This is a genomic window from Nocardia sp. NPDC056541 (assembly GCF_042794235.1).
GTDB lineage: Bacteria > Actinomycetota > Actinomycetes > Mycobacteriales > Mycobacteriaceae > Nocardia.
This window is the reverse complement of the sequence record NZ_JBHTUD010000026.1, coordinates 1-56,279: the sequence shown is the minus strand read 5'-3', so window position 1 is coordinate 56,279 and position 56,279 is coordinate 1. Positions and strand designations below refer to the sequence as shown.

Annotated in this window: 50 protein-coding genes (1 of these 50 running past the window's edge); 19 read left to right on the top strand and 31 right to left on the bottom strand. The window is 68.6% G+C overall.

Going from position 1 to position 56,279, the window contains the following annotated elements; translation table 11 throughout:
• Nucleotides 1–569 carry the 3' portion of a glycosyltransferase family 2 protein gene (locus ACFQ9R_RS31495; protein WP_378995893.1) on the top strand. Its footprint begins 286 nt before the window's first position, so only the last 569 of its 855 coding nucleotides appear in the window; its start codon lies beyond the left edge, outside the window; the stop codon is at nucleotides 567–569.
• Nucleotides 570–571: 2 nt separating this feature from the next.
• On the opposite strand, the gene ACFQ9R_RS31490 is transcribed toward ACFQ9R_RS31495, so the two are convergent.
• The 3 genes from ACFQ9R_RS31490 to ACFQ9R_RS31480 form a co-directional block, all read right to left on the bottom strand.
• Entirely contained in the window at nucleotides 572–1,738 is a 1,167-nt protein-coding gene (locus ACFQ9R_RS31490) for an aromatic acid exporter family protein (protein WP_378995891.1), read from the bottom strand.
• 25 nt (nucleotides 1,739–1,763) lie between these two features.
• On the bottom strand, nucleotides 1,764–2,198 hold the full coding sequence (locus ACFQ9R_RS31485) for a DUF3151 domain-containing protein (protein WP_378633595.1): 435 nt from the start codon (nucleotides 2,196–2,198) through the stop codon (nucleotides 1,764–1,766).
• A 1,816-nt stretch (nucleotides 2,199–4,014) separates the two neighbouring features.
• Nucleotides 4,015–4,512 (bottom strand): hypothetical protein, encoded by a 498-nt coding sequence (locus ACFQ9R_RS31480; RefSeq protein WP_378995889.1) that lies wholly within the window; start codon nucleotides 4,510–4,512, stop codon nucleotides 4,015–4,017.
• Between the two features lie 214 nt (nucleotides 4,513–4,726).
• On the opposite strand from ACFQ9R_RS31480, the gene ACFQ9R_RS31475 reads away from it, so the two are divergent.
• Both ACFQ9R_RS31475 and ACFQ9R_RS31470 read left to right on the top strand, forming a co-directional pair.
• Complete coding sequence (locus ACFQ9R_RS31475; RefSeq protein ID WP_378995887.1) at nucleotides 4,727–5,992, top strand: hypothetical protein; 1,266 nt, start codon at nucleotides 4,727–4,729, stop codon at nucleotides 5,990–5,992.
• Between the two features lie 98 nt (nucleotides 5,993–6,090).
• Complete coding sequence (locus ACFQ9R_RS31470) at nucleotides 6,091–7,149, top strand: fused (3R)-hydroxyacyl-ACP dehydratase subunits HadA/HadB (protein WP_378995884.1); 1,059 nt, start codon at nucleotides 6,091–6,093, stop codon at nucleotides 7,147–7,149.
• Between the two features lie 104 nt (nucleotides 7,150–7,253).
• Here ACFQ9R_RS31470 and ACFQ9R_RS31465 read toward each other — a convergent pair whose 3' ends face one another.
• The gene (locus ACFQ9R_RS31465; RefSeq protein ID WP_378995882.1) at nucleotides 7,254–7,931 is read right to left on the bottom strand and encodes an alpha/beta fold hydrolase; all 678 of its coding nucleotides are present in this window, start codon (nucleotides 7,929–7,931) and stop codon (nucleotides 7,254–7,256) included.
• Between the two features lie 89 nt (nucleotides 7,932–8,020).
• Between ACFQ9R_RS31465 and ACFQ9R_RS31460 the strand changes: the two genes are divergently transcribed.
• On the top strand, nucleotides 8,021–8,836 hold the full coding sequence (locus ACFQ9R_RS31460; protein ID WP_378995880.1) for an AraC family transcriptional regulator: 816 nt from the start codon (nucleotides 8,021–8,023) through the stop codon (nucleotides 8,834–8,836).
• Nucleotides 8,837–8,902: 66 nt separating this feature from the next.
• Here ACFQ9R_RS31460 and ACFQ9R_RS31455 read toward each other — a convergent pair whose 3' ends face one another.
• Both ACFQ9R_RS31455 and fbaA read right to left on the bottom strand, forming a co-directional pair.
• Complete coding sequence (locus tag ACFQ9R_RS31455) at nucleotides 8,903–10,021, bottom strand: BTAD domain-containing putative transcriptional regulator (protein ID WP_378995878.1); 1,119 nt, start codon at nucleotides 10,019–10,021, stop codon at nucleotides 8,903–8,905.
• Nucleotides 10,022–10,051: 30 nt separating this feature from the next.
• On the bottom strand, nucleotides 10,052–11,089 hold the full coding sequence (fbaA, locus tag ACFQ9R_RS31450; protein WP_378633585.1) for a class II fructose-bisphosphate aldolase: 1,038 nt from the start codon (nucleotides 11,087–11,089) through the stop codon (nucleotides 10,052–10,054).
• Nucleotides 11,090–11,301: 212 nt separating this feature from the next.
• On the opposite strand from fbaA, the gene ACFQ9R_RS31445 reads away from it, so the two are divergent.
• Together ACFQ9R_RS31445 and ACFQ9R_RS31440 are read left to right on the top strand one after the other, a co-directional pair.
• A complete protein-coding gene (locus tag ACFQ9R_RS31445) occupies nucleotides 11,302–11,958 on the top strand; it encodes a DedA family protein (RefSeq protein ID WP_378995918.1) in 657 nt (218 codons plus the stop codon).
• Between the two features lie 32 nt (nucleotides 11,959–11,990).
• Nucleotides 11,991–12,656, top strand: a complete 666-nt coding sequence (locus ACFQ9R_RS31440) for a DedA family protein (protein WP_378995916.1) — start codon at nucleotides 11,991–11,993, stop codon at nucleotides 12,654–12,656.
• Nucleotide 12,657: 1 nt separating this feature from the next.
• On the opposite strand, the gene ACFQ9R_RS31435 is transcribed toward ACFQ9R_RS31440, so the two are convergent.
• The 3 genes from ACFQ9R_RS31435 to ACFQ9R_RS31425 form a co-directional block, all read right to left on the bottom strand.
• Nucleotides 12,658–13,749 carry a glycoside hydrolase family 76 protein gene (locus tag ACFQ9R_RS31435; protein WP_378995914.1) on the bottom strand — a complete coding sequence of 364 codons (1,092 nt, stop codon included), beginning with the start codon at nucleotides 13,747–13,749 and terminating at the stop codon, nucleotides 12,658–12,660.
• 131 nt (nucleotides 13,750–13,880) lie between these two features.
• Complete coding sequence (locus ACFQ9R_RS31430) at nucleotides 13,881–14,546, bottom strand: TrmH family RNA methyltransferase (protein WP_378995876.1); 666 nt, start codon at nucleotides 14,544–14,546, stop codon at nucleotides 13,881–13,883.
• A gap of 24 nt (nucleotides 14,547–14,570) precedes the next feature.
• The gene (locus ACFQ9R_RS31425) at nucleotides 14,571–14,897 is read right to left on the bottom strand and encodes a DUF4190 domain-containing protein (RefSeq protein ID WP_378995874.1); all 327 of its coding nucleotides are present in this window, start codon (nucleotides 14,895–14,897) and stop codon (nucleotides 14,571–14,573) included.
• A 75-nt stretch (nucleotides 14,898–14,972) separates the two neighbouring features.
• On the opposite strand from ACFQ9R_RS31425, the gene ACFQ9R_RS31420 reads away from it, so the two are divergent.
• The gene (locus tag ACFQ9R_RS31420; RefSeq protein ID WP_378995872.1) at nucleotides 14,973–15,419 is read left to right on the top strand and encodes a hypothetical protein; all 447 of its coding nucleotides are present in this window, start codon (nucleotides 14,973–14,975) and stop codon (nucleotides 15,417–15,419) included.
• Here ACFQ9R_RS31420 and ACFQ9R_RS31415 read toward each other — a convergent pair.
• The 8 genes from ACFQ9R_RS31415 to clpB form a co-directional block, all read right to left on the bottom strand.
• Complete coding sequence (locus tag ACFQ9R_RS31415) at nucleotides 15,403–16,401, bottom strand: alpha/beta fold hydrolase (RefSeq protein WP_378995870.1); 999 nt, start codon at nucleotides 16,399–16,401, stop codon at nucleotides 15,403–15,405. The two genes, ACFQ9R_RS31420 and ACFQ9R_RS31415, sit on opposite strands and share 17 nt — an antisense overlap.
• Nucleotides 16,402–16,519: 118 nt before the next feature.
• Nucleotides 16,520–17,215 carry a lysoplasmalogenase gene (locus ACFQ9R_RS31410; protein WP_378995868.1) on the bottom strand — a complete coding sequence of 232 codons (696 nt, stop codon included), beginning with the start codon at nucleotides 17,213–17,215 and terminating at the stop codon, nucleotides 16,520–16,522.
• A 1-nt stretch (nucleotide 17,216) separates the two neighbouring features.
• A complete protein-coding gene (locus ACFQ9R_RS31405; protein ID WP_378633570.1) occupies nucleotides 17,217–18,275 on the bottom strand; it encodes a beta-ketoacyl-ACP synthase 3 in 1,059 nt (352 codons plus the stop codon).
• A gap of 69 nt (nucleotides 18,276–18,344) precedes the next feature.
• A complete protein-coding gene (gene pyrE, locus ACFQ9R_RS31400) occupies nucleotides 18,345–18,908 on the bottom strand; it encodes an orotate phosphoribosyltransferase (RefSeq protein WP_358061648.1) in 564 nt (187 codons plus the stop codon).
• Nucleotides 18,909–18,913: 5 nt separating this feature from the next.
• Complete coding sequence (locus ACFQ9R_RS31395; protein ID WP_378995866.1) at nucleotides 18,914–19,720, bottom strand: SDR family NAD(P)-dependent oxidoreductase; 807 nt, start codon at nucleotides 19,718–19,720, stop codon at nucleotides 18,914–18,916.
• 53 nt (nucleotides 19,721–19,773) lie between these two features.
• Nucleotides 19,774–20,940: a hypothetical protein gene (locus ACFQ9R_RS31390; RefSeq protein WP_378995864.1), complete on the bottom strand. Its 1,167-nt coding sequence runs from the start codon at nucleotides 20,938–20,940 to the stop codon at nucleotides 19,774–19,776.
• A 68-nt stretch (nucleotides 20,941–21,008) separates the two neighbouring features.
• Nucleotides 21,009–21,824 (bottom strand): DUF5666 domain-containing protein, encoded by an 816-nt coding sequence (locus ACFQ9R_RS31385; protein WP_378995862.1) that lies wholly within the window; start codon nucleotides 21,822–21,824, stop codon nucleotides 21,009–21,011.
• A 63-nt stretch (nucleotides 21,825–21,887) separates the two neighbouring features.
• On the bottom strand, nucleotides 21,888–24,464 hold the full coding sequence (clpB, locus tag ACFQ9R_RS31380; RefSeq protein WP_378995860.1) for an ATP-dependent chaperone ClpB: 2,577 nt from the start codon (nucleotides 24,462–24,464) through the stop codon (nucleotides 21,888–21,890).
• Nucleotides 24,465–24,675: 211 nt separating this feature from the next.
• Between clpB and ACFQ9R_RS31375 the strand changes: the two genes are divergently transcribed.
• A complete protein-coding gene (locus tag ACFQ9R_RS31375) occupies nucleotides 24,676–25,665 on the top strand; it encodes an NADP-dependent oxidoreductase (protein ID WP_378995858.1) in 990 nt (329 codons plus the stop codon).
• A 104-nt stretch (nucleotides 25,666–25,769) separates the two neighbouring features.
• Here ACFQ9R_RS31375 and ACFQ9R_RS31370 read toward each other — a convergent pair whose 3' ends face one another.
• Genes ACFQ9R_RS31370 through ACFQ9R_RS31355 form a run of 4 tightly spaced genes read right to left on the bottom strand, consistent with a single transcriptional unit; the run spans nucleotide 25,770 to nucleotide 28,778 of the window.
• Nucleotides 25,770–26,528 (bottom strand): ESX secretion-associated protein EspG, encoded by a 759-nt coding sequence (locus ACFQ9R_RS31370; protein WP_378995856.1) that lies wholly within the window; start codon nucleotides 26,526–26,528, stop codon nucleotides 25,770–25,772.
• Nucleotides 26,529–26,561: 33 nt separating this feature from the next.
• Nucleotides 26,562–27,863 (bottom strand): hypothetical protein, encoded by a 1,302-nt coding sequence (locus ACFQ9R_RS31365; RefSeq protein ID WP_378995854.1) that lies wholly within the window; start codon nucleotides 27,861–27,863, stop codon nucleotides 26,562–26,564.
• Nucleotides 27,864–28,241, bottom strand: coding sequence for a hypothetical protein (locus ACFQ9R_RS31360; protein WP_378995852.1), 378 nt, complete (start codon nucleotides 28,239–28,241; stop codon nucleotides 27,864–27,866).
• Between the two features lie 12 nt (nucleotides 28,242–28,253).
• Nucleotides 28,254–28,778 (bottom strand): DUF3558 domain-containing protein, encoded by a 525-nt coding sequence (locus tag ACFQ9R_RS31355; RefSeq protein ID WP_378995850.1) that lies wholly within the window; start codon nucleotides 28,776–28,778, stop codon nucleotides 28,254–28,256.
• Between the two features lie 88 nt (nucleotides 28,779–28,866).
• Between ACFQ9R_RS31355 and ACFQ9R_RS31350 the strand changes: the two genes are divergently transcribed.
• On the top strand, nucleotides 28,867–29,232 hold the full coding sequence (locus ACFQ9R_RS31350) for a hypothetical protein (protein ID WP_378995847.1): 366 nt from the start codon (nucleotides 28,867–28,869) through the stop codon (nucleotides 29,230–29,232).
• A gap of 44 nt (nucleotides 29,233–29,276) precedes the next feature.
• Here the strand turns inward: ACFQ9R_RS31350 and ACFQ9R_RS31345 are convergent, their stop codons facing one another.
• Nucleotides 29,277–29,855 carry a DapH/DapD/GlmU-related protein gene (locus ACFQ9R_RS31345; protein WP_378995845.1) on the bottom strand — a complete coding sequence of 193 codons (579 nt, stop codon included), beginning with the start codon at nucleotides 29,853–29,855 and terminating at the stop codon, nucleotides 29,277–29,279.
• Nucleotides 29,856–30,081: 226 nt separating this feature from the next.
• Between ACFQ9R_RS31345 and ACFQ9R_RS31340 the strand changes: the two genes are divergently transcribed.
• Both ACFQ9R_RS31340 and ACFQ9R_RS31335 read left to right on the top strand, forming a co-directional pair.
• Nucleotides 30,082–31,239 carry an FAD-binding oxidoreductase gene (locus ACFQ9R_RS31340; RefSeq protein WP_378995843.1) on the top strand — a complete coding sequence of 386 codons (1,158 nt, stop codon included), beginning with the start codon at nucleotides 30,082–30,084 and terminating at the stop codon, nucleotides 31,237–31,239.
• Between the two features lie 29 nt (nucleotides 31,240–31,268).
• The gene (locus ACFQ9R_RS31335) at nucleotides 31,269–32,027 is read left to right on the top strand and encodes an FAD-binding oxidoreductase (RefSeq protein WP_378995840.1); all 759 of its coding nucleotides are present in this window, start codon (nucleotides 31,269–31,271) and stop codon (nucleotides 32,025–32,027) included.
• 34 nt (nucleotides 32,028–32,061) lie between these two features.
• On the opposite strand, the gene ACFQ9R_RS31330 is transcribed toward ACFQ9R_RS31335, so the two are convergent.
• From ACFQ9R_RS31330 to ACFQ9R_RS31305, 6 genes are all read right to left on the bottom strand, one after another.
• The gene (locus ACFQ9R_RS31330; protein ID WP_378995838.1) at nucleotides 32,062–33,231 is read right to left on the bottom strand and encodes an FAD-binding oxidoreductase; all 1,170 of its coding nucleotides are present in this window, start codon (nucleotides 33,229–33,231) and stop codon (nucleotides 32,062–32,064) included.
• A gap of 616 nt (nucleotides 33,232–33,847) precedes the next feature.
• Nucleotides 33,848–34,249, bottom strand: a complete 402-nt coding sequence (locus ACFQ9R_RS31325) for a heat shock protein transcriptional repressor HspR (protein WP_378633530.1) — start codon at nucleotides 34,247–34,249, stop codon at nucleotides 33,848–33,850.
• Between the two features lie 2 nt (nucleotides 34,250–34,251).
• Entirely contained in the window at nucleotides 34,252–35,445 is a 1,194-nt protein-coding gene (gene dnaJ, locus ACFQ9R_RS31320; RefSeq protein WP_378995836.1) for a molecular chaperone DnaJ, read from the bottom strand.
• A gap of 24 nt (nucleotides 35,446–35,469) precedes the next feature.
• Entirely contained in the window at nucleotides 35,470–36,042 is a 573-nt protein-coding gene (gene grpE / locus ACFQ9R_RS31315) for a nucleotide exchange factor GrpE (protein WP_378995834.1), read from the bottom strand.
• Nucleotides 36,039–37,904, bottom strand: coding sequence for a molecular chaperone DnaK (dnaK, locus tag ACFQ9R_RS31310; RefSeq protein ID WP_378995832.1), 1,866 nt, complete (start codon nucleotides 37,902–37,904; stop codon nucleotides 36,039–36,041). The genes grpE and dnaK overlap by 4 nt, the downstream gene beginning before the upstream one ends.
• 257 nt (nucleotides 37,905–38,161) lie before the next feature.
• Nucleotides 38,162–38,626 (bottom strand): MarR family winged helix-turn-helix transcriptional regulator, encoded by a 465-nt coding sequence (locus tag ACFQ9R_RS31305; RefSeq protein WP_378995830.1) that lies wholly within the window; start codon nucleotides 38,624–38,626, stop codon nucleotides 38,162–38,164.
• 105 nt (nucleotides 38,627–38,731) lie between these two features.
• Here ACFQ9R_RS31305 and ACFQ9R_RS31300 point away from each other — a divergent pair, with 105 nt between their 5' ends.
• The 3 genes from ACFQ9R_RS31300 (at nucleotide 38,732) to ACFQ9R_RS31290 (ending at nucleotide 41,095) form a co-directional block, all read left to right on the top strand.
• Nucleotides 38,732–40,420 carry an MFS transporter gene (locus ACFQ9R_RS31300; protein ID WP_378995828.1) on the top strand — a complete coding sequence of 563 codons (1,689 nt, stop codon included), beginning with the start codon at nucleotides 38,732–38,734 and terminating at the stop codon, nucleotides 40,418–40,420.
• Nucleotides 40,421–40,440: 20 nt separating this feature from the next.
• Nucleotides 40,441–40,743 (top strand): hypothetical protein, encoded by a 303-nt coding sequence (locus ACFQ9R_RS31295; protein WP_378995826.1) that lies wholly within the window; start codon nucleotides 40,441–40,443, stop codon nucleotides 40,741–40,743.
• 76 nt (nucleotides 40,744–40,819) lie between these two features.
• Nucleotides 40,820–41,095 carry a hypothetical protein gene (locus ACFQ9R_RS31290; protein ID WP_378995824.1) on the top strand — a complete coding sequence of 92 codons (276 nt, stop codon included), beginning with the start codon at nucleotides 40,820–40,822 and terminating at the stop codon, nucleotides 41,093–41,095.
• Nucleotides 41,096–41,099: 4 nt separating this feature from the next.
• On the opposite strand, the gene ACFQ9R_RS31285 is transcribed toward ACFQ9R_RS31290, so the two are convergent.
• From ACFQ9R_RS31285 to ACFQ9R_RS31275, 3 genes are read right to left on the bottom strand one after another with little or no spacing between them, the layout of a single operon-like run.
• The gene (locus tag ACFQ9R_RS31285; RefSeq protein WP_378995822.1) at nucleotides 41,100–42,668 is read right to left on the bottom strand and encodes a dynamin family protein; all 1,569 of its coding nucleotides are present in this window, start codon (nucleotides 42,666–42,668) and stop codon (nucleotides 41,100–41,102) included.
• Nucleotides 42,665–44,503 carry a dynamin family protein gene (locus tag ACFQ9R_RS31280; protein ID WP_378995820.1) on the bottom strand — a complete coding sequence of 613 codons (1,839 nt, stop codon included), beginning with the start codon at nucleotides 44,501–44,503 and terminating at the stop codon, nucleotides 42,665–42,667. The genes ACFQ9R_RS31285 and ACFQ9R_RS31280 overlap by 4 nt, the downstream gene beginning before the upstream one ends.
• Before the next feature lie 17 nt (nucleotides 44,504–44,520).
• Nucleotides 44,521–47,061, bottom strand: a complete 2,541-nt coding sequence (locus ACFQ9R_RS31275) for an IniB N-terminal domain-containing protein (RefSeq protein WP_378995818.1) — start codon at nucleotides 47,059–47,061, stop codon at nucleotides 44,521–44,523.
• A gap of 292 nt (nucleotides 47,062–47,353) precedes the next feature.
• Here ACFQ9R_RS31275 and ACFQ9R_RS31270 point away from each other — a divergent pair, with 292 nt between their 5' ends.
• The 5 genes from ACFQ9R_RS31270 to ACFQ9R_RS31250 all read left to right on the top strand — a co-directional run bounded on the left by ACFQ9R_RS31270 (nucleotide 47,354) and on the right by ACFQ9R_RS31250 (nucleotide 55,692).
• A complete protein-coding gene (locus tag ACFQ9R_RS31270; protein WP_378995816.1) occupies nucleotides 47,354–49,156 on the top strand; it encodes an Hsp70 family protein in 1,803 nt (600 codons plus the stop codon).
• Nucleotides 49,149–51,659 carry a LuxR C-terminal-related transcriptional regulator gene (locus ACFQ9R_RS31265; protein ID WP_378995813.1) on the top strand — a complete coding sequence of 837 codons (2,511 nt, stop codon included), beginning with the start codon at nucleotides 49,149–49,151 and terminating at the stop codon, nucleotides 51,657–51,659. Before ACFQ9R_RS31270 ends, ACFQ9R_RS31265 begins: the two co-directional genes overlap by 8 nt.
• A gap of 44 nt (nucleotides 51,660–51,703) precedes the next feature.
• Complete coding sequence (locus tag ACFQ9R_RS31260; protein WP_378995811.1) at nucleotides 51,704–52,798, top strand: hypothetical protein; 1,095 nt, start codon at nucleotides 51,704–51,706, stop codon at nucleotides 52,796–52,798.
• A 118-nt stretch (nucleotides 52,799–52,916) separates the two neighbouring features.
• Nucleotides 52,917–54,278: a S1 family peptidase gene (locus ACFQ9R_RS31255; RefSeq protein WP_378995809.1), complete on the top strand. Its 1,362-nt coding sequence runs from the start codon at nucleotides 52,917–52,919 to the stop codon at nucleotides 54,276–54,278.
• A 91-nt stretch (nucleotides 54,279–54,369) separates the two neighbouring features.
• Complete coding sequence (locus ACFQ9R_RS31250) at nucleotides 54,370–55,692, top strand: S1 family peptidase (RefSeq protein ID WP_378995807.1); 1,323 nt, start codon at nucleotides 54,370–54,372, stop codon at nucleotides 55,690–55,692.
• Nucleotides 55,693–56,279: the final 587 nt, after the last annotated feature.

Genomic DNA, 56,279 nt, shown 5'->3' with positions numbered 1-56,279 from the left:
ACACCCTCGTCTCCCCCGAGTGGGGCGCCACCGTGCGCGCCCACCTCGACTCCTATTCGGACACCATGGCGGTGACCGGCATCAGCACCTATCACGACTCCCCGATCGGCATCTTCCTCGCGGCCGCGATCGGCGGCCAGGAACGGCTGGGGATGATCAAGACCCAGCCCGTCGGCAATGTGCACGGCGCCAATATGGCGATCCGGCGCTCGGCGTGGGACCAGGTGCGTGCCGCCACCACCACCCGTCGCGACCTGCACGAAGACCTCGACCTGGCGCTGTGCCTGTCGAAGGCGAAGCTGCGCATCGACCAGCTGCCGACGCTGCGGGCCGAGATCTCCGCGCGCCGTCGCAAGACCCCGCCGGACGTGTGGTGGCAGTACCAGTTGCGCGGCCTGCAGACCATCGCCAATCAGGGCTACGCCATCGTGCCGTTCCACCGCGCGGTGATCACCGGCGCCTGGATCATGCACACCTCGCAGTGGCCGATCTACCGGGCGTGGGATTTCGATCGCAAGCGTTTCTCGCTGCGATCGGGGCGCCCTCGCGTTTCCCCCGTCGGCAACTGAAGTCACTCCTCGGGCGTCACATACGGATTGGGCACAGTGGGCGGAAGCAGGGCGATCGCCGAGATGCGCTGCATTCCGCACACCACCATCAGATCCACCACGATCGAGCGCAGCTGCGCGAACACGACATGCGCCGACAATCCCGCCCCGACAACGAGTTCGGGGCGGGCAGCCTTGGCGACGCCGCGCAACGAGGTGAGAGCTTCGGCCTGATCGGGTTGCTCGCCCGGATCGGCCAGCATCATCTTGCGGACCACGTCGGTGGCGTGGCCCAGCTGGTCGACCAGGTCGATCAGGCGCGGATCGAGGACCTCGTCGTCACGGACCAGAGTGAGCGAACGGCGCAGCAGCACGCGGGTATTGCGAACGGCGTTGTCGAGCGGATCGGCCGCGTTGTGGATGCGTTCCAAACGCTTTCGGGAGTTCCAGTACAGCGGTGAGATGCGGCTGATCTCACGGCCGCCCGCGAGCGCGTCGCGCAGGGCGTCGATCTGGGGCTGGGTGTCGCGCACCGCCGACAGCGAGTCGGAGACCTTCGTCGAGTTCTGTTCGAGCAGGCCCTCGGCGCAGGTGATCATCGATTTGCTCATCACCGACAGCACGCCGGCAGCGTGTTCGCGGGCGCGGCGCACCGGGTGCAGGGGGATCAGCGCGACCATCACCACACCGACGAGTCCGCCGATCAAGGCGTCGATCATGCGGTTCGGACCCGCGCCGGGCGCCTGATTCAAGGTCGAGACCAGCACGGCCGAACCCGCCGCCTGCATGGTCATGAGCGCGCCGCTGCCGAGAAAGACCGACACCGACATGGCGCCGCCGACCACCAGGGCCACCTGCCAGACGCCGGTCCCGACCTGCGCGATGAACAGGTCGCCGATGCCGATGCCGACCGCGACACCCACCACCAGTTCCACCGACCGGCGCACTCGCGCACCGAACGAGATACCGATGGAGACCACCGCGGCGGTCGGGGCGAAGAACGGTTCGATGTGGCCGACGAGGTTGTGGGCGATGAACCACGCCAGCCCGGCGCCGAGCGCGCACTGGATGATCGGAATCGCCGAGAGCCGCAGGCGCTCGATCGACGCCCGATACCGGCCGACGGTGCTGACCTTGGCGGCCGCGACAACCGGAGTGGCGACGGCGACGAAAGGCTTGTGTTCGCTCACCTACGACTCGGACCCGGCCACTGGCTCAGTCCAGGCCGAGTTCGTTCGCCGCGCGCGGGTCGCAGTCTTCGAGCAGGTCGAGGCAGCGTGCGTACTCCTCGGTCTCGCCGATCGTCTTCGCGGCGCTCGCCAGCGCGCCGACGCTGCGCAGGAAGCCCTGGTTGGGTTCGTGACTCCACGGGACGGGGCCGAAACCCTTCCAGCCGTTGCGCCGCAGCAGGTCGAGGCCGCGGTGGTAGCCGGTGCGGGCGAAGGCGTATGCCGCGACGGTGTCGTGGTTCACCTCGCCGCCGGCGCGCTGCAGAGCGGCTTCCGCCAGCTGAGCCCACGCGATCGACGCGGCCGGGAACTGCGCGGCGACATCGACCGGGTCGGTGCCCGCGGCAATGGCGTCCTCGGCGTCGATCAGTTCGGGAAGGAGGACCGGCTGCGGTCCGAGCAGGTCACCGAAGGAGGTCATGGGTTCATTGTGCACCGAGGCTGTGGCAGTCGCCGACCGGCCCGCCGCTCAGCGACCGGCGGTCTCGCCCGCGCAGCGCCCGTCACGCATGCCTTCACCGTCGCTCGGGCTGTGCGCGGCACGCCCGGAACCCGGCCCTGCGACGTCGGCTGTCGCCCTTCGCTCCGATCGCGCGCGCAAGCTCGCGACCACTCGGCGGTCGCACCTCGGGAGCCTGCCTGTCTCTTCGCCGCCGCCGTGCGCACGAGACTTGGGACCGCTTCGCCGCTGTGCCTATTAGGCTGAGCGCAGAGTGCAACGTTCGAGCCTGAGCGAGGGGTACAGAGGTGTCCGACCCGACCGACGAGAACAACCCGGCAGCAGAGTCCGCCGGTCCCGGCGCGCCCGGCCAGCGTGACGATTCGTCCGCGTCCCCTCCCGGCGCACCGGAGTCGGTCACCGAGCCGGACCGGGCGACGAGACCGCCGGTGGGTCCCGATGAGACCGTGGTGATCCGGCGAGGAGATCTGCCGGGTCGACCCGATGACGGTGCGCGCGTGCAGGACGCACGTTCCGGTGGGACGCAGCCCGCCGCGGGGCAGGGCGATCAACCCGGAGGTGCTCAGCGCCCGGGTGGTCCCGATGCACCTGGTGGTGCTCAGCGCCCGAGTGGTCCCGATGCACCCGGTGCTCCTCAGCGCCCGGGTGGGCCCGTGGCTCCCGGTGGATCGCGGGCGCAGAGTGGATCTGTACAAGAAGGACCTCGCGCACCACAGGGTAACGCCGCTGGTGGGCGGCCGGACAGCACTGCGCCCGGCGCCGGACAGGGTTCCGCGCGTCAAGGCACTGTGCCCGGCGGGCAACAGTCTTCGGGACCGGGTGCACAGCAGTCGTGGGGCCGCCCGGGGTTCACGCCCGGTGGGGCGCGGCCGGGAACGGGACAGCCGGGCAATGTTGCTGGTACTCAACAACCTTCAGGCCGCCCGGGCAATACGCCCGGTGCACAACCGTATTCGGGCCAGAACGGGCCGCGTGCCGCGGGCCCGGCAGGCGGGCCCGGTTCGCCGCAGGGCGGCGGACCACACGTGGGACGCGGGCCGAGTGGACCCCAGGCGGGTTTCGGGCCGAGCGGTCGTCCCGGTTCGCAGCAGCCAGGTGGACAACCAGCGGGACGCGGGCCGAGCGGCCCGGGTTCGCCGCAAGCGGGTGGACCGCAGGCGGGACGCGGACCGAGCGGCGGGCCCAGTTCAGCGCAAGCGGGTGGACCGCCCGCGGGCCGTGGGCCGGGTGGCCCGGGATCGCCGCAAGCGGGGCGCGGGCCCAGCCCTCAAGGTGGTGGACCGAATCCGGGGTACGGACCGGGCGGTGGTCCAGATTCGCAGCGGGCCGGTGGACCTCGCGTCGAGGGTGGAAACGCCGGTGCGCCCGGCGCTCGGCAGGCGGGCGCACCGAGCAATGTGAGCGGTGGATCGCAGCCCGCCGGATCGGGTGGCGAGGCGCGAGTCGGCGGACCCGGTGGTGGCTCGCCTTCCGCCGGGCGGCAGGGGAACGCGCCCTCGGGATCGAATGGCCGATCAGCGGACCAAGGGGTGGAACAGGATTCAGCTGACGGCGGCTCGCCGTTGGCCGGATTGTCAAAGGGGCTGCCCGGCGGGAGCCGGGACGACCGAGCGAAGGTTTCGGGCCCAGCGGCTCGGGACGAGCAGGGTTCCGACATCGCCGGACCGGACGCGCCGACGACCGCGATGCCGATTCCCGGGCGGAACCCGTCGGTGGGGCGCGGGGGTTCGGCAGATGACCGCACGGTGAAAATGGGTGGCTCCCAGGCGAAATCGGCTCAGGCCGATGTGCCGACTGCCGCGATGAACAGGGCCGATCTCGCGGCGGCGTCGGATGCGGAGTACGGCGACGAACCCACACCGAATGACACCACCGCACGTGGCGCGGTGGTGGGAGCAGCAGCGGCAGGCGCCGTCGCCGCAGGTGCCGCGGCGGCGAGCGGCGGATCCGACGAGACGTCGGATGCGCGAGGCTCGACGTCGAACGCCGAGGACAGCTCCGACACACGGGCGCAGGACGGCGACAGCTCCGCGGAAGGGACCGCAGCCGAAGCTGATTCGAATGCGTCCGCCACCGCAGAGCAGAAGGACGACCCGACCGCCGCGGCGAAGACGAACACCGAAGCCGACTCGGTCACGACCATCGGGTCCACAGCTTCACGGCCCGCGAGCACCGCACCCTCACCTGCCGAGCAATCGGCGGCCGCCGAGGCAGCAGGCGCACGGTCCGCGGCGACAGGGTCCGCAGCCGCCGGGTCCACAACAGCAGGATCCACGGCCGCACAGTCCGCGGCGGCCGGGTCCGCAGCCGCCGGGTCCGCAGCCGCCGGGTCCGCAGCCGCCGGGTCCGCAGCCACAGGGTCCACGACAGCAGGATCCACGGCCGCAGGATCCACAGCCGCACAGTCCGCGGCGGCAGGGTCCGCAGCCGCCGGGTCCGTAGCCACAGGGTCCGCGGCCACAGGGTCCGGGGCAGCAAAGTCCGGGGCCGTGCAGTCCGGTGCTGTTGCGGGACAGGGTGACTCGCGGGGCGACAAGCCGGTTGATGTCGACTCGACCGAGAAGTTCCAGACCAGTGGGCCCGAGGACGCGGGCTCCGGGTCCGATGATCGGACCGTGGCGATGCGGACGGTGAGTGCGGCGGATGCGCCGACCACCGCGATGCCGGTGCAGCGGGCGAAGACCGCCGGGCCGGGTGGAACCGACCGGGTGGTGCCACCCGCCGGTGGGCGGCCCGCGATGACGCCGCCGCCGAATACTCCCCGCGGTCCCGCCGGTCCCCGACAGGCCGGACAGGCCGGGCTCGGCGGTCCTACCGGCCCCGGACAGCACCCCGCGGGTCCGGGACAGCAGGGACCGTCGGGTCCCGGCCAATACGGGCAGGGACCAGCACGCGGCCAGCAAGGGCCTGCCGGCTCGCGGCCCGGCGGACCCGGGCCTGTCGGTCCAGGACAACAGGGCCGAAGCCAGCACGGGCCCGCCGGTCAGCAAGGCCCGGCGGCTGCCGGCGAGCGAGGACCCGCCGGTCCCCAGCAGTTCGGACCCGCTGCGGCCGGTCTGTCAGGACTCGCGGCTGCGGGCAACCAGTCCCCCGGTGGCACCGCCCCGGCCGATTCCGACCAGCAGGGAGTCGAGGAGACTCAGCCGTCGCCGCCTCGCGGCCCGGGTGCGCCGCAGCGGACAGGTGGATCGGCACCTTCGCCCGCGGATATCCAGCCGACTCGACCCGCCCAGCAGTTGGCCGAGGGTCAGCGGCAGGTGGCGCCGCCGCAGCGGATCGGGGTCGCGCAGGGCGAGGAGGCCGGTGCGCCCGGCGCCGAGCGGTCCAAGAAGTGGCTGCTGGCTGCCGGTGGCGCCGCGGTGCTGGTCGTCGCCTTGATCGCGACGGTCGTGGCACTGATGGGCGGTGCGGACGATTCGCCCGAGGGACAGGTGAAAGCGGTGATCGGGGACTACACCGACGCGCTGCGCAGCGGTGACCTGGAGGACCTGCGGGCGAGCACGTGTGGCGAGCTGCACACGTTCTATCAGGGCATCAGTCCCGAGCAGTTCAAGGGCGTGCACGATGTCTCGACCGAGCGCGGTTCCATTCCGGTCGTCGACAGCGTGGACGCGGTCCGGATCACCGGTGACACCGCCCTGGCCCAGGCCACGGTGTACACCACGGCGGATCCGTCGAAACGGACCGCGCGGACGTTCGACCTGCAGCGCACCGACGGTAGCTGGAAGGTGTGTGATCCCGCGGGCACTCCCTGATCGTGCGTAGACCCGTCGTAGTGGGCAGTTCTGCCTGCTATGACGGGTCACACATAACTGGTGATCCAGATGGGTGAACAAGTAAAGTTTTCCGGATCATGAGCAGGGAACAGACAGTGGAGCAGCCGGACATCGATGCTGTGGTCCCGGATGCGACGCTGGTCGGTCAGCGCTTCGCGTTCCGCGATCACTACGAAGTCGGCCGCGAGAAGATCCGGGAATTCGCTCGCGCGGTGCAGAATCTGCACCCCGCCCATCAGCAGGAAGTCGACGCGCGCAAGCTCGGCTACGACGGGGTGATCGCCCCGCCGACCTTCGCGTCGGTGATCGGCATGACCGCCACCCGCGCCCTGCTCGACAGCGTGCTCACCGAGTACGACCTGTCGCAGGTGCTGCAGACCGACCAGGTCTTCGAGCTGTTCCACCCGATGCTGGCCGGCGACCGGATCCGCACCGAGATCGAGATCGAGTCGATCCGCCAGTTCGGCGACAACGACTTCATCAACGTCGGCTTCAAGCTGCGCAACCAGCACGACCAGGTCGCCGTGCAGGGCACCACCACGATCGTGGCCCGCCGCGGCATCGAGGTCGACCCCAATATCGTCGAGGCCGTCGAGAACATCAGCATGCACCCGCGCCCCGACACCATCGGCGGCGTCGGCGCGGGCGATCTCCTGATCCGCCACACCGGCCCTGCCCCCGCGCTCCCCGCGCGCGAAACCGTCGCGGTCAACACCACCCCCGAATTCGACTCTCTGACAAAGGGAACCGAACTTCCCCCCGCCACCGCCCGCCTGACTCGCGGCGACCTGGCCAATTACGCGGGCGTCTCCGGCGACCCCAACCCGATCCACTTCAGCGACCGCGCCGCCGAACTGGCCGGGCTCCCCACCGTGGTCGCGCACGGCCTGCTCACCATGGGCCTGGCCGCGCAGTACCTGACCGACTGGCTGGGCGACCCGACCGCCATCGAGAAACTGAGCGTCCGCTTCTCGGGATTCGTTCCGGTTCCCCCCGCCGAGGCAGGCGTCATCGAATTCTCCGGAAAGATCAAGTCGATCGACAGCGATCGCCGCGCGGCAACCGTCCTGCTGAGCGGAATCTCGGAGGGCCGCAAGCTCTTCGGCCGAGCGGCAGCCGAAATCCGCCTGACGTAACCCATCACCCGGCCCGCCCCCACGACTCCTGGGCGCACGCAGCCCCACCGGCCGCTCGGACCTTCTGCGGTCGGCGGGCTGTGGCGGTGCGGCACGCCCACTCTTCACCTCAGCAGTAGATCGGCGACGGCACCTGGGGCCTCGCGCATCGCGTTGTGGCCGGATGGGATGTCGTGGACGTGCCAGCCGGGCGCGGCTCGGAGCCGGGCGCGGAGTCCGGCGAAGGGAGTGTCGTCTTCCCACCCGGAGCAATAGATGAAGTCGCGCCGGGGGATGCGATCGACGGCGCCGGTGAGCCGGATGCTCTGGACAAGGGAGGCCAGTGGGTGGGGGCGGCGGCGAGGTTCGCCGCCGTGCGGGGCCCGAAACGGTGGGCGCACGGCGTAACCCGTGTCTGCCGCGCCTTCGACGAACGACTGCCGGTAGGCCTCGGTGGTCAAGGACCAACACGATTCGCCGTCGCGCGGAACGTAGGCGTCGAGATGAACCAGACGAGAGATGCGGCCCGCGGCGCGGTCGGCCGCGGCTGAGATCACCATCCCGCCATAGCTGTGTCCGACGAGCGTCGCATCGGTGATCTGCGCGGTCTCCAGCAGGCGCACGACGTCATCGGCGTGTGTGTCGAGGTTGGCGCGTGCCACAGTCACGTCATCCTCGTCGGGCCGCAGTCCCGTCAGGGTCAGGGCGTGGACGGTGTGCCCGGCGGCCTCCAGCAGCGGGGTCACCGCCTCGAATGTCCAGGAGCCGTGCCACGCGCCGGGGACGAGGATGAACGTTGCCATGGCAGATCTCCCTTTTTGGATCACTCACGGAGGACCAGACCAGATCACCACTTCCGCAGGCCGGCGCGCCACCGATAAACTGCCTCCTGATGCCCGTTCCTCGCCAACCGACCGATCCCACGGGCGTGACCTCGCTTGTGTGGCCGTCCGGTGGACGGCACCTGTGGCTGTCGGGCGGCTCCAGCTCTGCGCAGTCGCACGCACGCGGGCACCTGGTCTACGCTGCCACCGGCGTTTTGACCGTCCACACCGACCACGGCATCTCCATCGTTCCCGCCGACCGGATTGCGTGGACACCCGCTGGAATCACCCACCGGCACAGCGCCCACGGCAACACGGACATGCGGATCGTCTTCGTCTCGGCGTCCCTGGCCAGGCGCATACCGGACCGGCCTGCGGTGTTCTCGGCCACCGACCTCGCGCGTGAGCTCCTGCTCGCCCTGACCGGGCCGCACAACTACGGCGACGCCGCGCCGGGCTATAGCCCTTCGGCGCGCACCCGTCTCCTTCGGGTCCTCGTCGACGAACTCAGAGAGACGCAGGAGCAGCCCCTCTACCTGCCGGAACCACGGGACGACCGCCTGCGGGCCCTCGCGCGAAAACTGTCCGACAACCCGGCGGACAACAGCTCGATGGCCGAGCTCGGCAGGGCGATCGGTGCCAGCGCCCGCACGCTCAGCCGGCTGTTACGCAACGAGTTCGGCATGACCTTCTACGAGTGGCGCACCCAGCTACGCATCTACCGCGCCCTCGTGCTTCTCGCCGACGGATACGACATCACTCGAACCGCCTACGCCTGCGGATGGGCCAACCCCAGCGGCTTCATCACCGCCTTCACGAACATCATCGGCAGCACTCCTGGCCGCTACCGAGCCAACCGACAGAGCGCAGTGACCAGCCACTGATCCCGAGTGGCAATCAATCGAGCTGCGCCGCACCCGACCGTCGACCCCAGGCCGAGCGGACCACCCCTACTTCACCGCGATGAACACCAGAACCGTTCCGCCGATACGGATTACGTCACCGTCGGCCAGCAGTGCCCCGTTGTCGATCGGCACCTCGTTGACATAAACCCCGTTGGCCGAGTGCAGATCCTTGATCAGCAGCCCGGCACGGCTGGGCATGATGTGCGCGTGATACCGGCTCGCCTTCGGATCATCGAGAACGAGTTCGTTATCCGTCATCCGGCCGATCCTGATCCCCCCGTGGGGAATCGGCAGCGTCCGCCCATCGGCGAACCGCAGATTGCCGTTGCGAATCGACTGCGGCACCTCGGTGACGGTCTCGGTCATCGCCGCGGCCACCTGGTCAGATCGCCTGGACGCCAGCACATTCAACGGCTCCTGGCGCAGCACCTGCCGCTCCAGCTCGATCAGCGCGGCCCCCGGGTCGATTCCCAGCTCCTCGGCCAGCACGTTGCGCACCCGCCGGCACGCCTCCAGCGCGTCCGCCTGCCGCCCGGACAGATACAGCGCGGTGATCAACTGCCCCCACAGCGGCTCGCGCAGCGGATGCTCGTTGGTCATCGACACCAACTCGCCGATCACCGACGACGCCCGGCCACAGGCGATTTCCGCATCGACGCGCGCGGAGACGGCGAGTAGCCGCTCCTCGTTCATCGCGGTGGCGAACCCGTCGGCGAATTGCAATCCGGCCAGGTCGGCCAGCGCCCGCCCGGTCCATTCCCGCAGCGCCGCACCGAAAAGGTTGGCGGCACCTGGGTGGTCACCGACGTCCAAACACCGCGAGCCCGCTTCGCGCGCACTCTCGAAACGTCCGAGATCGCATGCGGTATCGGGGATTTCGAGCCGATAACCCGCACCCTCGGTCCGCAGCACCTGCGCGGAGTCGATCCCGGCGTTGCGCAGCGCTTTACGGATGTTCGACACGAACACCTGCAGGCTGGCCGCGTAGGAATCCGGCGGGTCCTCGTTCCAGACCATCTCGGCGAGCACAGCAGAAGACACCGCGCGCCGCCGATTGACGGTGAGCGCGGCAAGGAGGGCGCGCGGCTTGGGCCCGCCGACCGCTACCGGCTCGCCGCCGACGAGCAGTCGGACGGGCCCGAGCACACGGACATCAAGACTCATGAGCTCGGGCCCCGTTGGTTGGTACGAAAATCAGAAACTGCTCACGGAGCGTCCGGCCGACTTCAGGTCGTTGCAGGCCTCGGTCACGCGCGCGGCCATCGAGGTCTCAGCCTTCTTCAGGTAGCTGCGCGGATCGTAGACCTTCTTGTTGCCGACCTCGCCGTCGATCTTCAGCACACCGTCGTAGTTGGCGAGCATGTGACCGGCGACCGGGCGGGTGAAGGCGTACTGGGTGTCGGTGTCGACGTTCATCTTCACCACGCCGTAGCGCAGCGAGTCCTCGATCTCGGACTTCAGCGAGCCCGAACCACCGTGGAACACGAAGTCGAACGGCTGCGCACCGGACTCGAGGCCCAGCTTCTCGGCCGCGACGCGCTGCCCCTCGGCCAGGACCTCGGGCTTGAGCACCACGTTGCCCGGCTTGTACACACCGTGCACGTTGCCGAAAGTGGCGGCCAGCAGGTACTGCCCATTCTCGCCCGCGCCGAGCGCGGCGATGGTCTTCTCGAAGTCCTCGGGCGAGGTGTAGAGCTTGTCGTTGATCTCGGCCTCGACGCCGTCTTCCTCGCCGCCGACCACACCGATCTCGACCTCGAGGATGATGTTGGCCGACTTACAGGCCTTCAGCAGCTCCTGGGCGATCTCGAGGTTCTCGTCGATCGGGATGGCCGAGCCGTCCCACATGTGCGACTGGAACAGCGGGTTCAGACCGGCGTTCACGCGGTCCTGCGAGATCGCGATCAGCGGACGCACATAGGTGTCCAGCTTGTCCTTGGGGCAGTGGTCGGTGTGCAGCGCGATCGTCACGTCGTACTTCGCGGCGACGATGTGCGCGAACTCGGCCAGTGCCACCGCGCCGGTGACCATGTCCTTCACGCCCAGACCGGAGCCGAACTCGGCACCACCGGTGGAGAACTGGATGATGCCGTCACTGCCCGCGTCGGCGAAGCCCTTGATGGCGGCGTTGATCGTCTCCGACGACGTGCAGTTGATAGCCGGGAACGCGAACGAGTGCGCCTTGGCCCGGCCGAGCATCTCGGCGTAGACCTCCGGGGTCGCGATAGGCACAGCAGTGACCTCCGTCTTGTGGGGAGCAAAAACCAATTCTGTCAGGCCACACCCTAAATTAGGAAGGCGAACGCGAGATCACCCGGTGGGCTGAGGTTCACCCGCAGGGCACTCATGTCACAGATCGGACCGGTACTGTGGGGGCCGTGACTTTGCTGGCGGTATCCGATGCGGTGACGACCAACCTTGCGTTGACCCAGTTGCTGGACCCGATGTATCTACTCCAGGAGACCTGGCTCGCGAACGCGGTGCTGCCCGCCATCCTGGCGATTGTCTTCATCGAGACCGGTCTGCTGTTCCCGTTGCTGCCGGGTGACTCGCTGCTGTTCACCGGCGGCATGCTCGCCGCGCAACCGGGCTCGACCCTCTCGATCTGGGTCCTCGTGCCGTTGGTGATTCTCACAGCCTTCCTAGGCGACCAGTGTGCGTATTGGATCGGCCGAAAGATCGGTCCGGCCATCTTCAAGAAGGAAGACAGCCGCTTCTTCAAGAAGCACTACGTCACCGAGACGCACGAGTTCTTCGAGAAGCACGGCCCCAAGACCATCATCCTGGCCAGGTTCGTGCCGATCGTGCGTACGTTCATGCCGGTGCTGGCCGGTGTGTCGCAGATGAGCTACCGCAAGTACGTGGCGTTCGACATCGTCGGCGCGGTCCTGTGGGGTGGCGGCGTCACGATCCTCGGCTACTTCCTCGGCAATGTGCCGTTCATCCGCGACCACATCGAGGGAATCTTCCTGCTGATCGTGTTCGTCTCGATCCTGCCCGCGATCATCACGGTCGGTAAGAAGGTGCTCGAGCGCCGCAACGCACCGGGCGCGTCGGCGCAGAGCGGCGAGCTGGCTGCTTCGACGAACGAGACGCACTGATCCCTGTGACCGCAGTACCGTCGACCCTCGCTATGGGCAGCTTCGATCCGCTGATCTCAGCAGGCCCCGCTGTGGTCTGCACGGTGGTGCTAGTTTTCGTCTTTCTCGAATGCGCGTTCATCATCGGGCTGTTCCTGCCCGGTGATTCCATGCTGATCACCGCGGGCATCGTGCTCGCCTCGCACGCCAATGGCGAAGCGCAGGTCTGGGCGTTGTCGGTGGGCACCATGCTCGCCGCGATCGCGGGTAATCAGGTGGGTTATGTCGTCGGGGCGCGAACCGGGCACCGCCTGGTCGCGCGCAAGAACGGCCGATATATCAACACCAAGAATCTGGCCAAGGTCACCGATCTGCTCGAACGGCACGGGTTCCTCGCGGTACTGGTGGCCCGCTGGATTCCGTGGGTGCGCACGCTGTGCCCGATGGTGGCGGGTGCGGCCGGGATGGATCATCGGCGCTACACCGTCGCCAGCACGCTCGGCGCGGTTATCTGGGCGCCGGTGCTGTTGCTGATCGGGTACTACGCGGGCGAGTTCCTCGAACAGGTTCCGTGGCTGATGCCCGCGGTGATCGGCACGCTGGTCGTCGGTCTGATCGTCGGCACCGTCCTCGGTATCCGGCACTATCGCCAGGAGATGGCGCGGCCGGTCGAGGATTACGACCTCGAGCCGAGCGTCGCGGTCGAGTCCGAGCGCTGAGCTACAGCCCGGCCGCGGTGACCTGGTAGGCCGCTTCCATCAACATCCAGCCGGCCAGCTGCACGGACAGGTCGCGTTCGGGCACCGCCGAGGCCGTCACCGAACCGCCCGCAGTGAATTTGCCCGCGCCCGCGGTGCCGCCCGGCAGCCTGGCCGGCTTGCTCCAGTCGAATCCGAACAGCGGCTCGCCTTCGAACTCGAGCCGATTGGCCCAGGCGGCGGTGGCCGAGGCTTTGACGATGGCCGCGGCGGTGCGCCGATCGGTTTCGGCCTGCTTGCCCTCGCCGGGCAACATCAGGGCGACCACCGCGAGGTAGCGCGCCAATACGCCGTTGAACAGCCCACCGTCACCGCCACCGCCACCATTGATCACCAGGCGGGTGGTCATGTGTTCTTCCACCGCGGCCAGCAAGCCGCTGACTCGTTCGATGTGACGTTCGTCGTCGTCGGTGTGCACGGCCAGCTCGGTTTCCAGACCGAGCACGACTCCCTGGCAGTAGCTGAACACCGGGCGTTCGACCTCGCCCGAGGGTAGGTGGATCCCGTCGAGGATCAGGCCGGATTCGGGGTCGCGGAGGGTGGCGTCGAGCCAGTCGGCCACCTCTCGCGCGCGCTCCACCCGGCCGAGGCGTAAGAGCGCGATGCCCGCCGGGCCGTTGGCGGGGGCGTTGAAGAAGTCCGATTTGATCCGCCACGGAATACCGCCGCCGACCTCCGGTTCCCAGGCGCCATAGAGCTTCTGTTCGAGGGCGAGCAGGCCGCTGCGCGCCGAGGTGAGTTCCTGGGTGCGCTCGGCGCGTTCCAGGGCAATGGCCAGCCAGGCCATGTCGTCGTAGTAGCGATTGGTCCAGCCGGTGATGTTGCGTAGCCGGATGCCGCGGGCGATCGCGCCGATGCGCCTGCGGCGGGCGGGGGTGGGGACACGATTGGCGGCGTCGACCGCGACGTCGAGCAGGTGGGCCTGCCACCAGTAGTGCCAGCCCGCGAACGCTCGTTCGCGACGAGTCGCCGGCCAGCCGACAACACCCAATTCCGTTCCGGGACAACCCCACAGCGTCCGCAGATGCCGCGAGACGATCGCGGACTCGGCCATGTCGGCACGCTCGGACCACAGCGCCGGGGTGGGCACGGATCCGGCGCGATCAGAGGGCTGGGGGCGCCGGCCGCTGCGCGAGGTCATGGCTCCATGGTGCCAGGTGGTACCGACATTCCGTGCCCATTCCGTTACCAGGCCGCAGACAGGTCGGCGTGTTGACGGATCCAGGCGTGCATGGCGATGCCCGCGGCGACACCGGCGTTGATGCTGCGGGTCGAGCCGAACTGGGCGATCGAAACGGTCAGGGCCGCTGCGTTTTTCGCGTCGTCGCTGACGCCGGGGCCCTCCTGGCCGAACAGCAGCAGGCACTCGCGTGGCAGTTCGGCGGTCTCGAGCGGGACCGCGCCGGGCACATTGTCGACGGCAACCACCGTCAAGCCCTCGCGTGCGGCGAACTCACGCAGTTCGGCGAGGTCGCTGTGGTGGACGAGGTGCTGGTAGCGGTCGGTGACCATGGCACCACGCCGGTTCCAGCGCCGTCTGCCGACGATGTGCACCGCGGCGGCGGCGAAGGCGTTGGCGGTACGAACCACGGTGCCGATGTTGGCGTCGTGGCCGAAGTTCTCGATGGCCACATGGAAGGGGAAACGGCGGGCGTCGATGTCGGCGACGATCGCCTCGCGGGTCCAGTAGCGGTAGGTGTCGACGACGTTGCGGCGATCGCCCTCGGCCAGCAGAACAGGGTCATAGCGCGCGTCGGTGGGGACGGGGGTGTCGTATTCCTGCTCCCACGGACCGAGGCCGTGCGGGTGCTCGCCCCACTCGGTCGGGCCCGCGACCTCTGCTTCATTCACCCGGCAATGCTAGGCGGGGCCTCGCTACGACGAGGAATCGGCCATCGCGCCGACGATCATCAGCACCAGGGCGACGCCGAAGATCAAGACGGTGAAGGCCAGCAAGCACGTACCGACGATGCCGAGGATGTAGCCGGCGTACACCTGCGTGCGACCACCGATCTGCCCACCGGAGCCATCGATTTCAGCGAGCACGCCGCGACCCTTGAGCCAGGCGAACGGAGCGCACAACCCACACAGCGACATGCCGAGCACGCCGAGGACGAGGACCGTGGTGGCCTGCGGATGCTCGGGCGGCGGGCCGTAGTAGCCCTGGGGATAGCCCTGGGGCCCGTTGTCCGGGTAACTCATGACCGAAGCGTAATCGCGACCGCCCCGAATCGCCGTTTATCCTGGAGGGACAGAGTCTTTTCGGTGGTGAGCGTGATGGATCATGCGCGAGTTTCGCGGGCGCTGATCGGCGTCGTGGCGGGGTATCTGATCGCGCTCGCGGTGTGGTTGGGGTGGTTGGCTCCGCACGCGCCGCCGGGCACCGCACCGTTTCAGGTGATGATCATGGTCGGGCTGTTCGGTTCGGCGTGCGGGATCGCGATGACGTGGGCTTCGATGCCGACGCGGGCGGATCGGCGATTGCTCAGGCACGGGCTCGAGGGGTGGGCGCGCATCGACGGGGTGCACCCGTTGAGCCGGACCGATTACGCGAGTGAGCTCACCGAGTTCGAGGTGGAGCTCACGGTGCCCGGGTCCGAGAGCTACCACGGGACGATCGTGGTAGACGTGATGCCGGTGCACAAGCCCAGAATGGTTGTCGGACAGACAGTTCCGATTCGGGTGGACCCGCAGGACCGGGATCGGATCATCCTGGCGCTGTGAGCGGGGCGTGTCCGTTCGTCCGCGCGGGGTCGACAGTGGGCTCCGGGTTGTTCGACGGCGCGGGTGACGGGAGACCGACGATCGGGCGACCGCGGCGGAGGGTGCGCTGCCAGCGCAGGGGGTCGAAGACGGCCGGGTCGGTCTCCTCGATGAACGAGCGGATCAGTGCGACGAAGCGGTCGGGGTCGAAATGATGCGGGAAATGACCTGCGCCCGCGAAGATTTCGATGCGACTGCCCGGGAAGGCACGGTGCGCGCGATCCGCGTGACCCGACGGGATGACGGTGTCGCGGGTGCCGCCGACGACCAGCGTGGGCAGGTGGGCGGCGAGATAGCCGCGGTCGAGCATGGTGATCGTCTGGCCGCGGCGGTCGGCGGCCGCGCGGATGGTGCGCAGGAAGGCGTTGCGAGCGCCGGAGTCGGAGAGGTGGCCGTAGAGGCGGAGCACGTATTCGGCGTCGGGACCGAGGCCGAGGCCACCCAGTGCGGTGACGATCGGCACCGCGGCCGTCACCGCGGTGCGGACCGGCCAGCTGGTGATCGCCATCAGCGCCGGGCCTGCGCCTGCCAGTGTCGCGAGCCGGAACGCGGGGTGCACCCCCGCACCCATTCCCGCCGGGCACACCAGTGCGATCCGCTCCACCTTCTCGGGAAACTGGTAGGCGAACTGCATCGCGACACCGCCGCCGAGCGAGTGCCCGACGACGGTGATCCGCTCGATGCCGAGGATGCTGAGCAGATCGCGCATGCCGTTGGCGTAGGCCGCCACGGCGTAGTCGCCGCGCGGTTTGTCCGATTCGCCGTGGCCCAGCAGGTCAGGTGCGATCACGGTGTAGTGCTCGGCGAGCGCGTCGAAGACCGGCGCCCACGTCCCCGAGCTGTCGGTGATGCCGTGGATGAGCAGCAGCGGCGGACCGGTTCCGGCCATCCGGAACGCCCGGCGATACCCGTGCACCTCGATGAACTGCGCTTCCCCACTCATCTAGGAAGCGTGCGCGCGAGGTGTTGCGGCCCGGCGACACCTGAGTTAGCGCCGTGTGACACCGAGTATCACGAACTCGCCGGCGAGCGGGAACGCGAGACGCTACCGGTGCGAGATCCTACGTTCGGCCCCGATCACGGGGAGGCGGGACAGTGAGCAGGTATTGCGCGCAGGCGTAGGTCGCCAGGATGACGCCCTCGGCGATCCGGCGGGTGCGGTCGTCGCGGGCGAAGAGGCGGCGCACGACGATCAGCGCATCCGAGATCGTGAACAGCAGGGCCCCGACGCCGTAGCGACTGCGCGGGTCGGAGTTCGGAATGTTCAGGCCCGCGATGTTTTTCGCATCCGGGGCGAGAGCCGGGTCCGAAGCGAGGGTCGCGGCCGTTCCCAATGTCGCGCCGTAGGCGGTGAGCGGCAGAACGAGGTTCGGGGCTTTGGCGCGCAGCAAGCCCGCCGCGCCGACCCAGGCCACCACGCGCGGGAGGGCGATCTCGGGGCGCGGCCGGGCACCGCGCTTCCACCACAGCAGGGAGTAGCCGGTTTGCATGACCGCGAACGACGACGCGCCCGCGATGAGGCGGCGGTCGTCGTCGGGGTCGAGCAGCAGCACATCGCCGACCGTCGCGGCGGCCAGCGAACCGAGCAGCAGCCGGCGTTCGGCCGGATCGAGATCGACGCCGCCGGCCACCGTGTCGGCGGCGAGCAGCGGCATCAGCAGTGGCTTGGCGACCCATTGCAGGCGGTCGCGGCTGGTGACGGCACCGAACACGGTGACCGCCGCCGCCCCTAGATAAGCGGCGCGCAGCCCTCGCATGTCAGAAGCTCGGTTCCTTCGGGGCGGGCGGCAGCGTCACTACCTGGCCCGCGTAACTCAGACCCGCGCCGAAGCCGAGCAGCAGCGCGAGCTGACCGCCCTTCGCCTTGCCCGTGACCAGCATTTCCTCGATCGCCAGTGGCACGGAGGCGGCGGAGGTGTTGCCGGTGTTCTCGATGTCGTTGGCGATCGGGACACTCTCGGCCAGGCCGAGGTTCTTCTTCATCAGCTCGTTGATCCGGGCGTTGGCCTGGTGCGGGACGAACACCTCGATGTCCTCCTTGGCCACGCCGGAGGTCTCGAGCGCCGCGGAGAGCGCGCGCGGCAGCGTGACCGCGGCCCACCGGAAGACCTTGGGGCCCTCCATGTGCAGCGACATCCGGCCGACGGCCTCGACCGCCGGATCGGTGCCCTGCAGGGCCTGCGCCTTGTTCATGTACTCCAGGAAATCGACGTCCTGGGCGATCGCTTCGGCGTTCTCACCGTCGCTGCCCCAGACTGTCGGGGAGATGCCGTTGTCCTCGGCCGGACCGACGACCACAGCGCCCGCGCCGTCACCGAAGATCATCGCGGTGCCGCGGTCGGTGGGGTCGAGGCCGACGGTCATCGTCTCGGCGCCGATCACCAGCACATAGTCGAACGAGCCTGCGCGGATGAGGTCGGCGGCCACACCGAGCCCGTAACAGAAGCCACCGCAGCCGGACGTTAAATCGAAGGCGGCAACCCCGTTGAGCCCGAGGTCGAAGGCCACCGAGGGGGCGCCGTGCGGGGTGAGCTTGAGCCAGCTCGACGTGCACAGGACGACCGCGCCGATCTTGGATCGATCGATCGGGGTGTTGTTCAGCGCGCGCTCACCGGCGGCCGCGGCGATCGACCGGATCGTCTCGTCGCCACTGATCCAGCGCCGGTTGTGGATACCGGTGCGCTCGAAGATCCAGTCGGGCGTCGAGTCGAGGGTCTCGCACACTTCGGCGTTGGTGACGATGCGCTGCGGACGGTAGGCACCGATCCCGAGCATCGCAACGTTGTCGCGACCTTTGTTTACTGCAATGCTCACCACAGGTGACTCACACGTCCTTCAGACTTTCCGGACAGACCACGTCGTCATCCGGGTTCGGCGTTGTTCAGGCTATCCCAGGGCGAGATCGTCGAGACCGAGGATGGATCGATATTCCAGCCCCTCCTCGGCGATCACCTGGTCAGCACCGGTTTCCCGGTCGACAACGGTGGCAACGCCGACCACGATCGCGCCCGCGTCGCGCAACGCGCGCACCGCGGTGAGCGGCGAGTTGCCGGTGGTGGTGGTGTCCTCGACGACGAGCACGCGCTTGCCGACGATGTTGGGGCCCTCGATCTGGCGCTGCATGCCGTGCGCCTTGGCGGCCTTACGGACCACGAAGGCGTCGATCGGACGGCCCGGCGCGTGCATCACGGCCATCGCGACCGGATCGGCGCCCATGGTGAGCCCGCCGACAGCGTCGAAGTCCCAGTCGGCGACAAGCTCACGCAGCAGCGTTCCGATCAGCGGCGCCGCCTGGTGATGCAGGGTCGCGCGGCGCAGGTCGACGTAGTAGTCGGCTTCCTTGCCCGAGGACAGCGTCACCTTGCCGTGCACGACCGCGAGCTCGCGCACGAGGGCGGCCAGCTGGTCGCGATCGGCCTTCGTGAGCGCCTGACGTGCTTGGTCGATCATCTAAGTCATGTCCTTCCGCGTGCGTTGAAGAGTCCGCGATTCATGCGGGCCACCAGGGTGCGCGGGATGAAGCCCGCTACCGCGGTGAGCACCTTGTACTGCACGCCGGGCACGCTGATCACCCGGCCGGAGTCCAGATCCTGCAGGCACCCGTCGACGACCTGGTCGACGTCGAGCCACAGGCGCTCGGGCAGCGAACTCATCTCGATGCCCGCGCGCTCATGGAACTCGGTGTGCACGAATCCGGGGCACAGCGCTTGGATGCGGACACCGGTGCCCACCAATCCACCCGCTAAACCCTCCGTGAAGGATACGACGTAGGCCTTGGAGGCCGAGTAGGTCGACCCCCGTCCGGGGATCAACCCGGCCACACTCGCCACATTCACGATCGAACCCGCGCCCGCCGCGACCATCGGCGGCAGGGCCGCCCTGGTGAGTTGCAGGACCGAGGTGACGTTGACGTCGAGCTGGGCCTGCAGCTCTGCGGGCTCGAGGGTCCAGAACTCACCCGAATGCGCGAAACCCGCGTTGTTCACGAGGAATGCGATGCCCTGGGCGGCTCTGGCCGCGACGCGAGCGCGATCGTCGTCATCGGCCAGGTCGGCGACCACGACTTCGGCCGACGTGGCGAAACGGCGGGCCACATCGTCGGCGAGTGCGCGCAGGCGTTCCTCGTTCCTGGCGACGAGGACCAGGTCGTAGCCGAGGGCGGCGAGACGGTGGGCGAAACCCTGCCCGATGCCGGACGTCGGTCCGGTGATCATCGCGACGGGGCGGTGCACGCCGGGCAGACGTGAAGGACTATCAGACATCGCTGGTCGATTCCGGTCGACGGGGTGCCGCGACGACTACCGCGGCAGGTGGATCACTTCGGAACAGGGCCCTGGTAAGGGCGGAAACCGGGGTGGAACGGTCCGCCCGGCTGACCCGATTCCGCGTCGTCGAGCGGTGGCTCGGGGCGGGGACGCGGCTCGGGGACGACGGCCAGCGACGGGCGCTTCGGCGGTTCGCCGAGCGGGCGGCGGCCGGGGGCGGGCTGGTCTTCGAACTCGGGGTCGTCGAGATCGGGATCGTAGTCGGCGGGCAGAGCGGGGGCGCGGCCGCCGATCGGTGCGCGATCGTCCACGTCGCGGGTCGCGGAGCCACGCGGCGCGGAGGGCGCGTCGACTTCGGGGAAGCGGGCGCCACGGTAGGGCTCGTCGTCATCGGGCAGGCGGGCCGCGGAACCACGGGGGGCGAAGGGCTCGTCATCGGAGTCGAGTTCGTCGGGGCCGGGGAAACGGGCGCGGCCACGTTCTTCCACATCGGCGTATTCCGCACGGCCCGCAGCGAATTCGCGATCGTCGTCTTCGTCGTCGTACTCGGGTCGGAAACCGGGTGCGAGATTGGCACTCGACCGCGGCCGGGTGAACTCGTTCGGCTCGGCCACCGGGGGCAGCACGTGCAGCAGGCCGGACAGGCGGAGCACCACGTCGATGGCGGTCTCCCAATCCTTGGATCCGCTGCCGACGGGGAGCATGCCGAGGGTCCAGTTGCCCTCGCTCCACAGCATCTGCACGGTGTCGGACAGCGACTCGATGAAGCCGACCATCCGCTGATCCACCGCGTGGCGCGCGATCTCGGGGTCGGTGGCGAACACGACCCGGTCGCCGATGGCGCCGAGCAGTTCCAGATCGTGGTCCTTCGGCGGCGCGGCGGTCTTGAGCCGCATGTCGACATCGATCTCGGAGCCGATCTGGCGTCGCACGGCCACCAGGGTCGCGGCGTCCTCCAGGTCGAAGAGCACGAACTTCTCGCCCTTGCGAATACCGGAGACCACGTCGACCGCCGAGAGATAGCCGAGCTTGGCCAGCGCGCCACGGCGCCACGTCGAGGCGAGCGCGGGCTCCACCGACACGTAGGTGTAGCCCTGGGACTTCGCCCACACCTGTCTCGCGTGTCCGGTGCGCTGCCGCTGGACCCGATCGAAATACAGCAGGACGACCGCACCCACGAGTGCGATCGCTGCTAACCCGAACCACATAGCCGTCATCGTCGCCTAGCCTATCCAGCCGTCGCCGTGATTGCCCGGTAGCACCGGGGATTCGACGCGCGGGTCGCTCATCGGGGGCCGCCCGGCAACGCCGTACTGATAATGATCTTGGCGTGGATCGACCCGTCTGGGTTCTTGTCGCCCTGCACCATAACCATGTCGCCCACGGGAAGCTCGCTCGCCTTCGTGCTGGTCAGCGAGATCACCTGGGTGGCATCGTCGATCAGCACTCGCACATCGGATCCACCGAGGGTGCTCATGGTGATCTCGGTGCCGGTATTGGCGGTGATACTGCCCATGGTGGCGCCGAGATCTTCGCCGCCGCCGAGACCGGGCAGGCCGGGGAGCCCGCTCGTGCTCGGCGGAGAACCCGGCGTGGTTTGTTTCGGTGTCGGCGGGACGAGCAGCTGGCTCGTCGTCGGTGCCGAAGCGGTGTTGCCGCCCGAGTCGTTACCGCTCAGCACGAGACCGGCGAGCACCCCGCCGACCGCGATCAACGCCAGCACGCCCAAGCCGAGCGCGATCCACAAACCGATGTGACGTTTGGGAGGTTCCTCCTGGTCACCGTCCTGCGGCCGCGGTGGATACCCCGGCGGCGGCGCGGCGGGATAGCCCTGGCCGTAACCGGGTGGCGGCGCCTGGTAACCCTGGTCGTACCCCGGCGGCGCCTGCTGCGGCGGTGGTTGAGCTGCCGGATAACCACTTTCGTAGTCACCCCATTGCGCGTCGTGCGGCGGCAACGCCTGCGTCGGGTTCGACGGTTGCCCCCACTCGTCGAACGAATTGCCTCCGTACGGCGTGGTCGAGTCGGTGCCCGGCGAACCCAGCCGTTCGGTCGGCGAATCCTCCGGGCGTTGCCCCCACGGATCGTTCGGGTTCGTCATGGGCTCCAGGGTAGGACAGCCCGGTGCGTTTGGGAGGTCCCTACGCACCGGGCTGTGGATAAATCACGAGCTGTGGACAACTTCGCCTTCGACGACGAGCTTGTCGGTGGCGTCGTCCACACGCACCTTCACCGTGTCACCGTCGGCGACCGAACCGGAGAGCAGTTCCTTGGCCAGGCTGTCGCCGATGGCCTGCTGGATCAGCCTGCGCAGCGGTCGCGCGCCGTAGGCCGGGTCGTAGCCGCGCACGGCCAGCCACTGCTTGGCCTCCTCGGTGACATCGAGGGTCAGCCTGCGCTGCGAGAGCCGTTTCTGCAGCTGACGCAGGTTGATGTCGACGATCGACTCCAGTTGCTTCGCGTCGAGCGCGTGGAACATCACCACGTCGTCGAGCCGGTTGATGAACTCCGGCTTGAACGCGCGCCGCACCGCCTCCATCACCTGATCGCGGTCGCCACCGGCGCCGAGATTGGAGGTGAGAATGAGGATCGTATTGCGGAAGTCGACCGTGCGACCCTGGCTGTCGGTGAGCCTGCCCTCGTCGAGAACTTGCAACAAAATGTCGAAGACGTCCGGGTGCGCCTTCTCGATCTCGTCGAACAGCACCACCGAATACGGTCGCCTGCGCACCGCTTCGGTGAGCTGGCCACCCTGGTCGTAGCCGACATATCCGGGCGGCGCGCCGACGAGGCGAGCCACCGAGTGCTTCTCGCTGTACTCGCTCATGTCGATACGCACCATGGCGCGTTCGTCGGCGAACAGGAAGTCGGCGAGCGATTTCGCCAGCTCCGTCTTGCCGACACCGGTCGGGCCGACGAACAGGAACGAGCCCGTCGGACGGTTCGGATCGGCGACACCGGCGCGCGCCCTGCGGACCGCGTCGGACACGGCCTGCACCGCTTCTTCCTGCCCGACGACGCGGCCCGCGACCTCGGTTTCCATCCGCAGCAGCTTGGCGGTCTCGCCTTCGAGCATCCGGCCGACCGGCACCCCGGTCCACGCCGAGACAACATCGGCGATGTCGTCGGGAGTCACCTCCTCGTTGAGCATCACGTCACCGTCGGACGCCCCGGCACTGGCCTTCTCGGCGTCGGCGAGTTCCTTCTCCAAGTCGGGAATGCGCTTGTAGCGCAGCTCGGCGACCTTGCCGAGATCGCCGTCGCGCTCTGCCCGCTCGGACTCGCCGCGCATGGCCTCCAGTCGCTCCTTCAGCCCGCGCGCCGAATCGAGCGCGTTCTTCTCGTTCTGCCATCGGGTGGTGAGCTGGCTGAGCTTCTCGCGGTCGTCGGCCAATTCCTGGCGCAGCTTCTCCAGCCGCTGCTTGGACGCGGCGTCGGTCTCCTTCTCGAGCGCCACCTCTTCGATCTCGAGGCGCCGCACCGCCCGCTCGATCTCGTCGATCTCGACGGGCCGCGAGTCGATTTCCATCCGCAGCCGCGAAGCCGACTCGTCGATCAGGTCGATCGCCTTGTCGGGCAGGAATCGCGAGGTGATGTAGCGGTCCGAGAGCGTCGCCGCCGCCACCAGCGCGGAATCGGTGATCCGCACGCCGTGGTGCACCTCGTAGCGCTCCTTGATGCCGCGCAGGATGCCGATGGTGTCGGCCACCGACGGCTCGCCGACCAGCACCTGCTGGAATCGCCGCTCGAGCGCGGCGTCCTTCTCGATGTACTTGCGGTACTCGTCGAGGGTGGTCGCGCCGACCAGTCGCAGCTCACCGCGGGCCAGCAACGGCTTGATCATGTTGCCCGCGTCCATCGCCGAGTCGCCGGTGCCGCCCGCGCCGACGATGGTGTGCAGCTCGTCGATGAAGGTGATGATCTCGCCCGCGCTGTTCTTGATGTCGTCGAGCACGGCTTTGAGCCGCTCCTCGAATTCACCGCGATACTTCGCGCCCGCCACCATCGCGCCGAGGTCGAGCGAGACAACCTTCTTGTTGCGCAACGACTCCGGCACATCGCCTTCGATGATGCGCCGCGCCAGCCCTTCGACGATGGCGGTCTTGCCGACGCCGGGTTCGCCGATGAGGACGGGATTGTTCTTGGTGCGCCTGCTCAGTACCTGCACCACGCGCCGGATCTCGGTGTCGCGCCCGATCACCGGGTCGAGTTTGCCCGCGCGCGCCAGCTCGGTGAGGTCTGTGGAGTACTTCTCGAGCGCCTGGTAGCTGGCTTCCGGATCGGCAGAGGTGACCCGGCCACTGCCGCCGCGGACCGCGGTGAACGCATCGCGCAGGGCCTCCGGGGTTGCGCCGTGCTTGCGCAGCAGCTGAGCGACATCCGAATCACCTTCAGCCAACCCGACCAGCAGGTTTTCGGTGGAGACGAACTCGTCGCCGAGCTCGGTGGCGAGCTGCTGGGCGGCGGTCATCGCGGCGAGGACCTCACGGCCCAGTTGCGGTTTGGTGGTGGCGCCGGTGGCACGCGGCAGGCGGTCGACGAGGGCACCTGCCTCACGTTCGACTGTCGCCGGATCGACCCCGATGGCCTTGAGCAACGGTGCGGCGATGCCGTCTGTTTGATCCAGCAACGCCACCAGCAAGTGTGCCGGACGGATCTCCGGATTGCCCGCCGCCGCGGCGGCCTGAAGGGCGGTGTTGAATGCCGCCTGCGTCTTGGTGGTGGGATTGAACGAGTCCACGAATCTCCCTTGTGTGTGTCCGGTATCGACTTGTTCAACGCTCACAAAGTTGAGTCTGTTCCGCTCAACTACAAAAAATTTCACCGACTGCGAATCCGCGCTTCACGGTACGCCGCGACACCACCGAAGACGACCAATCACCGCATGTCGAACGGCTATCCGCCTAGGATTGCGATGCCCGGCTCACCCCCGATGCGAGGAGTTCACCCCCATGCGCGCGATCGTGGTTCAGAAGTTCGGCGCCACACCCGAGCTCGCCGATGTCCCGGTACCCGACGCGGGTCCCGGCGAGGTGCAAGTGGCGCTCGACGCGGCCGGGGTCAACCCGTTCGACCTGAAAATGGCCGACGGCATCCTGGAGGGCAAGATGCCCACCGACTTCCCGATGATCCTCGGCGTCGACGGCGCGGGCACCGTCTCGGCGATCGGCACGGGCGTCACCAAGTTCAAGGTCGGCGACAAGGTGGTCGGCAAATTCCTGACCGCGCCTGCGGGACACGGCAGTTGGGCGCAGTACGCCACGGTCCCCGAGGACGCGACCCTCGTCCCCATCCCCGACGGCGTCACCACGGTGGCCGCGGCGGCGCTGCCGGTCGCCGGCGTGACGGCCCAGGATCTGGTGGACGCCGCGCATATCCAGCCCGGCCAGACAGTGCTGATCGTCGGCGCGACCGGCGGTGTGGGTTCCTTCCTCGTCCAGCTGGCCAATATCGCCGGCGGCCATGTGATCGCGACCGCCCGCGGCGACGCCACCGACCAGGTCGCGCGCCTCGGCGCCGCCGAGACTGTCGACTACACCCAGATCCGCCCCGCCGACCCGAATGTCGACGATCCGGACCCGGCCACCCGCCAGGACTCGAGCATCACCGACGCCGTGCGCTTCACCCACCCCGACGGCATCGACGTCCTGTTCGACCTGGTCAGCTCAGCAGGCGATTTCGCCTCGCACGCGACGCTCGTCCGGCGCGGCGGACACGCCTACTCGACGATCTGGTCAGCCGACGAAGCCATGCTGCGCGACCGCGACATCACCGGTGGAAACTTCGAATCCAAAGGCCGCTCACCAGAATTGAGCCGCCTGCTGTCCCGGGTATCCGCCGGTGATGTGGTGGTGCCGGTGCAGATGACGGTCCCACTGGAGGCCGCTCCCGCCGTCCTCGGCCAGGGCAGCGCACGCGGAAAAACCGTCCTCGCCATCTGATCCGCGGGCGGCCGACAGCTTCCTGGTGTTTGGTAGTGCGGCCATATCCAACGCGCACTTCGCGAAGCGACGGCGGCGATGCGACCCCATCGGCGCTGACCGGCTCAGCGGGGGAGGTAGGTGCCGGTGCGGGCCTTGGTCGCTGTGGTGGTGAGGATGGTGGCGAGGGTGGATTGGATTCGGGTGGGGGTGGTGGGTTTGGCGATGAAGGTGGTTTCGCCGTAGAAGACGTAGCGGCCGTCGCCGGGGATGTCGTGGAGTTGGAAGTCGTCGCGGCCTTCGGTGTGGCGGTTGTCGACGCTGCCGTGGGCGTAGACGCCGATGTGGGTGAGGGTGGTGGTGGGTTTGGCCAGGAAGGATTCGAGTTGTTCCCGGGGGGTGGGGTTCCAGCGGTCGCGGACGTGCGGGCGAGGGGCCGCGAGTTCTGCTGCGGTGACCCGGATTTCGCGGCCCTTGCCGGGCGCGACTTTGGGGAGGGTGGACAGGACGGCGGCGGCCAGTGCGTCCGGGTCGAAAAGGTGGAGGGTGATGTCGCCGGGGTTGGTCTCGTCGCCGGGGGCTTGGACGGCGAGGGAAGCGTAAGTATCTCGGGCGCCGCCGTGGGCCCGGATCGTTTTGACGCCCTTGGACGCTCCCGCCACTTCGACGCGGGCGTGCGGGGCGAGCAGGGCGGCCATGGCACGGTCGAGATCACTGTCGAACTCGGCCATCAGGTTCTCCGCGGCCTTGCTGCGCAGGCGCAGGACCTCGGCGTGGGTTTCGACGTCGGTATGGCGATGATGCAGTGGGTACGGGAGGACGTCGCGGCCCGCGGCTTCCCACAGGGTGCGGAAATCTAACGCGGTGAAATGCCAGGTACGCACGGGAGATCTACTCTGTTCCATCAGGATCGGCGACTAGTCGGCGCCGATGACCGGCGGGACCATCTTGGGCAGGGTGTCCAGACCGGTGAGTTCGTCACCGTTCTCCTGAGTGATGAGGTAGTCGGGGATTCCCTTGGTCGATTCGTCGTCCTTGCCGCCACCCTTGCCCGCGCCGGGGCTCATCATGCCGGGCATACCGGAACGGCCCGCTGTGCCCGTGCCGGTGCCACGGCCCCCAGCGCCGCCGGCAGACGTCGGGCTGCCGGCCACCGCACCACCCGGCGTTCCCGCGCCCGGTGTGCCCGCACCCGGCGACCCACCGCCGGGCGAGCCTGCGCCGCTCGGTGATCCGGACGGCGAGCCCGAACCGGGGACGGTCGAGCTCGGGGTGGTCGAGGCGGGGGTGGTCGAGCCCGGCTCCGTCGACTCGGGAGTGGTCGAATCGGGGGTGGTCGAATCGTCTGTGGAGTCGTCGGTGTCGTCCGGGTCGGTGGTGGGAGTGGTCGACGCCGGGGTGGTGGGCTGCGTCGTCGTCGCCTGGGTAGTGGGCTGCGTAGTAGAACCCTGAGTGGTGGATTGTGTTGTGCTGCTCTTTTTTTCAGGCTCGCCGCCGCCGTCTTCGACGGTCTTCGGAATGGGGATCACCGGGACTTTGTTGTCGGACTCGTAAATGACCGGGGCGTAGACGGTTTGGAGGATGCGCACGGCTTCGACTCGCGCGTTCTCCTGCGCGACATCATCATTGCGCCACCCACGCCCGGTGAGCAGGGCTCCGACATTGTCGAGACCGCTGCGGTGCTCGGGCTCGTGGGGAACGAGACGTTTTGTCGGTTCGAGGCCGGTACGGAGTTCGTCCAGTTTGGTGCTGGTGAGCGCGGCGGCGGTGGTGACCTTTTTTCCCGTAGCGTCATATGCCGCAACAGTTTGCGCTGCCGCGTTCGCTGCGGAACCTGCCCAGACGTCTGGGGACATGCCGCGGGATATCTGCTTGCGGAACTCGTCGAGGGATGTGCTGTTGCGGGTAGAGATTTCGTTCCAGGAACTGATCAGGGCGGAAACGGAGTCGAGATCGATCTTGTCGACCTTGGCGCGCAGTTCCTCGACGGTGCCGGGGAACAGGTCGTTCCTCGTCACCGCAGCCGGGCGGTACTCGCCGTCGAAACCGAGCTCGCCCGCCTTCTGGCGGTTGCGATCACGCTGGGTGTTGTACTGGTTCTGGATATCAGCGATTTCGGAGCTGTCGAGTTCTCCGTCGTCACCCGAGAACGGGGACATGACGAAGTTTCGGAGGTTGCCGAGTAGGTCGACGCCGCTGATGCTCTGCATGCCGGTCATTCAGCTCACCTGCTCAGTGACGTAGTCGAGAGCGTTGGCGTTCTCGATGTCTTTGCCCGCAATGCGTTTGAAGGAGATGGAGAAGACCTCGCGCAACTGCTTCACCGCCTCGATGTCCTTGAGGATGACCTCGTAGATCGAATTCGGATCGTTGCCAGCTTGAGCACGGAACTTCGCCTCGAGCTGTCTGGCAATGTCGAAATCACCGAAACCGCTTACGTTCTGGGCTCTTTGAGACGTGATCAGGATTTTGTCGAGATCGGTCAGTCGCTGATCACATGCCTTGAACATGTGATAGGCCGCCGCCTCGTCGTTCAAGTAGACCTCGCCCGCACGAGCCTGCGACAAAAGCGTGCTGTAAGCCGTCGTATCAGCCATTTGCCCTCCCTGCTATCGAGGGAAAGTCGGGACGAGCGCGCTTGCCGCGTTGTTCAGGTAGACGCACGGTTCCTCGAGGCCGTCAAGGCTGGCACGATTCATAACCTCGAGTTGCACCACCCCGCCCTGAGTCGCGAAGACCACGTCGCAGATCAGGTTGCGAGAATCGCCCGCGACCTTGAACTTCCTTCCGGGGCGACCAGCCACGGTGACATCAGTGAAATCAACGTTGCCTGGCTTGGCCTCGAACTCCGCGAGGGACTTGGCAGATGCGTAGACCGTCAATCCGTACTTGGGGGCCATCCATCCACAGATCTCCCACCCGGGCTGCGGAACCCCCGCGACACCCTTCTCTTCCGTCGCCGGATCCACCCCAGCCTCCGTCAACGCAGCATCCGAAATCTCCGTGCACGGATTCCACAACACCGGCTTGGCCGTGGTCGTCGCCCCCTTCGACGTCGACTCCCCCGAGTCGCACCCGACCAGCCCGACAACCGCCAAACCGGCAACCACCATCGCCGTACCTGCGCGTTTCATCCCCACCCCTTCCGGCCGAGTACTGCCTTGACCAGGCACATTAGCACGGTCAACCGACCAGAGCCGGGGCCGCGTAAGTTGTCGGAGCATGAGCGAACTTCGACTTTCGGCGCCGTTCGACGGGCGCAATCCCGAGGGCAAACCGGTGGTGAACCGGTCGGCGGTGGACTCCGATATCCAGGATCAGGTGCTGTCCTACCTCGAGCACGCGCCGGTGATTCTGAGCGCCCGCGGCCACGACGCCGACGAGTTCGACCCCACCCAGCGCGACGTGCCGTTGAACTTCCACACCGACGGCGCGTTCGTCTGGCCGGGCGCTGTTCCCTACTACCTGCGCAAGTACGGGCTGCCGCCGGAGGCCGCGCTGGTCCAGCACATCGTGGGCAAGGGGTTCGAGATCGGGGAGGTCGACGAAGGGGCACGGCAGGCGGCGGTGCAGAAGGTCACCGGCTGACGCGGTGTCAGCGCAGGCGTTCCGTGGGCAACACGACGGCCGAACTACCAGCGTCGACGCACAGCCGCCTTGGAACCGGCCACCAAGCTGTTCGCCGGGACGTCGTCCGCGACGACCGCACCCGCGGCGATCACCGCGTCGCGACCGATGCTGACGCCGGGCAGAATCATCGCGCCCGCGCCGATCCACACGTTGTCCGCCACGTCGATCGGCGCACCGGTGAGGAATCGGCGCCGTTCCTCCGGATCGACGGGATGGCCCATGGTGATGAAGGTGGCCTTCGGGCCGACCATCACGCCCCGGCCCAACCGGATTCCGGCGTAGTCGAGGAACGTGCAGCCCTGATTGATGAACACGCGCTCGGCCAGGTCCAGGTTCAGACCGTGATCGGTATAGAACGGCGGGTAGATCGTGAGACCCGCGGGGAGCGGACGGCCGAGGATCTCCCCCAGCAGCGCCGCCTTTCCGGCCTCGTCGTCGAAGGGCAGACCGTTGAGACGGGACGTCAACGCGCTGACCTGCAGAACTCGCTCGTGCATCGCCGTGAACTCGGCCCCGAGAACCCGTTCACCCCTGGCCAGAAGTTCGGGATCGTGAATCTCCATGAAGTTGTCGCTCGCCATCCCTCGATTCTCACGCACCTTCGCGCGCGACCCGCAAGATCACCGACGCGTATCGATGATGGGGAGATCGTGCTGATCGCAGACGTGGGGTTTACGATCCGTGCGGCTGGGAACGGGCGTGACGAGCATCCCTGCACCGAGACGACGGTTTCGGGGGATACTGGGGACGGCGGCACCGACGGGTGAGCCACATTGCGGCAATTGCAGAGAAATGGAGCTTGACGACGTGGATGCGCGTTCGCTTGCGCTGGTCCGCGCCGATTTCCGCGGGGTGTCGGAGACACCCGGTGGGTCCGAGCGGCTGATCAGCGCTTTCTACGGTCACCTGTTCGCGCAGGATCCGAGATTGCGTGAGCTGTTTCCGCCTGCCATGGACATGCAGGCCAAGCGGATCACGACGGCGGTGCAGTTCGTCCTCGACCATCTCGAGGACTTCGAACGCGCCCAGCGCTTCCTCGAGCAACTCGCCCGCGACCATCGCAAGTACGGGGTCGAGGCCGACCACTACGACCTGGCCGGACGCGCGCTGCTCGCGGCGCTGCGAACCTTCCACGGCAATCGCTGGACCAGAGAACTCGATGAGGGCTGGCGTGACATCACGCTGCTGATCTCGGCGTCGATGGCGATCGGCGCCAACGAGGACACCTCGCAGCCGTACTGGGACGCGACCGTGGTGGGTCACCGGCGAGTGCTCGACGATCTGGCGATCGTGCGATTACAGGCCGATGGGCCCATTCCGTTCAAGGCCGGACAGTATGTGCCGGTCGCGGTGCCGCAGCGGCCGAATATGTGGCGCTACTTCTCCCCCGCCATCCCCGCGAACCCGTATGGCGAGATCGAATTCCATGTGCGGCGGATCAGTGGCGGCTGGGTGAGCCCGGCGATCGTCAACGACACCAAGGTCGGGGACCGGTGGAAGATCGCCGGGCCGCTCGGTGGGTTGCACGTGGACCGGGAGTCGGGCCGCGATGTGCTGATGATCGGCTCCGGCACGGGCATCGCGCCGTTGCGGGCGCAGCTGATCGAGATGAGCCAGCGCGGGATCAATCCGCGCGTGCACTTCTTCATCGGCGGGCGCTATCCCGGCGACCTCTACGACGTGGACAACATGTGGCAGCTCTCGCAGTCCAATCCGTGGCTGACCGTGGTGCCGGTGTGCGAGGAACACACCAATCCCTGGTGGTATCCCCAGGATTCGGGTGCGACGCCGATGGGCATGCCGCGCCGCCTGGTCGGTAATCTGGGAGCGGTGGTGACCAGCTTCGGCGCGTGGTCGGATCGTCAGATCCAGATCGCGGGATCGCCGTCGATGATCGCCAACACCCGTTACGCGCTCCAGCGGGCCGGTACACCGCTCGAGATCATCGCCGCCGACCCCGTCTGAACCCGCCCGCGACATCGCGAAAGAGGCTGATGAGCAACGCTTTTCCTGACCCCGCCTGGACGGCGACCGTCGTCGGTCACCACCGCTTGCGCCACGACCTCGCCGTGATCCGGCTGATCGGCGATTTCGTGCCGTTCGAGGCGGGCGGTTCGGTGGAGGTCGAGGTGCCGCAGCATCCGGGCGTGCGGCGGCGGTTCTCCCCCGCGCTGCCGCCCTCGCTGGACGGCAAGCTCGAGTTCCATGTGCGCACGGTGCCCGGCGGGTGGTGTTCGAGTTCCATCGTCGCCGACACCAAACCCGGTGATCAGTGGCGAATCAACGCCCCCCACGGGGTTTTCGCGGTCGATCCCGACGCTGTCGAGGTGGTGATGATCGCCGGCGGTACCGGGCTGGCGCCGATGCGCGCTCAGATCCTGGACCTGGCCCGTCGTGACACTCCGCCGCGCACCTATCTGTTCTTCGGTGGCCGCTCGCCCCGCGACCTCTACGCCAACGACATGTTGTTCCTGCTGTCGGGCGAATTGCCGTGGCTTTCGGTCATTCCGGTTGTCGAAAGCCCGGAAGATCCTGCGGTGCGCGATGAATGGCACGAGCAGACCCGCTCCGACGTGGGCTTCGGACTCGAGGAAATGCTCCACGGCACCCTCGCTGACGTCGCCGCAGCCCACGGCCCGTTCACCAAACACCAAGTCCTGGTCTGCGGTTCGCCCGCGATGGTCCGCACCACCGTCGACCGTCTGATCGAAGCGGGAACTCCCCCGGCCAACATCATCTCCGAAGGCGCCTGAGGACCACGGGCCGGTTTCGCGGCAAACCCGCGGGTCAGAACAAGGGGTCGTGGCGGATCGACTGGGCTTGGGTACCGGCCGCCATCAGGCGGAACTTGGTGGTCTGGACCATCGAGGGGGAGCCGACGATTTGGACGTCGCGGTCTGCCCAGGGGCCGTAGCTGGCGACGACCTTGCCGATTTGGCCGGTCATGCGGGGTTCCAGGCCGGGTAGATCCGGCTGGGGGTCGCCGGAGTCGTAGTACCACCAGGGGTTTTCGTCACTCTCGGTGACGGGGGTGACGGTGAGCCATTTGTTGGCGATGGCGAGTTGGCTCAGGACCTGGAGGTCGTAGAGATCGCAGGGGTGGTGACCGCCGACGAACAGGTGCACCTTCGGGTTGACCCGGCGCTGGGCCATCGCCATGATCTGCGCGCGCAGGGGGGCGATGCCGGTGCCACAACCGACCATCAGCATCTTGCGTTTGGTGTTGCGCGGTACGCCGAGACCGCCGAGCGGCGAGCCGAGCGCCCACTGATCACCGACGGCGGTGTGCGCGACCATGGCGGGGCTGACCCAGCCGCCGAGCACGCCGCGAACGTGGAACTCGATCTCGCCGTTGGGATTGGCCGGGTTCGCGGGCGAGAGATAGCGCCACATCCGTGGCCGCGAGGGGATCTGCACGCTGAGGTACTGACCGGCGGCGTACTGCATCGGCACGTCGAGCTGGACCCGGACGATCGAGAGATTGCGCAGCACCTCGCGATGTTCGACGACGGTGCCCGTCCAGGTAGCCGGGGTGGTCTCCTTGTCGGCGGCGCTGATCATCGCGCCACTGATAGTGGCCAGACCTTCGTCCCATGCGCTGGCGACCTCGTCGGTCCACATCTCCGCACCGGCGAACAACCGCATGGCGGATTTCAGCGAGTTGGCCACGGCCACATAGTGCGCCGGTTGCACGCCGTATTTGCGATGGTCGCGACCGAGCTGGGCCAGGAACGGCAGCAGCTTGTCGGGCTCCTCCAGCCGGTCGAGGGCGTAGGAGATCGCCGTGACGAGCCGGTCGCGCTGGGAATCCATGGCAGCCGGGAAGTAGTCGCGGACACCGGGGTAGTCCGTGAAGAGGATCGAGTAGAACGACCTCGACAGCTTCTCGGGTCCACCTTCTTCCGCAGCAACCGCCTTGAACGTAGTACGGATCAAAGCGACAGTCCGCGAATCCATATGTGTCACAACCTCGTTTCGCCATCGAACGCTAGCCGCGCCGGCGAGTGACGGGCTGGGAGGACACTCGTCAGCAGCCGATGCGAGAAGTCTAGGCGAGGTTTGCCAGCTTAGGAATCGTACTCTTAAACATCACGCATGTAATTCGCGAAATACCAGGCGGTTCCTAGTAGTTTCTCATGAAAACATACCTCAAGCCCGTTAATTGCGGGTGAACAGCCGCTCACGATTCTCGAAACCACCAGGAATATCAGGCAATTGGTGACCAATGGCCCTGGTAGAGCGACCCTTCCGCTACGTCGACCGCATGCGGCAAACCGGCGCGCCGAGCCATGACACGCATGGTAGGCGCACCCGAGTGGCTGGTCGCCGGGCGCGAATTGCCTTCCGATTGGTCCGAATTCAGCATCCGGACAGCAAACTTTTGGACGTCCACGGTGATAAATCCCCACCTCAGCGCGCCGCGACGCGACTTCCGATCAGCAAGATCACGAATAAGTGAGTTGCTGGAGAGTCACCAGCCGGTCGCCGGGGGTTGACCGGAGACGAACGAGCCCCCGGCTCGCATCCACCACAGCGGATGGGCGAACCGGAGGCTCGTCGAATCGAAGACGACTCAGCGCCGATGGCGTGGCTGCCACACCACGAGCGCGGTACTGCGCGCGGGCGGCGACAGATCGGGCCGGTAGCCCGCCCGCAACCGCTCCATCTCCGCGCTCATCTCCTCGACGCGCTGCTGCAACGCCTCCACCTGATTGGTGAGCTCGATGATGCGCTTGATGCCGGCGAGATTGACGCCCTCGTCCTGCGACAGGCGCTGCACCTCGCGCAGCACCTCGACGTCGCGGGCCGAATAACGGCGTCCGCCACCCGAGGTCCGTTGCGGGGTGACCAAACCCAGCCGATCGTAGGTACGCAACGTCTGCGCGTGCATCCCCGCCAGCTGAGCCGCCACCGAGATCATGAAGAACTCGGCACGCGCGGTAGCACCCGAAACGGACTTCGGATCATCGGACATCATCAAGCACCCGCCCATCCTGCACGCGGTTCGAAGCCACTGGCCTTCTCCGCCTCCTGGTAGCGCTTGAGCGCATCGGTGGCGTCGGAGTCGAGCGATTGCGGCACCGCGACCTTCACCGTGACCAGCAGGTCACCGGCGCCGCCCGCCGCGCCGCGCTTGGGCACGCCACGACCGCGAACTCGCAGGATACGCCCGTCGGCGGTGCCCGGGGGCACCTTCACGCCGACCCGGCCGTCGAGCGTCGGTACGGAAACTGTTGTCCCCAGTACCAATTCGCTGTAGCTCACCGGGAGCACCAGGGTGAGGTCGTCGCCCTGGCGGCCGAAGACCTTGTCCTGGCTGACGTGCACGGTGACATACAGGTCGCCCGAAGGCGCACCGCGCAGACCCGCCTCGCCCTGACCGGCCAGCCGGATCTTCTGACCGTCACTGACGCCAGGAGGAATCCGGACGGTGATGGTGCGGGTGCGGTTCTGGATACCGGTGCCCGAGCAGTCGGTGCACGGGTCGTCGATGATCGACCCGGTGCCGCGGCAGTCGTCGCAGGGCTCGCTGAAACCGAACGCGCCCTGATTCCGGCTGACCACGCCCGCACCGTTGCAGTGCGGGCACACGCGCGGGCTGGTGCCCGGCTTGGCACCGCTGCCGTGACAGGTGGTGCACGGCGAGGGACTCGTCATCCGCAGCGGAACGGTGACGCCCTGGGCCGCCTCACGGAAACCCAGGGTCGTCTCGGTCTCCACGTCGGAGCCGCGGCGCGGACGAGCCGCCGCCCGGCCACCGCCGCCACCCCGGTTGAACAGCCCGCCCAGCAGATCGCCGAGCCCGCCGTCGCCCGCGGCGCCGGTACCACCGGCCTGACCGAAGATGTCACCGATGTTGAAGTCCTGCGAGAAGCCGCCGCCGGCACCGGGATTGAACCCGCCGCCGTAGGCTCGTCCGCCACCGCCGCCGCCCGCGAACATGCGGCGCGTCTCGTCGTACTCCTTGCGCTTGGCAGGATCCGACAGCACCGCATTGGCTTCGCTCACGGACTTGAACCGCTCCTCGGCCTTGGTGTCACCCGGGTTGGAGTCCGGGTGCAGGTCGCGGGCGAGCTTGCGGTAGGCCTTCTTGATCTCGTCCTGCGAGGCGCCGGAGGAGACACCCAGCTCCTTGTAGAAGTCCTTTTCGATCCACTCCCGTTGGCTCACCGGGCATCTCCTCCTTTCGCGTTCTTATTGACTGTCGCCGGCATCCGGATCCGATGCCCCCGCGGCCTCGGCATCGGTTACCCCGACCAGCGCGTGCCGAAGCACCCGGTCGCCGAACCGATAGCCCTTGCGCATGACGATGCCGATCACCGGGTCGGCGCCCGAACCCTCGTGCTGCACTGCCTCGTGCAGCGTGGGGTCGAACGGGTCACCGGCGGAACCGAATTCGACCAGACCCTGCTTGGTGAGCGCGGTCTCGAGCTTGTCGGCGACGGACTTCAGCGGGCCGGAATCGAGGTCGCCGTGCGCCCTCGCCCGATCCAGATCGTCCAGCACCGCGAGCAATTCGGTGACCACCGAGGCCTTGGCGGCATCGATGTTGGCCTGCCGGTCACGCTCGACCCGGCGGCGGTAGTTCGCGTATTCCGCGGTCAACCGCTGCAGGTCGGCCGTGCGCTCGGCCAGCTCGTCGTGCTCCGGCTCGACGACTTCGGCGTCGAGGGCGGAGTCCGCCGTGGCGGCCTCCGCGTTCTCGTCCGCATTGTCGTCCAGGATTTCCTCGACCAACTCCTGCTCCGAGGAGTTCGCCTCGGTCACTTCTTGTCCGTGTCGACCGGCTCGTCCACGACCTCCGCGTCGACGACCTGATCGTCATCGGCCTGGCTGGGGCCCGCGCCGTTGCCGGACTGCGCGTCGGCGGCGGCACTGGCCTCGTAGATCGCCTGGCCCAGGGCCTGCGACTCGGTGGCCAGCTTCTCCACGGCCGACTTCACCGCGGAGATATCGGTGCCCTCGAGAGCCTGCTTGGCCTCGGCGACCGCGTTCTCCACCTTCGCCAGCTGATCGGCGGAGACCTGTGCGCCACCCTCGCTCAGCTTCTGCTCGTTGATGAACTTCTCGGTCTGGTGCACCAGCGACTCGGCCTGGTTGCGGGTCTCGGCCTCTTCACGGCGCGCCTTGTCGTCGGCGGCGTGCGCCTCGGCATCGGCGACCATGCGGTCGATCTCTTCCTTGGACAGACCGGAGCCGTCCTGGATCTTGATCTTGTTTTCCTTGCCGGTGCCCTTGTCCTTCGCGGTGACGTGCACGATGCCGTTGGCGTCGATGTCGAAGGTGACCTCGATCTGCGGCACGCCGCGCGGGGCCGGGGGCAGGCCGGTGAGCTCGAAGGAGCCCAGCAGCTTGTTGTGCGAGGCGATCTCGCGCTCACCCTGGAACACCTGGATCTGCACCGAAGGCTGGTTGTCGTCAGCGGTGGTGAAGGTTTCCGAGCGCTTGGTGGGGATGGTGGTGTTGCGCTCGATGAGCTTGGTCATCACGCCGCCCTTGGTCTCGATGCCCAGCGACAGCGGGGTGACATCGAGCAGCAGAACGTCCTTGACCTCGCCCTTGAGCACGCCGGCCTGCAGTGCGGCGCCGACGGCGACGACCTCGTCCGGGTTCACGCCCTTGTTCGGCTCACGGCCGCCGGTCAGTTCCTTGACCAGCTCGGAGACGGCGGGCATGCGGGTGGAGCCACCGACGAGCACGACGTGGTCGATGTCGGCCACGTTCAGGCCCGAGTCCTTGATCACGGACTGGAACGGCGCGCGGGTGCGATCCAGCAGATCAGAGGTGATCTTCTGGAACTCCGAGCGGGTGAGCTGCTCGTCGAGGAACAGCGGGTTCTTGTCCGCGTCGACGGTGATGTAGGGCAGGTTGATCGAGGTGCTCTGGCCCGAGGACAGTTCGATCTTGGCCTTCTCGGCAGCCTCACGCAGACGCTGCATGGCCATCTTGTCCTTGGTCAGGTCGATGCCCGAGGACGCCTTGAACTTGTCGACCAGCCAGGACACGACGCGCTCGTCCCAGTCGTCGCCACCGAGGTGGTTGTCGCCGGAGGTCGCGCGGACCTCGACGACGCCCTCGCCGATTTCCAGCAGCGAGACGTCGAAGGTGCCGCCACCGAGGTCGAAGACCAGGATGGTCTGCTCTTTGTCGCCCTTGTCCAGGCCGTACGCGAGCGCGGCCGCGGTGGGCTCGTTGACGATGCGCAGCACGTTGAGACCGGCGATCTGGCCGGCTTCCTTGGTGGCCTGACGCTGGGCGTCTTCGAAGTAGGCCGGGACGGTGATCACGGCGTCGGTGATCTCCTCGCCCAGGTAGGCCTCGGCGTCGCGCTTCAGCTTCATCAGCGTGCGCGCGGAGATCTCCTGCGGCGTGTACTTCTTGTCGTCGATCTCGACGTTCCAGTCGGTGCCGATGTGGCGCTTGACCGAGCGGATGGTGCGGTCGACGTTGGTGACCGCCTGGTTCTTCGCGGGCTGACCGACGAGAACCTCGCCGTTCTTCGCGAAGGCGACGATCGAGGGGGTGGTGCGCGAGCCTTCCGAGTTCGCGACGACGACCGGCTCGCCGCCTTCGAGCACGGCGACGACGGAGTTCGTGGTCCCGAGGTCGATTCCGACCGCACGAGCCATAGTGGTTTCCTCCTGTTTGACGTTCGGTTATTGCAACGCTGAGCGCAGTGGGCTCAATCCTGCCTTCGAGATCCACCGTGAGTCAACCCGAAGTTGAGTCAGGTCCGCTCATGTTGTTGATCAGCACAACCAGTAGCTGCGGCGATTCATTCCCGCCACCCGAAAAAATTTCCCGGCCCCCGAGCCATTCTTGCCACGAGTGCGCTCAACTGCAGCCCCCGATGCGCGATCGTGACGGTCCGGAGACCATCGGCGGGCTATCGGGTGAGGCCGGGATGGATGCCGGGACGAAGGCCGTTGCCCTCGGCGGTTCGGCGCAGGAGATCGAGGAAGAGCGCGCGGTCCTCGGGAGACAGGGGCGACAGGAGTTCGGCGTCCAGCTCGGCTACCCGCTGCTCGGCTCGGGCCAGGAGGGCATGGGCGGCGGGCAGGAGGTGGAGTGCGTATGCGCGCCGATCACTGGGGTGACGGCGACGTTCCACGAGGTTGCGTTTCTCCAGGTCGTCCACCAGGCCGACCATGACATTGCGGTGGATCTCCAGCGCCTCGCCGAGTTCCTGCTGCGTGCGGCCGTCGTGGGCGCTCAGGAGTTTCAGCATGCCGAAGTGGCGGGGCTTGATGCCCAGCGGCGCCAGTAGATCGCTGAAGCGGTAGGCGGTATGGAAGCCCAGTTGGCCGAGGAGGAATCCGGCGTGGGTCGACAGCTGCGTCGGGTCGGTCACACCCCTACGATACGCCGATTAACGCACCATTCATGATTGCCCTATTGATTGATAATCACTCGAGGTGCATAGTTCGAGAGGTCCCCTACTCGAAGAGAGACTCTCGTGACTACCTCCCCCACTCCCCCCGCCCCGGATCCGCGGCGCTGGATCGCGTTCGCGGTGGTGCTGGCCGCCGGCTTCATGGATCTACTCGACGTGACCATCGTCAATGTGGCCGTGCCGAGCATCCGGAACGACCTGCACGCCGAGTACTCACAGCTCGAATGGATCATCGCGGCTTACGTTCTCGCCTTCGCCGCGGTGCTGATCACCGGCGGCCGACTCGGCGACATCTACGGTCGCAAACGCGTGTTCCTCACCGGCATGGCCGGTTTCACGATCGCCTCGGCGGCGTGCGGGCTGGCCACCGATCCCACCGTGCTCATCGGCTCCCGCTTCGCGCAGGGTGCGATGGGAGCGTTGATGGTGCCCCAGATCCTGGCCATCATCCAGACGACATTCCCGAAGGAGGAGCGGGCCAAAGCGATTGCCCTCTACAGCGGTGTCGGCGGGTCGGCCTCCGCGGTCGGTCTCGCGCTCGGCGGCGTGCTGGTGCAGGCCGACCTGTTCGGGCTGGCTTGGCGGCCGATCTTCTTGGTGAACATTCCGGTCGGCATCGCGGGGTTCATCGCGGCATGGTTCGTGATGAGCGATTCGAAGTCGGCCAGACCACCCCGGCTCGACCCGGTCGGCATGGCGCTGTCGGTATCCGCGGTACTGCTGCTGGTCTACCCGTTGACCGAAGGACGTCGACTCGACTGGCCCGCATGGACTTTCGTGATGATGGGTGCGGCTCTCGCGGTGTTCGCCGGGTTCCTGTTCTACGAGCGCGGCCTTGCGCGGAAGGGGCGTTCGCCGCTGGTCGACCTCGGACTGTTCCGGTCGCGGCCGTTCGCGATCGGGCTGGGGACCTGGCTGCTCTTCTGGATCGCCATGGGTGGGTTCTTCCTGGTGTGGACGTTGTTCATGCAGGGTGGACTCGGGTGGTCGCCGCTGCGGGCCGGGCTCACCTCCGCGCTGTTCGCGGTGGGTGCCGGGGTGGGAGCGGGGCTTTCGGTCGGCGTGCTGGCCGCCAGGTACGGACGGCGGGTGTTGATGGCCGGGGCGCTGGTGAATGCGACGGGGTTCGCGCTCTACGGCGCGATGGGTGTGCGATACGGGAGCGAGTTCACTTCCTGGCAGATGGCGCTGCCGTTGGTGATCACCGGTGCGGGGTTCGGGATGGTGGTGGCGCCGACGCTGGACCTGCTGCTCGGTCAAGTGCCGGTACGGGAGGCGGGGTCGGCTTCCGGGCTGCTGAACACGGGACAGCAGTTGGGAACCGCGCTGGGCGTCGCGTTGGTCGGCGTGCTGTTCTTCACCGCGCTGGACCGGGATTCCGATCTCGGGGTGGCCGCAGTGACGCCCGAGATCCGGGCCGAGCTGGCCCTCGAAGGAATGCCGGTACAGCTCCAGGATCAGATCGTGGCCGGGTTCGCGGCATGCGTGCACGACCGGTCGGCGGAAGAGGACCCGGCCGTGACACCCCCTAGTTGTCAGTCGAATCCTGTTGGCGACGCGGCGGTTTCGCGCGTACTCGCGGAAGCGGGCACCGAGGCCAACGCGGTGAACTTCGCTCAGACGTTCCGGTACACGCTGTTCTACGGCGCCGGGATGCTGCTGCTGGTGTGTCTCGGATTCTTCGCCCTGCCGAAGGAGGCAAAGCTGGAACAGCGCGTGCTCGATGATGAGCCGGAAATCGTCACAGTATGAAACATGAAGGGTGGAAGCACATGTACACAATCGATCTGCTGACCGTCGGGCGCGGGCGCGAAGTTGTCGATGCCGCGCTCGGCTATGTGGGCGGGCTCGGATATCGCGTCCTCGGGTCGACCACCGACGACGAGGCGCTCGCGATCCTCGAGCGTGAGCAGGTTCGCCTGCTGGTGATCGGAGGTGGGGTGGAAGCCGAGTCCCGGAAGGAATTGACGGCTGCGGCTCAGGAGCACGGCGCCACCGTGATCCAGGCGCAGCGCGCCGGGCGCGGGATCGAGCAGTACCTCGCAGAGGAGGTAGTGCCGGCACTGGGTGAGTGATCAGCGCTCGTTGCCCCGATTATTCGGGGCAACGATAGGGCTGCGAACAGTCTTGCCGAACACTAGTTTCGGAAGCATGCGTGCATCGATGGGCAAGGTTCAGTGGAAGCGGGCGTTCGGCGGGGTGGCCGTGATCGCCGCCCTGACCGGCGGGGGGATGGTCGCCTCCGCCGGGAGCGCCGTGGCCGACAGCGGCGTCGCCGTGGCCGATGACGGGTGCACGTTCTCGTCGGTCGGGGGATCGTGCAGTGACCCGGGGCCGGTGGGGAACGCGTTGATCGCGATTCGGGAGTTCGCGAAGAGCCTGGGGTACGGGACCGGAAGCTCCTCGGGAACCGCCTACTTCCTCTGACCGGCTAGGTGGTCCGCGACTGTGGGAGTTCGGCCAGAATTCCCTCGGCGCTGCGGGCCGCGGCGCGGCAGGCAGTGGCGGTCGATCGGTCGGCCAGCGGGTGGGCCGCTCGGGCACGCCAGGTGCGGACGGCGGAGAACGCCGTGGCACGCAACGAATTCGAGTCGGCCTCCGCGGGCAGTCCGAGGCGTAGATGCGCCGCCACGCCGGCGCCGCCCAGCATGCGGTACAGGTCGGCGAGTACCGGTGGCGGCAACGGCAATTCGTCGGTGCGCAGGCGCCCGAGCAGCCGGAGTTCGGTGAAACCGTGCACATCGGCGAGCCGAGCACGCACGCGCGGCCGCAGGCGATCGGCTTCGGTACCGGGGTAGGCGGCCAGGATCCGGTCCAGCGTGCTCAGCGCCGAATGCGCCTTCAATTCCTCAGCGCGCTGGCCGAATTGGACCTCCAAGACCGAGCGCAGTTCCTCGATCCCGCTGCGAGCCGCCAATTCCGCCGCCAGCGCGGAAGAATCGCGGGCGCCGAGCCGAATCAGCATGGTGGCCATGCGAATTCCGAACAGACCGAATCGATCGACCAGCTGCGCACGCAGTTCCGGATCGACCGGCAGCGCGACATCGGCGCGAGCGAATCGATCCGCCGAGAGCAACGCGATCCCGAGATCCTCCGCGGGCACCGTGGACAGCGCCTCGAACGCCGCGAACTCCGGCTGTCGCAGGGTCGCCGCGGCGAACGCGAGCAGCCCGGCCACCGGAATCACCGCCTGGCACAGGCCGGTTCGCTCCAGCTCGTCGGCGAACCGGGCGGCGACATCGCGGGCCGAATGCAGCGCGTCGATACGACCGGAGCCGATCTCGTCGGCGCGCGACACCACCCCGATCACACCGAGCGGCCCCGCACCACCGGCGCCCGCACCGATCTGCTCGAGAAAACGCACGTCGGCGGCATCAAGACGACGCAACAGATAGACAACGGCGTCGGCACCGGACACCGACAGCGGCGCGGCCCGCGAATCATCCTCGACATCGGCGGGAGTGAGCAGTCGCGCGGTGCGCAGCGACACCTCACGCGACAGCGACGACGTGCCAGGGGTGTCGATGATCGTGGTCTGCGACAACGCGGCCGACGGCCACCCGACCTCGAGATGGTCCACGGCCCGGGGACCGCGCGCATCCCAGCTCAGACCGTTCAGGTCGAAGGTCAGTCCGTGCGCGCCGCTGCCGCGCCGCACGATCACATTCGCGCGCGAGCCGTCGACCGCGTGCGCGGTGACCGTGGGGGTAGCGGCGTCGCGGTACCAGGTGACGACGCGGGTGCACTCGGTGGCGTCGGTCGGGGCGACGGCCTGGCCCACCAGCGCGTTCAGCAACGTCGACTTGCCCGCCTTGATCGAACCGGCCAGCGCGACCCGCAGCGGCTCACGCAAGCGGTATTCGCAGTCGGCCAGCAGCGCGCGCACGTACTCGTCGCGGCCGAACGCCCGCGCCGCCGCGCCGATCAGCTCGTGCGCTTCGGCCAGGATCCTCGGTGTGGTCCGGTCGCCGGGCGCGGCGGTGTCGAAACGGTGGGTCACCCAGATACCGTACCGTCGGCCCGTCTCAGTTCGATCTGCATCGATTCCGCGTAGCGGCGCAACTCGGCCACCGCGTGCAGTTGGCGTTCCAGCACGACGGTGCGCTCGGCGCGGTGTGTGGCGGCCATCGCCGCCGCCTCCTGTGCGGCCCGCAGGGAAGCGTCGATCGACCGCAGGCTGCGCTCGGCCACCCCGGCGAAGTGGTCGCGCAGCGCACGGTGGATGCGGTGCAGCCGGTCCTTGGTGTCCTTGGCTGCCTGGAACGCCACGTCGTCGAGGAACCGGCGCACCTCACCGTTGGCCTCGACGCGGCGGCGCGCCAGCCGGGCCGACTTGTCGTCGCGATAGGCCTTGCCGCCCACGATCAGGCCCGCGCCGAGCGAGATCGGGTTCAGCATGGCCAGGCCGGCGAAGGTCGTGGCGAGCCCGATCATCAGCACGCCGCCGTAGGAGCCGCGCATACCGACCAGCACCTTGCTCGTGAAGCCGATATCCGGCTCGAGATCGGCCAGGGAACCCGAACTGGCCAGGCCGCTCTCGTCGTCCATCCCGGAGTGCACCTCCGGCAGATCGACCGCGCCGACCTCGGCGAAATGGCCCGCGATCCGTTCGGCGAGCAGCTCGGCTCGGCGGTGGGTCAGCAGAAGGTTGTCGCCGAGGGCGGTATCGACGGAACCGGTCAGCCATTCCGTGATCGCGCCCCAATGCCTGCCCGGGTCGTTCTCGTCGATCCACTCCTGGCCCGTGCGGGCGATGCCGCGCAGACGATCGCGCAGGTCGTGATCGACGTCGCCCACGAGGTCGGTGATGCCGTCGGTGAGAGTCTGCTGCCAGCTCGCGGTGCGCCGCTGCAACTCCTCGGCGGCCGCACGCGCCGACTGCAGCTCGTTGACCGCTGCCGCGCCACTGGCCGGATCGCGCAGCGCCACCAGCTCGCTGCCCAGCGCCAGCGCCAGATGCTCTGCGGCCGAATGTAATTCCCGAGCCACGGCCTGCCGCGTGACCGCCTGATCACGGGCGACGACCCGATCGCGCAGGAAACCGAACAGCACGCCGAAACCGGACTCCAGGCCCAGCTGCGCGTCCTGCAAGCGCAGGGCGTGCGCACGCAGCAGCGCCGATACCGGGATCAGGGCGACATCGGTTTCCGCGCGCGTCAGATGGGCTCGGTCGGCCTCCAGCACCTGCCGCCAGTGCGGGTAGAGGTCGGTCTTGGTGAGCAGAACGGCGACCACGGGACACATTTCGCGGATCTGCCGGACGAAGGTGAGTTCGGGTTCGGTGAGCTCGGTGGAGGCATCCGAGAGCACAAGCACGGCGTCGGCGGCCGCGGCCAGGCTGAGCACGCCCGCGGTGCCGGCACTTCCGTGGCCGCCGACGCCAGGGGTATCGATCAGGACGATGCCGTCGGCCAGCAGCTGACTGGGCAGCTCGGCTTCGATCCGCACGACCTGTCTGCCCTGCGCCAGTGGCGTGCGGGTATCGACGGTTCCGATCTCGTCGAACGGGATCTCGACCCGCGATTCGTCGGTACCCGGCGCGGTGAGCACCAGGTACGCCCGCTGCTGCGCGCCGTAGGACAGCTGCAGGGGCAACACGGTGGTCGCGTCGTCGCCGACCCGGCACACATCCAACCCGAGCAGTGCGTTCACGAACCTGCTCTTGCCCTGACCGAGCTGACCGGTGACGACGATCCGGTGCCGCGGGTCGCGCACCCGCACGGCCACCTTCTCCAGACGCCCGACCAGGTCGTCACGGCCCGCGGCGTGGGCCGCCGCGACGGTGTCGGACAACACCGTCGTCAGCGGCACCACGTTCGGTGCGAGAACAGTCATCCCTTCGCCCGTTTCGCTCAGTGGAACAGTCCGTCGGTGTGCACGTCGGCACCGGTGTCGGTGACGGTGCTCGATTCACCGAACAGCGAGGTCTCGGCACCACCGAGGCTGGAACCGTGCAGGCCCGAACCGAATGCGCTCGATACGTCGACGCCGGACCAGGTGTCGGCCGCGGTGGTGACCGCGCCATGCGTGGTGCCGGAAGCATCGATCTGGGTGGTCGAGGTCGACGTGGTCTGGCCGGAGAGGCCGCCGACCGCGGCGGTGCCGCCCTGCGCCGCGCCGTCGACGGCGGAGGTGAAGCCGCCGGTCACCTGGGTGCCGCCGGTGACCGCGCCCGACAGTCCCGCATCGCCGAGTCCGCCGAGGCCGGTCTCGAGACCGGTTCCCGTTTCGGCGCCACCGATCGCGGAACCTGTCAGGCCGGTCTCCACGGCACCGGTCAACCCGGTCTGGGCACCGCCGACGGCGGAACCCGCGAGGCCGGCGCCTGCGTCGGCCACACCGTTGAGGCCCGTGTGGGCGCCACCGGCCAGATCGACTGCGCCGTTCACTCCTGCCTGCGCACCCGAGGCGAGCGAACCGGTCACGTCGGTGCCTACAGTCGTCGCGGTCTCGAGGCCGCCGTGCAGACCGGTGGTCAGCCCGATGCCCGACGTGGTGGACAGCGCTGATTCCACTCCGGTCGTGATCTGTCCGGAGCCGCCGCCGGTGAGCAGTTCGTCGACCCCGAACCCTGCCCCACCTGTGAAGCCACCGGTCAGATCCGTACCCGCCGACACTGCGCCGCCCAACCCGGTTTCGAGACCGGTGCCCAGGTCCGCGCCCGCGCCGACCACGCCGTCGAGACCAGTGATCGCCGACGTGGTGGCGGCCGCGCCCAGCCCGCCGGCGGCCTGCGCGCCCGCGTTGGCTGCGGCGCCGAGCCCACCGGCAGCCTGCGTGCCCGCGTTGGCTGCGGCACCGAGACCACCGCCGACGCCGGCACCGAGTCCTCCCGCGGCGGTGGTCGCACCGCTCAGACCGGCATCGAGACCAGCGGCGACATCGACCGCACCATCCAAGTCGGTGGCGATATCGCCACCCACGGCTAACGCCCCGCCGAGACCAGCACCCGCACCGACCGCACTCGACAACGCGCCACCCAGACCGGCACCGGCCGCACCGGTCAGCTCGCCACCGAGACCGACTCCGGTACCCACCGCGCCGTCTAGACCAGCGGCGAGATCCGCGCCTGCGCCTGCCGCACCCGTGAGCGCACCGCCCAGACCCACACCCGCACCGGCGGCACCGCCCAGCGCAGCATCCAGCCCGGTCTCGAGTTCGGCCCCCGCGCCGACCGCACCCGTGAGCGCCTCACCGAGACCAGCGCCCGCACCGACCGAGCCGGCCAGGCTGCCCCCGAGACCCGCGGCAAGGTCCGTCCCCGCGCCCACCGCACCCGACAGGGCACCGTCGAGACCGGCACCGATTCCACCGGACAACGTGGTGTCGAGACCCGCACCAAGATCCGCGCCGGCAACCGCGCCGTTCACAGCACCACCCAGACCAGCAGCCAGGTCACCACCAACACCAGCCGCGCCCGTGAGCGCCCCACCGAGACCAGCACCCGCACCGACCGAGCCGGCCAGGCTGCCGCCAAGACCCGCGGCAAGGTCGGTCCCCGCGCCGACCGCTCCCGACAGGGCACCATCGAGACCGGCACCGATTCCACCGGACAACGTGGTGTCGAGACCCGCACCGAGATCCGCGCCGACACCGGCCGCGCCGTTCAGCGCTCCACCGAGACCAGCGGCAAGATCACCACCAATACCCACCGCACCGTTCAGCGCACCGCCAAGACCAGCGGCAAGATCACCACCGACACCCACCGCACCGTTCACAGCACCACCCAGACCAGCAGCCAAGTCACCACCAACACCGGCCGCGCCGTTCAGCGCACCACCCAGACCAGCAGCAAGATCACCACCAACACCCACCGCACCGTTCAGCGCTCCGCCGAGGTTCGCGCCGAGGTCGAGGGCGCTGTCGATCGCGCCGTTCAGGCCGAGGCCCGCGCCGAGGGCGCCGGTCACACCGGCGGCCAGGTCGGCGCCGAGGGCGCCGGTCACACCGGCGGCCAGGTCGGCGCCGAGGCCGGCGTTCACATCGACGTTCGCGCCGGTGACGGCGTCGAGTGCCACATCGAGGCCGGCGCCTACCTGGGCGGCGGCGCCGGCGACGACCGAGGCCACAGCGCCGAGGCCGGCGTCGAGACCGAGGTCGAGTTCGGCATCGGCCGCCGCGGCCGCGGTGACGGCGGCGGCAGCGGTGGCTGTGCCTGCCAGGGCCGCGCTCGTGCTCGCCGCGGCGCCGGCGGCTACGATCGCCTGCAACTGGGAGCCGCCGCTGACCAGCGCGGATTCCGCCACCATGGGGGCGACAGCGGAAATGTCCTCCGGGGTCACCACGAGGCCTGCCTCAGCCAGCGCGAGGCACGGGTTGGCGCAGTAGCCGGCCGCGGCCTCGGGGTCGCGCAGCAGATTGAGGATGAACTCCAGAATCGCGTTCGGTGTCATCGAGATCAGCTCCTCCAGATCATGGGCGGTGACGCCCGATCTGTTTGTCGTTGGAATGTCTTTCACGCTAGGCGGGCCCGTCGTTACAGGTAACGGGGCGAATACCTAGTCCCGCCGGGCGGACCCCATTAGGGGCCGACCACCGATTAGGGGAATTTCCCCGTACTTGCCCCATCGCAGGTAACAGCTGTCCCCTAGCAACCGACAGATCGAGTGGGACGCTGCCATCGGCGATCTCGCTGTACACAAGCGTTTACCGGCCCACCGGAAGTCCTGCGAACGGGGTTGTCCAATGACAGAGCGTCTGGCGCTCGGCATCACTGTCGGAGCGGCGAATTCGGCCGCCGCGGCCACGACAGCCGACGGGACCGGTGCCACCGTTCGCACCCATCGCAGCGCACTGATGCTCGGCGCCGACGGATCGGTGAGCTTCGCCGACACCACGCGCCACCATCGCGGGGTTGTCGTCGACGACTACGTGTCCAGGGTCGGCGATCCGGTGGATCTGCTGGCCGAGGACGGTTCCACCCACGACGCAGCCGATTTGGTCGCCGCCGCGACCCGTGCGCTGATCGCCGAACTCTCCGGTGTCGCCACCGAGGTGCCCACCACCGTCGCGTGCTACCCGGCATGGTGGCCGGAGCACACCGTCGAGGCCGCCAGGTCCGCGCTGGCCCGCGCCGGCCTGCCCGAAGTGACGCTGGTGCCCGAGCCGCTGGCCGCGGTGCGCCGATACGAGATCGAGCACGGACAGCTCGAAGACGGCGCGCTGGTCGTGTACGACCTCGGCGCGAGCGGTTCGACCGTGTCGGTCCTGCGCACCGGCGAGCAGGCCGGACTGCTCGGCACCCCGGTGCACAGCACCGCGATCGCCGGTTCCGAATTCGATCTACTGACCATGCGCTATGTGCTGGCAAATGTTCTGAACGGAAACGACATAGATCCATTCGATCCCGTTGTCGAAGAAGAATTGTCGGCATTGCGAGAACGCTGCAGAATTGCGAAAGAAGAACTCTCCAGAATTACCGCGACGGCGATTCCGGTCGGCATGCTCAACCCCGCGATCCACACCGAACAGGTCCGGCTGACCCGGGGCGAACTCGAAGATCTGCTGCGCCCGATCCTGCTCGACTCGATGAGCCTGCTCCAGGACGCGATGCGCCGCGCCGAACTCACCCTCGGTGATGTCGGCCGGGTGCTGCTCACCGGTGGCGGTGGCGCGATTCCCCTGGTCGCCGAGCTGATCTCGACCGAATTCGGCGTGCCGGTGATCGCCTGCGCCGACCCGGCGACCTGCACGGCACGCGGCGCGGCCGAGATCGCCCTCGATGTCGCCGCGATCAGCGTGCCCACCGAGGCCATCCCGGTCGTGCCGGTAGCACCGGCATCGGCTGCTGCGGCACCGGTTGCCGAGGGACTCGCACTGCCACCGTCCGAGCCGGTACGGACCAAGATGTTCACGGCCAAACGCTCGGCGATCGTCGCGGCGGCGGCCTTGACCATGGCCGCGCTCGCCACCGGCACCCTCGCCCTCGGTGGCGCCACCCAGTTCTCACCCACCGGACCCGCCGAGACCACCGTCGCCCCATCGGTCCCCGGCGCCCCCGCGGCGACCGGCGCGGGCGGTGCGGCCGGCACGGCGAATGCCACGAACTCCGTGGTCACCGACCCGGCCAAGCCGGGTGCCGTCGGCACACCAGCGACATCGGGCGCGATCCCGGTCGGTACGACCGACGCCGGGGTTCCTGGCGGCACGCCCGCGGCGGGAACTCCGGCACCCGCCGGAGCACCCACCGGTGGAGCACCCGCCGACGGAACACCGGCGACAGCGGGCCAGCCAGGCCCCACCGAGCAGCAACCGGCCCAGGCGCCGCCCGCAGGGCAGTCCCCGGCGCCCGCCCCGGCTCCGGCACCTGCCCCCGCACCAGCACCCGCCCCGGCGCCCGCTCCCGCTCCCGCACCGACCCGGCCGCAGGTCCCCACCATCAAGGTCGACCCCGGCGGCCTGCTCGACGACGTGGGCGGCGCGGTCGGCGAAACCCTCGAATCGGGTACGCAACTGCCCGGCAAGGTCCTCGGAGGAAATGGTGGCTGAGATCGCCCACGACACCTTCCCGAATGCCCGAACCATTTTCCGCGATCTCGACAACGCCGACCAGCAGACGGTGCTGCTCTTGATCCGCGGCCGAGCCGGGACCGGAAAGACTTTCCTGCTCGACGCCGTTCGCGCACGCCTGCGTCGCCGCGGCATACCGGTGGTCGAATCCGCCGCCGACGATGTCGAGAACGGGGTTCCCGACCGGGCAGTGCTCGTCGCCGACAATATCCACAGCTACAGCGACGCCGAGCTTCGCGCACTCTGCGAGGCCATCGAAACCGGGCAACGCTCGGTGGTGCTGACCACCCAGCCTCGGCCACACGATCCCCAGCTGCGCGCGCTGGCCGACGCGGTGGCACGCAACGGCCGCACGGTGGATCTGCGAGCACTGGGAAGTGCCCACATCACCTCGTTCGCCAGGGAACTCGGCGTGGCCGTGTCCCAGCCGCTCGCGGCGCGTATCCATCAGCTCACGGCGGGCATTCCCGGCGGTGTCGTCGCGGCGTTGAAGGGCGCCCACGCCGCGTCGCTGGAGACCTGTGAGGCAGCGGTCGACGAAGCCGTCACCGTCTGGACGCGAACGCTGCTGGAAGCGGTCGAACCCGAGTTGCTCGAAACGCTGGTCATCGCGGCGACCGGAACCGGACTGGACGCGACAGAACTCACCGAGGTGCTCGGTGTCGACACCGCCACCGCCCACGACCTGATCGACCGGGCCAGGTCGGGCGCCCTGGTCACCGATGCCGACCTGCTCCTCGCGCCCGCCGTCGGTCCGCTGCGGACGTTGCTCGGCGATCGTCGATATGTCGATGTGCAGCGCAGGCTGCTCACCGCGCGCCTCGACGCGGGTCTGCTCCGTGATCGCACCGCACTGATCCTGGCCGAGTCCGGCGTCGTCGATGCCCGGCTCGCCGAGTTCCTCTGTCGCACAGCCGAGAAATCCGACGAGGCGACCCGCTGCTACGCCGCGGCGGCCGCGGCAGGCGCGGCAATGGAGTCGATCGCGCTGCGCTGGGCCGAGGCCGCCGCGCACGCGGGCGACACCGACACCGCGCTACGCCTGGCCGAACCGCTGCTGACCGCCGAGAACGTCGCACGCGCCGACCTCGTCGCCGCGGTGCGCATCTGCGCGAGCGTGCTCATCCGCCGAGGACTGGTGAGCCGTGCGGCCGGCCTGTACAACTGGCTCGGACCCGACCGAATCGGCGCCGACTGGGCGCCTGCGGCGATGGTCCTCACCCTGGCCGGTGAACAGGCCGGCGCCGCGCGCATGTCCGAAGCAGCACAGCACTGGCCGCCGACCGAGGCCGACGCGGGCGCTCGGCTGATCGCGGGCGCGCTCGACGAATCGCTCGACCCGCACGGAACCGGAACGGCCGCGGCGATTTCCGCCCTGATCCAGGCGGGCAACACCGACACCGGCGACGATCGCTATCTGCCCTGCTCGGCGGTCTCTATCGCCACGCTGCTCTGCCTCGGCAGCGGCGAGCCCCGTCGCGCCGGTGACGCGCTGCGCCGGGCGGCGGGCATGGGTGGTGGCCGGCAACTTCCGGTGCTGACGGCGTGGACCGCACTGCTCGGCGGCGACGAACGCCGTGCCGCGAGCACTCTCGCCGAGATCGACATCCCCGCCCTCGCGCCCCGCGATCAACTCCTCGCCCACGCCCTGACCGTGGGACTGGCCCGGCGCGCCGGCGATCACGCCGCCCTGGCTCGCGCGTGGCACGCGGCCTGCCCACTGTTCGACGAGCTGGAAGCCGACCTGTTGAGCCTGTTGCCGATCGGCGAACTGTGGCTGGCCGGTATCCGCCTTGGCGACGCGCGCCGGATCGAACCGCTCGTCGATGCCGCCAGGGTGCTGGTCCGCAAAGTGGGCCGCGCACCCGCCTGGACCAATTCCTTTCACTGGTACGGCGTGCAGGCCGCGCTGGCCGACGAGTCGCCCCGAGCGCTGCTGCCCCACGCCCACGCGCTGAAGACGGCGGCGGAAGCGGGTGACCGGCAGGCCACCGTGCTGGCCGACGCCGGGCGCACCTGGGTGCTCGTGCTGCGGGGGCAGGTGGCTGCGGCCGATGTGGAGGCCGCGGTCTCGGCACTGGCCGAGCTCGGGCTCACCTGGGACGCCGCCCGCCTGGCCAGCGAGGCAGCCCTCGCGGCGAGCGACTCGACCACCGCCACCGCCTTGCTCAAGCTCGCGCGTTCGGTGCGCACGCAAGCCCAGCCGGTCGAGCCGCTGCGACCGACCACACAACCACAGCCGCCCGCAGCCGGTCCCACGCCCCTGACCGGCGAGTCCGGCGCACTGAGCGACCGGGAACGCGAGGTGGCCGAGCTGGTCCTGCTCGGTCTGACCTATCGCGAGATCGGCGCGAGGCTGTACATTTCCGCGAAGACCGTAGAGCATCACGTCGCGCGGATCCGACGTCGACTAGGCGCGCGCTCACGATCGGAATTACTGTCAATGCTGCGCGCGATGGGACACGGCCGATTGCTGGTGTGACTCGCGCGGACGATGTCGACGCCGAAGTGAGGGGTGTTCCGCCGATGGCCACTGGGGTCGGCCTGCGTATCGCCGATGACGAATGTATCGCCGCGGTGGTCACCGAGGACGGCACGGTTCAGGTGATCGAGCGTGCTTCGGTTCTGCACATGTCCGACGACGGTGACGCCGCCCTCGGCGGACCAGCTCCCACCGGGCATGCCCACTCGATCGCCGGTTTCGTGCGCGCGATCGGGGATCCGGCCGGTGTCGATGTCGACGGCGGCGAGGCCTACCGTGCCGAAGACCTCCTCGCGACGGCGATGTTCTGCCTGATCGATCTCACCACCGAGCACCTCAGCGGCCCGGCCGAGTTCTACGCCACCCACCCCGCGGCCTGGTCGACCGAGGTCGTGCGCGGCGTACGCGAGGCTTTGGACTATCTGGGCTTGAAGTCCGTGGCCCTGCTCGGCGAGGACGAGCTGCCCCAGCCCGCGAACGGCGCCGATCCCGGTAAGACCTTCGCCAACGCCGCCGCCCAGGCGGCGCTGGTCGCGGTGCTGGCCACCCCGGCCGGCGCGACCCCGCCCGACCCGATCGTCACCGAGAACGCCACGATCGCCACCGATGTGATGCCCGCGCTGCCGCCGCCCGCGGTGACCGCGCAGGCATACTCGGCGGCGCTGCCGGTCTCACCGCTGCCGACGAAGGCGATGGCGCCGATCGCGCCCGCCCCGATCGCGGAGCCCGCGGTGGTGCCCGCCCGCGAACCCGCGCGCAACAAGACCCCGCTGCTGATCGCCGCCGCCGCGCTCATCGGCCTGCTGCTCGGCGGGGTCGCGGTCTCGGTCCTGATCCGCGATTCCGAAACCGTCGCACCGCCGACGATTTCCGATGCCAGCCCGGAAACGCTGTCGCCCACCTCGGCGCCCGCGCCGCCTCCGCCGCCGGTCGTCGAGTCGACCACGCCCCCGCCGGTCACCACGACCGACGAACCGGAGCCGACGACCACCGAGGCGCCGCCGACGACCACCCCGGAGCCGACCACCACCCCGCCGACGACCCCACCGAGCCCCACCACCACCAAGCCCCGGTCGCCCTTCGGGACCTACCCGCCGGGCTATCTCCCCGCGCCCCTGACCATCCCGGGGCAGCGCTGAATCCAGCAGCCGGACGGTAACCGCGCCAGCTGGGCGAGCGTGCCCTAGAGTGATGCGCTGACCGACATGATCGCCGCCGGCGGTGTTCTCGGTCACTGGTTGTCGACGAAGGGATTTCATGCGCAAGTTGGTGGCGCGTCGCGCCGCGGTCAAGGCAGCCTCCGCCGGGTTCGCCGCGACTGTTCTTCTCGCACCCCTGCTCGGATCCGGCATCGCGTCATCGGAACCTGCTGCGCCACTACAACTTTCGGCCGATGCGTTACCCGGTGAATTGGTGACCGCACTGTCGCGTGACCTCGGGATGACCCCCACCGAGTACCTCGATCGTGCCGCGCGCGCCCAGCAGTTGCGCGACTACGCGACCGACTTCCGCGCCGCGAACCCCGACACCTTCGCCGGCGCCTGGCTCACGCCCGAGGGCAAGGCCGTCGTCGCCACCACCGATGCCGAGGCGGGCAAGCTCGTCACCGCCGCCGGCTACCAGACTCACCTCGCGCCGATCTCGGCCGGCGGGCTGGAAGGCGCGCTGGTGCAACTGAGTCAGTGGGTCGCCAGCCTGCCGCCCGCGATCTCCGCGCCGATCAGCTCGATCGCGATCGACGTGCTCAACAGCCAGCTCGTGCTCAACGTGGCCAACACCGGCACCGGCCACATGCTCAACCTGCCCACCCTGATCGCCACCATCAAGGTGGTGCTCTCGCCCGGCGGCGGCGGCCCGGTGGAGTACAAGCCGATGGGCGGCGACACCTACATCACCGCGAAGAAGGACCTGCACGACGCCGACCTGCGCGGCGTGGACGTCTGCTCGTTCGGGTTCAACAGCACCGACGCCGCGGGCAACGCGCTCAATATCTCCGCGGGCCACTGCAACCCGAACGTCGACAACGGCGGCACGGCCTCGGTCTACGTCCCGAACGTGCGCGACATCCCCAACAGTCCCGAAGTCGGCACCTTCGCCCGCGCGGTACTCGGCGGCCCCGCCTCGCTGGACTACTCGGTGATCAAGCTCAACGAGCGCGCGGTGAACGCGGGCATGGACCAGCCTCGCGTGCGCGGCGCCGAGGGCACCACCCTGACGATCACCGGCACCGCCGAACCCGTCACCGGCGCACCGGTCTGCAAGACCGGCCAGTCCTCCACCTTCACCTGTGGGTTCGTCTCGGCCGATCACGTGGAGACCCAGCTGTTCACCGAGGCGGGCGTCAGCAAGACGATCCGCGGCTTCGCCAGCACCGCCTGCACCCTCGGCGGCGACAGCGGTGGCGCCATCGTGTCCGGCACGCTCGCCCTCGGCATCACCAGCGGCTCGAACGCCTCTGGTGCGCCCAACTGCACCGAGGCCAACACCCAGCTCGCCCCCTACGGCGGCACCGCGTCGCTCGGCGTCCCGATCCGGCCCATCCTGGCCGACATCGAGGCCACATCGGGCGGCGGCCTCGGCACCGGAATCATGGTGCGCACCAAGCCCAACGCGGGCTGAGCGGGGACAAATCACCGACCGGACCGGGTGAGCGAAATCTCTTGCCCGGTCCGAGTAGGCATAAGTCGCTCGAGCCCATATAGTTCCGATCATGCTCCTGCCACGTATGGGTCGTACCCCGTCCGCGCGAAGCTCGAGAAGAGCTCGGAAATCGATAATCGCCGCTTCGGCGGCGTTTCTGCTGTTCGGCCCCACGATGGCGGTTGCCGACGCGCAGCCCGCGCGCGCAGATCTGCCCGCCCAGCTCATCGAGGCGGTCACCCGGGATCTGAAGATCTCCCCCGACGAATACCTGCGCCGCGCCGATGTCGCGCAGCAGGTCGCCGCGTTCTCCACCACCGCGCAGCGTCAGTTCCCGCAGGTCTTCGCCGGTTCCTGGCTGAGCGACCAGGGCAACGCCGTCATCGCGCTGTCGCACGGCCCCGGCGCCGACCAGGCCCGGGAAGCCGCGCAGTCGGCCGGTTTCGAGGTCCGCAACGTCGCCAAGAGCGAGTCCACCCTGCGCGGCGAGAAGACCGCCTTCGAGAACTGGCTCGCCGCCGCACCGCCGGAGATCTCCGCGCTGGTGCGTGGCGTCGTCGTCGACACCGTGAACAACTCGATCGCGGTCCGCGTGCAGCAGGCCGGGCTCCCGCTGCCCAGCTTCATCGACCCCTCCCGCGTCATCGTCACCGCACCGCCGGTGGCGGGCGAGCGCGTCGACCTGACCGCCACCCCCGTCGCCGGTGACGGCAACGGTGCGCTGGCAGGCGGCGACGGCTACGCCTCGGTGATCGGCCGCAGCTCGCTGCGCTGCTCGCTCGGCTTCAACGGCACCGACCGCTCCGGCAACGTCATCAACATCTCGGCGGGCCACTGCAACCCCGACATCGAGTCGGCGGGCACCGGCAACGCCGCCGCCGTGTACGAGGTCAACGGCGACCGTGCGGGCGCTCAGCTCGGCACCTTCCAGAAGTCGGTGCTCGGTGAGCAGGACTACTCGATCATTCGCGTCAACGACAATGCGCGCGCCCGCTTCGAGAACAACCTGGTCCGCATCCCCGGCCAGGCCCCCATCGCCGTCGACGGCGTGGCCACCCCCGTGGTCGGCGCCCCCGTCTGCAAGTCCGGTGCCCGCACCGGCTTCAGCTGCGGCGTGATCAACGGTGTCGACCAGACCGTCCAGGTCGGCGACCGCCAGCTCACCCAGAGCTTCTCGGCCAACATCTGCGCCCTCCCCGGCGACTCCGGCGGCGCCATCGTCACCGGCCGCCTGGCCCTCGGCATCTCCAGCGCCTCCTCGGTCGCGGATTTCCCGATCTGCGAGATCCCGAACATCATCGGTGCCATCACCGGCGACACCCCCCAGCTGTTCGCCCAGCCCCTGACCGTCGTCCTCTCGGACAACCCCGGTCTGTCGGTCCGCACCAACTGATCACCACCATGTAGGCACAGAGCAGCCCCGAAAAGGCCGGTAGCACTCCCGCTACCGGCCTTTTCGGCTGCCTAGGCACCCTCCCCCGAGTCTTCAGCGTGTCGTCCGGTAGCTCGACCGTCAGCCCTCGGCCTTACGTCATGCGCGTATCGGCTGGGAGGTGGCTGCGGAGTTACCCCTGTCCGCACGTGATCAGCGGGTCACCCCCGCCACCCAACCCCCACCACCTCCGCACAGCCCCCCAACCAGGCGCCTACCGCACTAAAAACATCCACACCCGCCTCGTACCTCTGACTCGCTACCGCACCCCAGCCACGCCCTCCACCCAAAGTCCGCCGCACCACCGCCCTACCAGCCCCAACCTCCACCCAAAGACCGCCACACCACCGCCCTACCAGCCCCAACCTCCACCCAAAGTCCGCCGCACCACCAGCCACACCGTGCACCCCGGGTCCGCCATGACCGCACTCCCAACCCCGCCCCCGCGACCCCTAGGGAGCGGCGGCCACGAAGTGGCCGGTCCGCGGCCGGGCCGCCGGTTAGGCGCCGCGGAGATGCGACGAAGGAGCGATTCCGCGGCGCCTAAC

What these genes read in the sequence shown, in the direction of transcription:
- ACFQ9R_RS31260 (WP_378995811.1), top strand. Translation starts at nt 51,704, where the DNA reads ATGGCCACTGGGGTCGGCCTGCGTATCGCCGATGACGAATGTATCGCC.
- ACFQ9R_RS31420 (WP_378995872.1), top strand. Translation starts at nt 14,973, where the DNA reads ATGGATCATGCGCGAGTTTCGCGGGCGCTGATCGGCGTCGTGGCGGGG.
- ACFQ9R_RS31395 (WP_378995866.1), bottom strand. Translation starts at nt 19,720, where the DNA reads ATGTCTGATAGTCCTTCACGTCTGCCCGGCGTGCACCGCCCCGTCGCG.
- ACFQ9R_RS31455 (WP_378995878.1), bottom strand. Translation starts at nt 10,021, where the DNA reads ATGAGTCTTGATGTCCGTGTGCTCGGGCCCGTCCGACTGCTCGTCGGC.
- ACFQ9R_RS31255 (WP_378995809.1), top strand. Translation starts at nt 52,917, where the DNA reads ATGCGCAAGTTGGTGGCGCGTCGCGCCGCGGTCAAGGCAGCCTCCGCC.
- ACFQ9R_RS31385 (WP_378995862.1), bottom strand. Translation starts at nt 21,824, where the DNA reads ATGACGAACCCGAACGATCCGTGGGGGCAACGCCCGGAGGATTCGCCG.
- ACFQ9R_RS31440 (WP_378995916.1), top strand. Translation starts at nt 11,991, where the DNA reads ATGGGCAGCTTCGATCCGCTGATCTCAGCAGGCCCCGCTGTGGTCTGC.
- ACFQ9R_RS31345 (WP_378995845.1), bottom strand. Translation starts at nt 29,855, where the DNA reads ATGGCGAGCGACAACTTCATGGAGATTCACGATCCCGAACTTCTGGCC.
- ACFQ9R_RS31410 (WP_378995868.1), bottom strand. Translation starts at nt 17,215, where the DNA reads ATGCGAGGGCTGCGCGCCGCTTATCTAGGGGCGGCGGCGGTCACCGTG.
- ACFQ9R_RS31275 (WP_378995818.1), bottom strand. Translation starts at nt 47,061, where the DNA reads ATGACACCGAACGCGATTCTGGAGTTCATCCTCAATCTGCTGCGCGAC.
- ACFQ9R_RS31290 (WP_378995824.1), top strand. Translation starts at nt 40,820, where the DNA reads ATGCGTGCATCGATGGGCAAGGTTCAGTGGAAGCGGGCGTTCGGCGGG.
- ACFQ9R_RS31425 (WP_378995874.1), bottom strand. Translation starts at nt 14,897, where the DNA reads ATGAGTTACCCGGACAACGGGCCCCAGGGCTATCCCCAGGGCTACTAC.
- ACFQ9R_RS31250 (WP_378995807.1), top strand. Translation starts at nt 54,370, where the DNA reads ATGCTCCTGCCACGTATGGGTCGTACCCCGTCCGCGCGAAGCTCGAGA.
- ACFQ9R_RS31485 (WP_378633595.1), bottom strand. Translation starts at nt 2,198, where the DNA reads ATGACCTCCTTCGGTGACCTGCTCGGACCGCAGCCGGTCCTCCTTCCC.
- ACFQ9R_RS31280 (WP_378995820.1), bottom strand. Translation starts at nt 44,503, where the DNA reads ATGACTGTTCTCGCACCGAACGTGGTGCCGCTGACGACGGTGTTGTCC.
- ACFQ9R_RS31335 (WP_378995840.1), top strand. Translation starts at nt 31,269, where the DNA reads ATGAGCAACGCTTTTCCTGACCCCGCCTGGACGGCGACCGTCGTCGGT.
- ACFQ9R_RS31470 (WP_378995884.1), top strand. Translation starts at nt 6,091, where the DNA reads ATGAGCAGGGAACAGACAGTGGAGCAGCCGGACATCGATGCTGTGGTC.
- ACFQ9R_RS31435 (WP_378995914.1), bottom strand. Translation starts at nt 13,749, where the DNA reads ATGGCCGAGTCCGCGATCGTCTCGCGGCATCTGCGGACGCTGTGGGGT.
- ACFQ9R_RS31445 (WP_378995918.1), top strand. Translation starts at nt 11,302, where the DNA reads ATGTATCTACTCCAGGAGACCTGGCTCGCGAACGCGGTGCTGCCCGCC.
- ACFQ9R_RS31295 (WP_378995826.1), top strand. Translation starts at nt 40,441, where the DNA reads ATGTACACAATCGATCTGCTGACCGTCGGGCGCGGGCGCGAAGTTGTC.
- ACFQ9R_RS31355 (WP_378995850.1), bottom strand. Translation starts at nt 28,778, where the DNA reads ATGAAACGCGCAGGTACGGCGATGGTGGTTGCCGGTTTGGCGGTTGTC.
- ACFQ9R_RS31375 (WP_378995858.1), top strand. Translation starts at nt 24,676, where the DNA reads ATGCGCGCGATCGTGGTTCAGAAGTTCGGCGCCACACCCGAGCTCGCC.
- ACFQ9R_RS31365 (WP_378995854.1), bottom strand. Translation starts at nt 27,863, where the DNA reads ATGACCGGCATGCAGAGCATCAGCGGCGTCGACCTACTCGGCAACCTC.
- ACFQ9R_RS31460 (WP_378995880.1), top strand. Translation starts at nt 8,021, where the DNA reads ATGCCCGTTCCTCGCCAACCGACCGATCCCACGGGCGTGACCTCGCTT.
- ACFQ9R_RS31465 (WP_378995882.1), bottom strand. Translation starts at nt 7,931, where the DNA reads ATGGCAACGTTCATCCTCGTCCCCGGCGCGTGGCACGGCTCCTGGACA.
- ACFQ9R_RS31270 (WP_378995816.1), top strand. Translation starts at nt 47,354, where the DNA reads ATGACAGAGCGTCTGGCGCTCGGCATCACTGTCGGAGCGGCGAATTCG.
- ACFQ9R_RS31415 (WP_378995870.1), bottom strand. Translation starts at nt 16,401, where the DNA reads ATGAGTGGGGAAGCGCAGTTCATCGAGGTGCACGGGTATCGCCGGGCG.
- ACFQ9R_RS31330 (WP_378995838.1), bottom strand. Translation starts at nt 33,231, where the DNA reads ATGGATTCGCGGACTGTCGCTTTGATCCGTACTACGTTCAAGGCGGTT.
- ACFQ9R_RS31350 (WP_378995847.1), top strand. Translation starts at nt 28,867, where the DNA reads ATGAGCGAACTTCGACTTTCGGCGCCGTTCGACGGGCGCAATCCCGAG.
- ACFQ9R_RS31360 (WP_378995852.1), bottom strand. Translation starts at nt 28,241, where the DNA reads ATGGCTGATACGACGGCTTACAGCACGCTTTTGTCGCAGGCTCGTGCG.
- ACFQ9R_RS31325 (WP_378633530.1), bottom strand. Translation starts at nt 34,249, where the DNA reads ATGTCCGATGATCCGAAGTCCGTTTCGGGTGCTACCGCGCGTGCCGAG.
- pyrE (WP_358061648.1), bottom strand. Translation starts at nt 18,908, where the DNA reads ATGATCGACCAAGCACGTCAGGCGCTCACGAAGGCCGATCGCGACCAG.
- dnaK (WP_378995832.1), bottom strand. Translation starts at nt 37,904, where the DNA reads ATGGCTCGTGCGGTCGGAATCGACCTCGGGACCACGAACTCCGTCGTC.
- ACFQ9R_RS31390 (WP_378995864.1), bottom strand. Translation starts at nt 20,940, where the DNA reads ATGACGGCTATGTGGTTCGGGTTAGCAGCGATCGCACTCGTGGGTGCG.